The organism is Streptococcus anginosus subsp. whileyi MAS624, assembly GCF_000478925.1.
GTDB classification, from domain to species: domain Bacteria; phylum Bacillota; class Bacilli; order Lactobacillales; family Streptococcaceae; genus Streptococcus; species Streptococcus whileyi.
On record NZ_AP013072.1, the window covers coordinates 1310118 to 1367788 of the forward strand.

Annotated in this window: 51 protein-coding genes and 1 pseudogene (1 of these 52 only partly in view); 10 read left to right on the forward strand and 42 right to left on the reverse strand. The window is 38.6% G+C overall.

All coding sequences use genetic code 11. The features are described 5' to 3' along the window. Positions 1 to 1745, reverse strand: the 5' portion of a protein-coding gene (gene pcrA, locus ANG_RS06685) for a DNA helicase PcrA (protein WP_003033267.1). It extends 538 nt beyond the left edge of the window; the window shows 1745 of its 2283 coding nt (coding positions 1-1745); its start codon is at positions 1743 to 1745; its stop codon lies off the left edge, out of view. Between the two features lie 154 nt (positions 1746 to 1899). Here pcrA and ANG_RS06690 point away from each other — a divergent pair, with 154 nt between their 5' ends. Next, a complete protein-coding gene (locus ANG_RS06690; RefSeq protein WP_025271843.1) occupies positions 1900 to 3102 on the forward strand; it encodes a cation diffusion facilitator family transporter in 1203 nt (400 codons plus the stop codon). Positions 3103 to 3359: 257 nt separating this feature from the next. Here the strand turns inward: ANG_RS06690 and ANG_RS06695 are convergent, their stop codons facing one another. The 7 genes from ANG_RS06695 to ANG_RS06725 all read right to left on the reverse strand — a co-directional run bounded on the left by ANG_RS06695 (position 3360) and on the right by ANG_RS06725 (position 12093). Continuing rightward, the gene (locus ANG_RS06695) at positions 3360 to 4193 is read right to left on the reverse strand and encodes an amino acid ABC transporter substrate-binding protein (protein WP_003033329.1); all 834 of its coding nucleotides are present in this window, start codon (positions 4191 to 4193) and stop codon (positions 3360 to 3362) included. Positions 4194 to 4202: 9 nt separating this feature from the next. Next, entirely contained in the window at positions 4203 to 4832 is a 630-nt protein-coding gene (locus ANG_RS06700) for an amino acid ABC transporter ATP-binding protein (RefSeq protein ID WP_020999569.1), read from the reverse strand. A gap of 9 nt (positions 4833 to 4841) precedes the next feature. Continuing rightward, positions 4842 to 5483 (reverse strand): amino acid ABC transporter permease, encoded by a 642-nt coding sequence (locus ANG_RS06705; RefSeq protein ID WP_003037857.1) that lies wholly within the window; start codon positions 5481 to 5483, stop codon positions 4842 to 4844. 142 nt (positions 5484 to 5625) lie between these two features. Beyond that, positions 5626 to 6183 carry a signal peptidase I gene (gene lepB, locus ANG_RS06710; protein ID WP_003037910.1) on the reverse strand — a complete coding sequence of 186 codons (558 nt, stop codon included), beginning with the start codon at positions 6181 to 6183 and terminating at the stop codon, positions 5626 to 5628. A gap of 153 nt (positions 6184 to 6336) precedes the next feature. Next, on the reverse strand, positions 6337 to 7839 hold the full coding sequence (gene pyk, locus ANG_RS06715; RefSeq protein WP_025271844.1) for a pyruvate kinase: 1503 nt from the start codon (positions 7837 to 7839) through the stop codon (positions 6337 to 6339). A 59-nt stretch (positions 7840 to 7898) separates the two neighbouring features. Next, the gene (pfkA, locus tag ANG_RS06720; protein ID WP_003032502.1) at positions 7899 to 8909 is read right to left on the reverse strand and encodes a 6-phosphofructokinase; all 1011 of its coding nucleotides are present in this window, start codon (positions 8907 to 8909) and stop codon (positions 7899 to 7901) included. Between the two features lie 82 nt (positions 8910 to 8991). Next, entirely contained in the window at positions 8992 to 12093 is a 3102-nt protein-coding gene (locus ANG_RS06725; protein WP_020999567.1) for a DNA polymerase III subunit alpha, read from the reverse strand. Positions 12094 to 12248: 155 nt separating this feature from the next. Here ANG_RS06725 and ANG_RS06730 point away from each other — a divergent pair, with 155 nt between their 5' ends. From ANG_RS06730 to ANG_RS06740, 3 genes are read left to right on the forward strand one after another with little or no spacing between them, the layout of a single operon-like run. Continuing rightward, entirely contained in the window at positions 12249 to 12614 is a 366-nt protein-coding gene (locus ANG_RS06730) for a GntR family transcriptional regulator (RefSeq protein ID WP_025271845.1), read from the forward strand. Between the two features lie 3 nt (positions 12615 to 12617). Next, the gene (locus ANG_RS06735; RefSeq protein WP_003032516.1) at positions 12618 to 13313 is read left to right on the forward strand and encodes an ABC transporter ATP-binding protein; all 696 of its coding nucleotides are present in this window, start codon (positions 12618 to 12620) and stop codon (positions 13311 to 13313) included. Between the two features lie 17 nt (positions 13314 to 13330). Then, positions 13331 to 14128 (forward strand): hypothetical protein, encoded by a 798-nt coding sequence (locus tag ANG_RS06740; RefSeq protein WP_003037852.1) that lies wholly within the window; start codon positions 13331 to 13333, stop codon positions 14126 to 14128. A gap of 135 nt (positions 14129 to 14263) precedes the next feature. On the opposite strand, the gene recJ is transcribed toward ANG_RS06740, so the two are convergent. The 9 genes from recJ to miaA form a co-directional block, all read right to left on the reverse strand. Continuing rightward, on the reverse strand, positions 14264 to 16498 hold the full coding sequence (recJ, locus tag ANG_RS06745; protein WP_025271846.1) for a single-stranded-DNA-specific exonuclease RecJ: 2235 nt from the start codon (positions 16496 to 16498) through the stop codon (positions 14264 to 14266). A gap of 106 nt (positions 16499 to 16604) precedes the next feature. Further along, on the reverse strand, positions 16605 to 17012 hold the full coding sequence (locus ANG_RS06750; protein ID WP_003037915.1) for a GNAT family N-acetyltransferase: 408 nt from the start codon (positions 17010 to 17012) through the stop codon (positions 16605 to 16607). Continuing rightward, the gene (locus ANG_RS06755; RefSeq protein WP_020999566.1) at positions 16990 to 17727 is read right to left on the reverse strand and encodes a class I SAM-dependent methyltransferase; all 738 of its coding nucleotides are present in this window, start codon (positions 17725 to 17727) and stop codon (positions 16990 to 16992) included. The genes ANG_RS06750 and ANG_RS06755 overlap by 23 nt, the downstream gene beginning before the upstream one ends. Before the next feature lie 9 nt (positions 17728 to 17736). Next, positions 17737 to 18492 carry an SDR family NAD(P)-dependent oxidoreductase gene (locus ANG_RS06760; RefSeq protein ID WP_020999565.1) on the reverse strand — a complete coding sequence of 252 codons (756 nt, stop codon included), beginning with the start codon at positions 18490 to 18492 and terminating at the stop codon, positions 17737 to 17739. 9 nt (positions 18493 to 18501) lie between these two features. Next, positions 18502 to 19110, reverse strand: a complete 609-nt coding sequence (locus tag ANG_RS06765; protein ID WP_003037839.1) for a histidine phosphatase family protein — start codon at positions 19108 to 19110, stop codon at positions 18502 to 18504. Between the two features lie 32 nt (positions 19111 to 19142). Further along, positions 19143 to 20072: a ribonuclease Z gene (rnz, locus tag ANG_RS06770; RefSeq protein ID WP_003037890.1), complete on the reverse strand. Its 930-nt coding sequence runs from the start codon at positions 20070 to 20072 to the stop codon at positions 19143 to 19145. 10 nt (positions 20073 to 20082) lie between these two features. Continuing rightward, entirely contained in the window at positions 20083 to 20712 is a 630-nt protein-coding gene (locus ANG_RS06775; protein WP_025271847.1) for a cystathionine beta-lyase, read from the reverse strand. A gap of 7 nt (positions 20713 to 20719) precedes the next feature. Further along, complete coding sequence (gene hflX, locus ANG_RS06780; RefSeq protein ID WP_038677288.1) at positions 20720 to 21943, reverse strand: GTPase HflX; 1224 nt, start codon at positions 21941 to 21943, stop codon at positions 20720 to 20722. Further along, positions 21936 to 22820 carry a tRNA (adenosine(37)-N6)-dimethylallyltransferase MiaA gene (gene miaA / locus ANG_RS06785; RefSeq protein ID WP_020999564.1) on the reverse strand — a complete coding sequence of 295 codons (885 nt, stop codon included), beginning with the start codon at positions 22818 to 22820 and terminating at the stop codon, positions 21936 to 21938. Before miaA ends, hflX begins: the two co-directional genes overlap by 8 nt. Before the next feature lie 77 nt (positions 22821 to 22897). Between miaA and ANG_RS10725 the strand changes: the two genes are divergently transcribed. Beyond that, a complete protein-coding gene (locus ANG_RS10725) occupies positions 22898 to 23068 on the forward strand; it encodes a DUF3042 family protein (protein WP_003024081.1) in 171 nt (56 codons plus the stop codon). Positions 23069 to 23173: 105 nt separating this feature from the next. On the opposite strand, the gene ANG_RS06790 is transcribed toward ANG_RS10725, so the two are convergent. Genes ANG_RS06790 through ANG_RS06800 form a run of 3 tightly spaced genes read right to left on the reverse strand, consistent with a single transcriptional unit; the run spans position 23174 to position 26281 of the window. Further along, positions 23174 to 24451, reverse strand: a complete 1278-nt coding sequence (locus ANG_RS06790) for an ABC transporter permease (RefSeq protein ID WP_025271848.1) — start codon at positions 24449 to 24451, stop codon at positions 23174 to 23176. Then, complete coding sequence (locus tag ANG_RS06795; RefSeq protein WP_003024078.1) at positions 24451 to 25143, reverse strand: ABC transporter ATP-binding protein; 693 nt, start codon at positions 25141 to 25143, stop codon at positions 24451 to 24453. The genes ANG_RS06790 and ANG_RS06795 overlap by 1 nt, the downstream gene beginning before the upstream one ends. Further along, on the reverse strand, positions 25127 to 26281 hold the full coding sequence (locus ANG_RS06800; RefSeq protein ID WP_025271849.1) for an efflux RND transporter periplasmic adaptor subunit: 1155 nt from the start codon (positions 26279 to 26281) through the stop codon (positions 25127 to 25129). The genes ANG_RS06795 and ANG_RS06800 overlap by 17 nt, the downstream gene beginning before the upstream one ends. A 259-nt stretch (positions 26282 to 26540) precedes the next feature. Here ANG_RS06800 and gorA point away from each other — a divergent pair, with 259 nt between their 5' ends. The 4 genes from gorA to ANG_RS06820 all read left to right on the forward strand — a co-directional run bounded on the left by gorA (position 26541) and on the right by ANG_RS06820 (position 29939). Beyond that, on the forward strand, positions 26541 to 27890 hold the full coding sequence (gene gorA / locus ANG_RS06805) for a glutathione-disulfide reductase (RefSeq protein WP_003037880.1): 1350 nt from the start codon (positions 26541 to 26543) through the stop codon (positions 27888 to 27890). Positions 27891 to 28387: 497 nt separating this feature from the next. Next, positions 28388 to 28924 (forward strand): biotin transporter BioY, encoded by a 537-nt coding sequence (locus ANG_RS06810; protein ID WP_020999562.1) that lies wholly within the window; start codon positions 28388 to 28390, stop codon positions 28922 to 28924. A 155-nt stretch (positions 28925 to 29079) separates the two neighbouring features. After that, complete coding sequence (locus ANG_RS06815; protein WP_003037956.1) at positions 29080 to 29553, forward strand: GNAT family N-acetyltransferase; 474 nt, start codon at positions 29080 to 29082, stop codon at positions 29551 to 29553. Positions 29554 to 29654: 101 nt separating this feature from the next. After that, positions 29655 to 29939 carry an MFS transporter gene (locus ANG_RS06820; RefSeq protein WP_051148228.1) on the forward strand — a complete coding sequence of 95 codons (285 nt, stop codon included), beginning with the start codon at positions 29655 to 29657 and terminating at the stop codon, positions 29937 to 29939. 145 nt (positions 29940 to 30084) lie between these two features. On the opposite strand, the gene pynA is transcribed toward ANG_RS06820, so the two are convergent. The 16 genes and pseudogenes from pynA to ANG_RS06900 all read right to left on the reverse strand — a co-directional run bounded on the left by pynA (position 30085) and on the right by ANG_RS06900 (position 49280). Then, entirely contained in the window at positions 30085 to 30774 is a 690-nt protein-coding gene (pynA, locus tag ANG_RS06825) for a pyrimidine 5'-nucleotidase PynA (protein WP_003037959.1), read from the reverse strand. A gap of 31 nt (positions 30775 to 30805) precedes the next feature. Beyond that, a complete protein-coding gene (locus ANG_RS06830) occupies positions 30806 to 31390 on the reverse strand; it encodes a hypothetical protein (protein ID WP_038677433.1) in 585 nt (194 codons plus the stop codon). A gap of 372 nt (positions 31391 to 31762) precedes the next feature. Continuing rightward, a pseudogene (locus tag ANG_RS06835) lies at positions 31763 to 32325 on the reverse strand (TMEM175 family protein). Positions 32326 to 32469: 144 nt separating this feature from the next. Continuing rightward, entirely contained in the window at positions 32470 to 33252 is a 783-nt protein-coding gene (locus ANG_RS06840; protein ID WP_003037843.1) for a nucleotidyltransferase domain-containing protein, read from the reverse strand. 90 nt (positions 33253 to 33342) lie between these two features. After that, a complete protein-coding gene (pheT, locus tag ANG_RS06845) occupies positions 33343 to 35748 on the reverse strand; it encodes a phenylalanine--tRNA ligase subunit beta (protein ID WP_003037849.1) in 2406 nt (801 codons plus the stop codon). A 123-nt stretch (positions 35749 to 35871) separates the two neighbouring features. Further along, positions 35872 to 36399: a GNAT family N-acetyltransferase gene (locus ANG_RS06850; protein ID WP_025271850.1), complete on the reverse strand. Its 528-nt coding sequence runs from the start codon at positions 36397 to 36399 to the stop codon at positions 35872 to 35874. A 5-nt stretch (positions 36400 to 36404) separates the two neighbouring features. Further along, on the reverse strand, positions 36405 to 37451 hold the full coding sequence (gene pheS / locus ANG_RS06855) for a phenylalanine--tRNA ligase subunit alpha (protein WP_003037918.1): 1047 nt from the start codon (positions 37449 to 37451) through the stop codon (positions 36405 to 36407). Between the two features lie 305 nt (positions 37452 to 37756). Next, positions 37757 to 39622, reverse strand: a complete 1866-nt coding sequence (locus tag ANG_RS06860) for an ABC-F family ATP-binding cassette domain-containing protein (protein WP_003037886.1) — start codon at positions 39620 to 39622, stop codon at positions 37757 to 37759. Then, positions 39619 to 40818, reverse strand: a complete 1200-nt coding sequence (locus tag ANG_RS06865; protein ID WP_003037933.1) for a CCA tRNA nucleotidyltransferase — start codon at positions 40816 to 40818, stop codon at positions 39619 to 39621. Before ANG_RS06865 ends, ANG_RS06860 begins: the two co-directional genes overlap by 4 nt. Beyond that, entirely contained in the window at positions 40815 to 41582 is a 768-nt protein-coding gene (gene dapB / locus ANG_RS06870) for a 4-hydroxy-tetrahydrodipicolinate reductase (RefSeq protein ID WP_003037943.1), read from the reverse strand. Before dapB ends, ANG_RS06865 begins: the two co-directional genes overlap by 4 nt. Positions 41583 to 41592: 10 nt before the next feature. Then, positions 41593 to 42441 (reverse strand): DegV family protein, encoded by an 849-nt coding sequence (locus tag ANG_RS06875; RefSeq protein WP_025271851.1) that lies wholly within the window; start codon positions 42439 to 42441, stop codon positions 41593 to 41595. A gap of 3 nt (positions 42442 to 42444) precedes the next feature. Next, on the reverse strand, positions 42445 to 42819 hold the full coding sequence (locus tag ANG_RS06880; protein ID WP_006267440.1) for a DUF1149 family protein: 375 nt from the start codon (positions 42817 to 42819) through the stop codon (positions 42445 to 42447). A gap of 161 nt (positions 42820 to 42980) precedes the next feature. Continuing rightward, a complete protein-coding gene (locus ANG_RS06885) occupies positions 42981 to 44930 on the reverse strand; it encodes a PTS fructose transporter subunit IIABC (RefSeq protein ID WP_025271852.1) in 1950 nt (649 codons plus the stop codon). Then, complete coding sequence (gene pfkB, locus ANG_RS06890) at positions 44927 to 45838, reverse strand: 1-phosphofructokinase (RefSeq protein WP_003024040.1); 912 nt, start codon at positions 45836 to 45838, stop codon at positions 44927 to 44929. The genes ANG_RS06885 and pfkB overlap by 4 nt, the downstream gene beginning before the upstream one ends. After that, complete coding sequence (locus ANG_RS06895; protein ID WP_025271853.1) at positions 45835 to 46578, reverse strand: DeoR/GlpR family DNA-binding transcription regulator; 744 nt, start codon at positions 46576 to 46578, stop codon at positions 45835 to 45837. Before ANG_RS06895 ends, pfkB begins: the two co-directional genes overlap by 4 nt. Positions 46579 to 46736: 158 nt before the next feature. Continuing rightward, positions 46737 to 49280, reverse strand: a complete 2544-nt coding sequence (locus ANG_RS06900; protein ID WP_003037854.1) for a M1 family metallopeptidase — start codon at positions 49278 to 49280, stop codon at positions 46737 to 46739. Positions 49281 to 49406: 126 nt separating this feature from the next. Here ANG_RS06900 and ANG_RS06905 point away from each other — a divergent pair, with 126 nt between their 5' ends. Next, a complete protein-coding gene (locus tag ANG_RS06905) occupies positions 49407 to 50375 on the forward strand; it encodes an NAD(P)/FAD-dependent oxidoreductase (RefSeq protein WP_003037832.1) in 969 nt (322 codons plus the stop codon). Between the two features lie 181 nt (positions 50376 to 50556). Here the strand turns inward: ANG_RS06905 and ANG_RS06910 are convergent, their stop codons facing one another. The 6 genes from ANG_RS06910 to ANG_RS06930 form a co-directional block, all read right to left on the reverse strand. Beyond that, positions 50557 to 52248, reverse strand: coding sequence for a phospho-sugar mutase (locus ANG_RS06910; protein WP_025271854.1), 1692 nt, complete (start codon positions 52246 to 52248; stop codon positions 50557 to 50559). 507 nt (positions 52249 to 52755) lie between these two features. Further along, the gene (locus ANG_RS06915; protein ID WP_003037968.1) at positions 52756 to 53892 is read right to left on the reverse strand and encodes an AlbA family DNA-binding domain-containing protein; all 1137 of its coding nucleotides are present in this window, start codon (positions 53890 to 53892) and stop codon (positions 52756 to 52758) included. Between the two features lie 67 nt (positions 53893 to 53959). Beyond that, complete coding sequence (locus tag ANG_RS11200; protein WP_172636399.1) at positions 53960 to 54172, reverse strand: hypothetical protein; 213 nt, start codon at positions 54170 to 54172, stop codon at positions 53960 to 53962. A 21-nt stretch (positions 54173 to 54193) separates the two neighbouring features. Further along, positions 54194 to 55372 (reverse strand): hypothetical protein, encoded by a 1179-nt coding sequence (locus tag ANG_RS06920; RefSeq protein ID WP_020999557.1) that lies wholly within the window; start codon positions 55370 to 55372, stop codon positions 54194 to 54196. A 730-nt stretch (positions 55373 to 56102) separates the two neighbouring features. Continuing rightward, positions 56103 to 56954, reverse strand: coding sequence for a DUF349 domain-containing protein (locus ANG_RS06925; RefSeq protein WP_331709747.1), 852 nt, complete (start codon positions 56952 to 56954; stop codon positions 56103 to 56105). Continuing rightward, positions 56939 to 57454 (reverse strand): DUF349 domain-containing protein, encoded by a 516-nt coding sequence (locus ANG_RS06930; protein WP_025271856.1) that lies wholly within the window; start codon positions 57452 to 57454, stop codon positions 56939 to 56941. Before ANG_RS06930 ends, ANG_RS06925 begins: the two co-directional genes overlap by 16 nt. Between the last annotated feature and the right edge of the window lie 217 nt (positions 57455 to 57671).

The following is a 57671-nucleotide window of genomic DNA, read 5'->3' on the forward strand; positions in this document are numbered from 1 at the left end:
AAGACATTCTCTTCCATACCAATGATGAAAACCACTGGAAACTCTAATCCCTTGGCAGCATGTAGCGTCATAAGTGTCACTTCCGAGCTTTCCTGATTGCCATCATCTGTATCTGCAATCAAAGCCAAATCATTGAGGAAACGGCTAAGTCTATCTAAACCAGTCTCCTCAGTATCATTTTCTGGATTTTCGTCAAAATTCTTAGTAACAGAAAGGAATTCTTCGATATTTTCAATCCTAGCCTGACTTTCCAACGTAGCTTGAGCTGCTAATTGCTCGGTGTAACCAGTCCTTTCAAGCACCAGCTCTACCAGTTCTGTCACGGTCAATTCGTCCAATCGTTCGCGCAGATTCAAAATGAGATTGGCAAAGTCAAAAACAGCCTGAGCAGCTTTCCCCTTGACAGGTGAGAGCATAATCTGCGAAGAAGCACCTAAAAGAGACATCTCTTGACTAGCTGCAAAATTACGAATTTTCTCTACCGTACCTGGTCCAACACCCCGCTTGGGCTCATTGACAACACGTTCAAAACTGATGTTGTCGCTAGTATTAGCGATGAGATTGAGATAGCTGATGACATCTCGAATTTCCTTGCGGCTATAAAACTTAGTCCCCCCCACCATAGTGTAAGGAATATTAGCTTTGAGGAGAGATTCTTCAATATTCCGAGATTGGGCGTTGGTTCGGTAAAGAACAGCAAAATCCCGATAGACATAGTCAGATGTGCTAGATAATTCATCAATGGTTTTGGCTACAAAGAGAGCTTCATCTTGCTCATCATTAGCCCGATAATAAACAATATCTTCACCGTCAGCATTTTGTGTCCAGAGATTCTTCGGACGGCGGTTGCGGTTGTTTTTGATAACATCATTGGCAGCTTGCAGAATAGTCTTGGTTGAGCGATAATTTTCCTCCAGAAGAACAACTTTAGCTTCAGGATAATCCTTTTCAAAGTCCAAGATATTCTGCATATCAGCACCTCGCCAGCCATAAATAGACTGATCTGCATCACCAACCACACAGATATTTTTAAAGCGTGAAGCCAACAATTTGACCAGTTGGTACTGAGCGTGGTTCGTATCTTGATACTCGTCCACATGGATGTATTGATAGCGCTGCTGGTAATAAGTCAACACATCTGGATTTTTATCAAAAAGGCGCAAGGTCAGCATGATTAAGTCATCAAAGTCCATCGCTTCTGACTGACGGAGTTCTTTTTGGTACATCTCATAGCACTTCGCCACAATCTCTGTGTACATATCTCCTGCTAAAGCTACATAGGCCGCTTCATCAATCAAATCATTTTTCGCATTGGAAATCGTGCCTAAAATAGCTCGTTCATTCCACTTTTTAGGATCTAAATTGAGTGTTTTGAGAATACGCTTCATCAAAGTCCGCTGCTCACTAGGATCGATAATCGTAAAATTTCGGTTATAGCCGATATGGTCAGCTTCCCTACGCAAAATCCGCACGCACATCGAGTGAAAAGTCGCAATCAAGCAATCTTCTGTTGCTGGATTTAAGGAAAATGCCCGCTCCTTCATTTCTCGAGCAGCCTTATTCGTAAAGGTGATCGCCAAGATATTCCAAGGATTGACTAACTTTTCATCAATCAAATAGGCAATACGGTGGGTTAAAACACGTGTTTTTCCAGACCCAGCTCCTGCCATAATCAGCAAAGGACCTTCCGTTGTTTGAACCGCCTCCGCCTGACGGTCATTCATACTAGTTAATAAAGGATTCATCTTTTTTCCTCTTTCAAAGTCAATGACTCTATTATAACAAAAATCACTCATAAGCTAAACTAGAAAAGAAAATCTTTGTTTTATTTTCTTACTATATAAACGTTTGAAAAATCAATAAAAAAGCGTTATAATAAACATTCTGAAAGGAAAACGCATGAATAATCCAGCAAAGAATCTTAAACTCGCAGAGCGTGGCGCTATCTTAGCCATTCTAGCCTATATCGTTTTATCCATTGCTAAAATCATTGCCGGATCTGTCTTACAATCCTCCAGTTTGACAGCCGATGGTTTTAATAATGTTTCGGATATTGTTGCTAATATTGCCGTTTTGATAGGACTTCGTATGGCACGCAGGCCAGCTGACACGGACCACAAATTTGGTCACTGGAAAATTGAAGATTTAGCCAGCCTTATCACTTCTCTTATCATGTTTTTTGTCGGATTTGATGTTTTGATTGATACCGTTCAAAAAATTATTTCTCGCCAAGAAACGACTATCGATCCCTTAGGCGCCATCGTCGGGATTATTTCCGCCTTAGTCATGACAGGAGTGTATTTTTACAATAAAGCTTTAGCAAAAAAAGCGCAGTCTAAAGCGCTTGATGCTGCTGCCAAAGACAATTTATCTGATGCTATTACTTCGCTTGGCACAACCATTGCAATCATCGCAAGCGCTTTAAATTTCCCGATTGTAGATAAATTGGTCGCTATCGTTATTACCTTTTTCATCCTTAAAACAGCTTACGAAATTTTCATGGAATCTTCTTTTAGTTTATCAGACGGTTTTGATGAAAATCTTTTAAAAGAATACAAAGAAGCCATTTTAGAAATTCCCAAAATTTCCCGTGTTAAATCTCAAAGAGGGCGGACTTACGGTAGCAACATCTATCTTGACCTCATTTTAGAAATGAATCCTGACTTATCTGTCTATGAAAGTCACGAAATTGCCGATCAAGTTGAAAATATGCTCAAAGAACGCTTTGGTGTCTTTGATATTGACATCCACATTGAGCCTGCTCCTATCCCTGAAGATGAAATATTGGACAATGTTTACCGAAAGCTATTTATGAGAGAACAATTGGTTGAGCAGGGAAGCCAATTAGAGGACTTACTAGCGCCTGAATTTGTGTACATTTCCCAAGACGGTTGCCAAATGAACAAAGAAGAATTTCAAATCGAAAAAGGAAAACAATCTCCTATCAAAAATTTCCAATTAACTTCTATCAGCCAAAAAACCAAACTAATTTGCTATGAAGAAGACGGGATTGTTCATACCAGCCTTTGGCGTCGTCACGAAACGTGGCAAAATATTTTCCACCAAGAAACACGAAAAAACGAGAGTGAACAACAGTCGTAATCCCATAGAAATTGACTTTCCTATCTCACTCCCACAAGGCTAACAAGTAGTTTTGCTATAAAAAAGGCTGAGATAAAAATATTCTCAGCCTATTTTTTTAGGAATTTATCAGTAAAGCAAACTAATTTGTCCCCCGTTTCTCACAATCAATAAATCATCAAACCCAAAGCCCTCACTAAGATGATACTCCTAGTGAAAACTTTGGGTTTTATCTTTACTTCTTCTGTGGGTGATTGGTGAAACAATCAGATCTTCTCTCATTTTTTGACTTCATCTGTCGCAATATCCTCACCAAACCATTTGTTTGCTATTTTTTGAAATTGACCTGTTTGATATAATTTTTTGAATGCTTGGTTTATGTTTTCAACGAGCTGCTTATCCGTTTTTCTAGCACCAACCGCAAATGATTCGCTATCAAATCCAGCTGGGAAAACATAATAATCCTGCAAAATCCCCTCTTCTTTTAAATAATAATTAGCATAAACTCGGTCAATCAACAACCCATCAATCCGATTATTTTGCAAATCAATCAACGCCTCTGTAAAACTTTGATATTGAGCAGCTTTATGATTTTTAACCAGATTCTTCAAAAGCTCCGGATGAGCCTCAAACTCATCGTAACCCGAAGAACCTGTCTGAGCGCCAAGAATTTTATCCTTCATGTCAGCTGTTTTTGCAATATTAGATGACTTTTTAGCAACTAATACCTGCTCATTTTTCATATAAGGAATGGTGAACTGTACTTTCTTCCGCCGCTCATTGGTTGCCGAATACCCATTCCAGATAAGATCAATCGTTCCATTTGTGAGCTCCGTTTCTTTCATATCCCAATCAATCGGCTGCCAATTCACTTTTATCCCATATTCTTTAAAAACAGCATTTGCCAAGTCAATATCAAAACCAACATATTGACCATTTTTTTGTTCAAATCCCATAGGAACAAATGTATTGTCAAAACCAATAGTAATGCTCTTTTTTTGTTGGTATTTTGACCAATTATCTACTTTAGGGTTGCTAACATTGCTACAAGCTGTAAGGAGCAAAAAAAGAATCAAACCACAGAGCATAAGAACATAACGTTTTATCTTCATATTTTCCTCCTACTTAGGCTGCACTTTGAGAATCGTATCTGCAATATTTTCTGCAAACTGCAAATCATGGGTCACCACAATTTGCGTCATTCCTAGCTCACGATTCTGAAGAATCAACTTTTCAACTTCAAGACGCAATTCTGGATCCAATGCGGAAGTTGGCTCATCATAACCGATAATTTCTGGATCAATCATCATCGCACGAGCTAATGCTACACGTTGTTTTTGACCACCTGATAAAGAATAAGGATAAGCGTTTACATGTTCTGCTAACCCCAATCGGGTCAACAAGTTAATTGCTTTCTTTTCTGCATCCTCTTTTGCGACATTTTTTGTTTTAATGGGTGACAAGGTTAGATTTTCAAGAACTGTTAAATGTGGAAATAGCTGAAAATCTTGAAACACAAATCCCAATAAATTACGTTTTTCAAGTTCATCCAAGGGAAGCTCTTCGCCATTGTAAATAATGTCACCCGAATCAATTGTTTCCAAGCCAGCTAACATCCGCAATAATGTCGTTTTCCCGCCGCCAGACGGTCCTACAATGGCAAGGATTTGCTTTTCTGGCACCTTTAAATTCAAGTCGGAAATAATTTGCTTTTCGCCAAAATGTTTGCTAATATTCTTTAATTCTAACATAAGCGCCTCCTACTTATAGTAACTATATCTCTTTTCAACTTGCTTCGATACAATCGTCACAAGACCAATCAAGACAAGGTAAATAGCCCCTGCTATAAACATCGGTGCTAAACTCGCATCACGATTGGCTGCAGTCCGACTAGCCAAGATTAAGTCGGAAACACCAAGCGCATAAACAAGAGATGTATCTTTTACCAACGTCATCACTTCATTAAAGACACTCGGAAGCACCACCTTGATAACTTGAGGTAAAATAACAAACCGTATCGTTTGAAATGGCGTAAACTTCAAAACCTTAGCCGCCTCATATTGTCCTGCAGGAATGGACAAAATCCCACCACGGAAAATTTCGGCGAAATAAGCAGCATAATTTAGCGTGAATGCTATGATAGCCGCTGGAAGCCGATCCAAACGCACACCAATGTTTGGCAAAACATAATAAATAAAAATTAGTTGTAACAAGAGAGGTGTACCGCGCATAATCCAAATATAAATATTTATAAGCCAATGAAGCAGCTTAAAGTGGATTTGCATTAAAAAGGAAATCACAATTCCAAGTGGTATGGATAAAACTAAGACTAAAACAAATACTTGCAAAGTCACCAATGCGCCATTTAATAAGCTTGGCAAAACTTCAAAAATATAGTTCATGCGTACACCTCCTAAATAAATATTTATCATTATATCAAAAATTTTTATATTTTCAACATCTTTTTGCAAATATATCCATGAATTTTTACTAAATATCGCAAAAACTTTATTTTTTAGAGAATAAAAAAACAAAATAGTTGAACTACTTTGTTTTAATAAATCCAAATTGATTAAGCGGGAGTACTCTAAATGAGATGACTCCTTTAATTTGTTTCTCTGTAATCAAGCCGAACTTCCGACTATCTTCCATATCTTGTCGATTATCATTCAGAATCAGATATGACTGCGCTGGAATTTTATTTGCATTCGATTTAGTTAATGTCTGAATGGTGAAATCATGAGTGAAATAACCTGTACTAGTAGCTTTTGCTAAGTATCCTTCCTTAGCCTTCGTTAAATAATCTTCTGACTTGATTTTATTATTTAAGTAAAGAACATCATCCATATAAACAACGGAGTCATTTCCTAGACCAATGACACGTCCGACATGCTCTCTTCCCTTCACCTCGTACAAGACAAAATCATCTCTTTTGATTGCTTCATTTTTATTGGCAATAACAACATCTTTATCTTGCAAAAAATGATTCGCATCTTTTGCAGTAATCCTGTATGGTGTAAAAATAAAAATTCGCAAACAAGCAATGATTATCACAACAATAGATAAAAAAATAACATTCCTAATTAAATCTCTTTTAACCATAGTCTCTCCTCTTCTTCTACTCATTATATCATGTTTTCAGAAAATAAACAAAGGTAGGAAAGTCAACTCTTATCTCTGCTCCCATTTACAACTAAAAAGCCTATCAATCAGATAATCGTTGGATTGATAGGCTAGTTTTCTGAATAAAATAGATTAACGGACTGTACGGATACGCATTGTGTTTGTTCCACCAGTTCCGACCGGAACACCAGCTACAATCACAATATTGTCGCCAGATTTCACAAGACCACTTTCAAGAGCAACTTTTTCAGCAACTTCAAACATATCATCAGTAGATGCAGGTTTTTCAGTTACTACTGGAATAACACCCCAGTTCAACATCAATGAACGTTGTGTCAATTCATCAAATGTAATTGCCAAGATGTCAGCATCTGGACGATATTTAGAAATCAAACGAGCTGTATTTCCTGATTCAGTCATTGTTACAACCAATTTGATGTCCATTGAGTTTGTAGCATCTTTAACAGCTGAAGCCACAACTTCTGTCTTAGAACTACGTGCGTAATCAACTGATGACAAGCGTCCATACTCGTTCAATAGAGTTTGAGCGTTTTTATCAATTGTAGCCATTGTTGTTACAGATTCAAGTGGGTATTTACCATTTGCAGATTCACCTGAAAGCATTGTTGCATCTGTTCCGTCAATAACAGCGTTAAATACGTCTGATACTTCTGAACGAGTCGCACGTGGTTTTTCAGTCATTGTTTCAAGCATGTTTGTTGCTGTGATCGCAATTTTACCAACTGCATTGACTTTTGTGATAATCATTTTTTGGTAAACTGGAACCATTTCAAATGGTACTTCAATACCCATATCACCACGAGCAATCATGATACCGTCCGCTACTTCAAGGATTTCATCCAAGTTTTCGATACCTTGTTGGTTTTCGATTTTAGCGAACAATTTCACATGTCCATTACCGGTTTCTTCACAGATTGCACGAACTTCGTTGACGTCTTTTGCAGTACGTACGAATGAAATAGCGATAAAGTTGATTCCTTGTTCAAGACCAAAACGAATATCGTCATTGTCACGTTCAGCAAGTGCTGGGAAAGGAATTTTTGTATTTGGAATATTAACACCTTTTTGTTTAGCGATAATACCGTCGTTTTCAACTTCTACTTCAAATTCACGTGTAGCAGGATCTTTTGCAATCACGCGAAGACCAAGTTTACCGTCATCAACAAGAACTTGTTTTCCAACTTCAACATCGTCATAGATATCAAGTGCACCAGCAACATTCAATGCGATAACTTCACGAGTTGATTTGATACCTTGTTTAGTTGCAACACGGATTTTTTCACCTGTTTTGTAAGAATATTCTTTAGCATCGCCTTCAAATAATTCTGTACGGATTTCAGGACCTTTAGTGTCAAGAAGGTAACCAACTTTTTGACCAGCAATTTCTTCAGCACGATGAACAGTAGCCATACGGTCACCTTGCTCTGCGTGGTCACCATGTGAGAAGTTGAAACGGAAAGTGTTAGCTCCAGCTTCGATCAATTTAGCGATATTTTGCGCTGATGCTTCAACGTCAAGCTTTTCACCCCAATATCCGTCTTCACCGAATCTTTTACCACCACGGATTTCTACCGCAGGACCTAAAGTTGCAACGATTTTTACACGTTTATTCATGATATATGAAAACTCCTTTTTATTTAAATGGTCTTTATGACCAGAATAACAAATTAAAATTACATTGAAATGCTACGGTTTAATTTAGCGAGATCAAGGTCAGCTTTATGTGGATTATTAACAATAATCTTACCGTCTTCTGTTAAACTAAACAAAGCACCTTCTTCTGCTGTACCGAGAATTGGATTTTCAACCATTTGTTCGTTGCGAATACCAACTGCAACACCACCAATACCTTTTTTAAGAAGGCTAACAGCATGCGCCCCCATACGTGAAGCAAGAACACGGTCACGAGCAGTTGGTGAGCCACCACGTTGAATATGTCCAAGTTCCGTCACACGAAGATCGCTCACATCACCAGCTTCTTTCAACTTCTTACCAAATTCATCGGCCGACATAACACCCTCTGCCAGAACGATAATGTTATGCTTCTTTCCTTCTTCATAGCCACGTTTAATGCTAGCGACGATATCCTCAATCTTAAAGTCTTCTTCGGGAACGATGATTTCATCAGCTCCTGTAGCAATACCAGCCCAGAGAGCGATGTCTCCAGCATTGCGTCCCATGACTTCAACAACAAAAGTACGACGGTGACTAGATGATGTGTCACGAATCTTATCAATGGCGTCCATTGCAGTTGTAACAGCTGTGTCAAAACCGATTGTAAAATCTGTACCAACGATATCATTGTCAATCGTGCCAGGAAGTCCGACAGCTGGGAAGCCATGTTCTGTCAATCGCATAGCGCCATGATAAGAACCGTCTCCACCGATAACCACAACTCCTTCAATACCATGTTTTTTAAGTTGCTCAATTCCTTTTAATTGTCCTTCTAATTGGGCAAATTCTGGATAACGAGCTGAGTGAAGGAAAGTACCACCACGTGAAATAATATCTCCAACTGATGCGGCATCAAGCGGATAAATTTCACCAGCAACCATGCCGGCATAACCGTCATAGATACCGTAAACTTCCATTCCTTCTGAAATTGCTTTACGAACAACTGCACGGATAGCAGCATTCATACCAGGGGCGTCTCCACCACTAGTTAAGACAGCAATACGTTTCATTCGTTTGTGCTCCTTTTTCTTTTTACATTCACCCTTGATTATACCACAATCAAAATCAAAATTCCTCTTTTTTCCTAACTTTTTATTGATAAATCGTTTTCATGGTTATTTTTTTCAATTCTTCTTGTAATTTCTCTGATTTTTGAACACGATATTGAGTGATTGCTACTGTCTTTCTTTCATTTTCATAACGGATAACGACTGGAATATCTCCTCGAAATTGCCGTAAAATAGCGGATATTGCTGCATCGCTTTCGTGATCTTCTACTTGTATCCAAAAACGTTCTGTAACAGCTTCCTGCAAATCATTTAAAATCAACTGCAAACGCTCCTCTCGTTTTTGAACGCGACCAGTCAGATAATAGAAGCCTTTTTCATGCAAACCTTTGCCGAACTGTTTGAAAGCGTCTGGAAAGACTGTTACCTCCATTTTTCTTTTAGCATCACTTACTTGCAAGAAGGCCATATTTTCCCCAGTTTTGGTACGGATGACACGAATGGACAAAATCTCTCCTAAAATCGTTGCATGATTGTTTTCAACCAAGTCTTGAATAGGTGTGAAAGCTTGTGTAGCAGATTTTGCAAACTTTAGCAAGGGATGTTCGCTCAAACCGACACCGATAATTTCTTTTTCCAACTCGAATTTCTCTGCTTCTGTATAATCCTCTGCTTCTGTCCAGCTGTAATTTGTATCTGCAAAAAGACTGCCCAGCTCATCCGCAAAGACAAATAAGTTCGGAAGATTTTGTAGGATTTTTTGGCGATTCTTTTCAAATACATCAAACAAACCGACTTGTACCAAAGGGGTTATCAACTGAATCTTATGATATTGCGTTGGCAACTTCATAATAAAATCTTCCACATTTGTAAATGGGCGGTTTTCAATAATCCAATAAGCAAAATCTCGTGGCAAACCTTTGATATTTTTCAGTCCTAAATAAATCTGCTTATCTTGAAACCTATCTCTATAAGGAATGTTATTAATATTTAAAGAAGCAACTTGGAAGTCGAATTCTAGCGCATCTGTGATGTAATCACTGCTTGAATAATTCAACATAATATCAAAGAAAATGTCAGGATAATGCGCCTTAAAGTAGGCTAACTGAAAGGCAAGCGCAGAGTAAGCATAGGCGTGGCTGCGGTTAAATCCGTAACCTGCAAACTTTTCCATAACTGCAAACACTTCTTTTGCTTTAGTTTCAGAATGCCCAAGTTCGAGAGCTCCTGTGACAAATTCTGCTTCCATTTTGTGCATTTCGGCAACATTTTTCTTCCCCATAGCACGACGTAAAATGTCAGCCTTCCCCAGTGAAAATCCTCCAAATCGTTGCGCCACTTGCATTACTTGCTCTTGATAGAGCATAATACCGTAAGTTGGCGCCAAGATGTCTTCCAAACTTGGATCCAGCATTTCTACTTTTTCTTGTCCATGCTTTCTTCTGACAAAATTATCTATATAGTCACTAGCTCCTGGACGATTGAGTGAAGTTGTTGCAACCACTTCTTCAAATTGAGCTGGCTGCACCCGTTTCAAAAGGTTAATGGCACCTGCTTGCTCAAATTGAAAAATCCCTTTGGTTCTACCAGCAGCAAAGAGCTGTAAGGTTGCTGTGTCTTCTAAGTTAATCTTTGAAATATCAATAGCGACACCGTATTTCTCCAAAGCTGCTTCTTTCATTCGTTGAACAAAAGTCAGATTGCGCAAGCCAAGGAAATCCATCTTGAGCAGACCATTACTCTCAACACCATGCGCATCGTATTGCGTGATGTACATATCTTCCCCATATTTAAGTGGAATGTGATCTGTCAAATCATTGTCACTCATCACCACACCCGCTGCATGGATAGAGGTTTGACGAGGGTTCCCTTCAATTTTTTTCGCAATTTCAAAAGCTTTTTGATATTCCAGCTTACTGTTAATAATCTGACGAAAAGACATATTTTTTTCATAAGCTGAAGTCAATGTGTCACGAAAACTGATTTTACGAGTAATGTTGGTCAATTCATATTCTGGCACCCCGTAGCGTTTAAAAACGTCACGAATTGCTTGCTTAGCCCCAAAAGTAGAATAGGTCACGATTTGAGCTGCATGCATGGTTCCATAACGATCGCGGACATAGCGAATAAATTCTGGACGATAGACATCAGGAATGTCAATATCAATATCGGGCATAGTATAACGTTCTACATTTAAAAAACGCTCAAAAAGAAGATTTTTCTCAACAGGATCAATCCCTGTAATCTCTAGCGCATAGGCAACCAGACTTCCAACTGCAGACCCACGCCCCATACCCATATAATAGCCCTGACTACGACCAAAACGCAATAAATCCCAGACAATCAAAAAGTAGTCGTCAAAACCCATTTGGTGGATGACAGACAGCTCTTGCTGCAATCGTTCTTTATAAGCAGAAGTCACTAAACCTTTTTTCTCTAATCCTATTTCTGCCCGTTTTCGTAATTCTTCTACCGCTGATCGTTCTGGATTAAAGCGCGGTAATTTTAACTCTGTACTGATTTCATAATGAATGCCTGCAACTAGCTGCTCCAAATTGTCCAGACTTTCCGGAAAATTTTCTTGAAAGGCTTGTGTGAATTGCTCTAATGATAAGAAATACTCGTGAGTGGGTAAATTTCTAACTTCCCGCAAGCTGCTATTTTCACGAATGGCACATAGCATTTGCAAGGTTTCTAAATCGCCTGCATCAAAATAGCGAACTGTCTGCAAAGGTAAGGTTGCATGAGAAAACGCCTGCTTAGGAGTGTCAGGAAATACGCCAATATAAAACTCTCGTCCCAAATCTAAGGCTTCAATGCCCTCAAACACAGGCACAATAATCGCTATCCCTTCCAATAAGTGCTGAAATTCTTCCCACTTGCTTTTTCCTATCATCTTTAAAGTAGAAAGTTTCATTAAATTGCGATAACCTTGACTGTCAAGAGCTAGAAAGCGAAGATTAAGAGGAAGTCCAACATAATCCAAGGTCATTTCCACACCTAAAAGCGGCTGAATCCCTTGCTCGGTCGCCGTTTCCATGAAATGATAAGCCCCATAGAGATTGTCAATATCCATTATCCCTAGAGTTTGATAGCCTAAATTTTTAGCTGTTTCTACATATTTTTTTATAGAAATCAAACTATCCATAAATGTATAAACAGTTTTGGTATCTAATTGAGCAACCACGGCATCCTCCTTTGATCCTTCTTTTTTCTATTATACTAAATTTCCGGCTTGCTTGCTAAAGAAAAAATAATAGAAGTTTTTTCTAAAGGCTTGCTATTTTTTAAAAAATATTGTATTATTTAATTAGAACAAAGATACAGAAGAAAGGAGAAATTATGAGTTGGACTTTTGATAATAATCTTCCCATTTATTTGCAAATCATGGACAGGATAAAACTACAAATCATCTCCAATCAACTGCATGCTGGCGAAAAGCTACCTGCTGTTAGAGAATTGACTGCTGAAGCGGGGGTCAATCCAAATACAATCCAGCGTGCTTTATCTGACTTGGAAAAGAAAGGGTTTGTCTATTCTCAACGAACATCAGGACGTTTCGTCACAGATAACCGCGACTTGATTTTACAAGCAAGACAAAAACTTTCTGAGGAGGAAGTAAGAAAATTTGTAGAAAATATGACTCGCTTCGGTTATCACAAAGACGAATTACCAACTATCATTGCAGATTATATAAAAGGAGTTTAGGAAATGGTATTACTTGCATTTGAAAACGTCTCAAAATCATATGGCAGCACACCTGCTTTAGAGCACATCAATTTTGAAATTGAAGCTGGAAAAATTATCGGCTTACTTGGTCCAAACGGCTCTGGAAAAACAACAATGATTAAACTTATCAACGGTTTGCTTCAGCCAAATGACGGAAAAATCCTCATCAATGGGCTTCAACCGTCTTCAGAAACCAAGAAAATCGTATCTTATTTGCCAGATACGACTTACCTGAATGAAAATATGAAAGTCAAAGATGCTTTGCAATACTTTCAAGCCTTCTATGCAGACTTTGAGATAGAGCGTGCACAGGCACTCTTGCAAGATCTTCATATTGACGAAAATCTGGCATTCAAAAAATTATCCAAAGGAAATAAAGAAAAAGTTCAGTTGATTTTAGTCATGAGCCGCCAAGCCAAACTGTATGTTCTGGATGAACCTATTGGAGGGGTTGACCCAGCAGCGCGGGACTACATTCTAAAGACGATTATCAACAATTACTCACCTAGCGCTTCTGTTCTCATTTCAACACATTTGATTTCAGATATTGAACCAATCCTAGATGAAATTATCTTTATTGATAATGGCAAGATTGTTCGACAAGGGAATGTAGATGATATTCGCCATGAGTCTGGTGAATCTATTGACCAGCTCTTCCGCCAAGAATTTAAGGCTTAGAACAAAGGAGATTGACTATGTTTTGGAATTTATTAAAATACGAATTTAAAAATGTGAACAAGTGGTATTTAGGTTTATACGGAATCGTGCTATTTTTATCCGTTAGTATCGGGCTTTGGCTTGGACAGTTGGCAAATGGAAGGAACTTTTTCGACCGTTTGCAGTCTTCTACTAATGAAGCAGGGAGTATGACAAGTACTTTCTTCGGTTTTACAATGCTGATTTTCTCAGGTCTCCTTGTAGCACTTGCCATTTCAACACTCTTTCTGATTATTCGTCGCTTTAAAAATAGTGTTTATGAAAGAGAAGGATATCTAACGCTCACTTTACCAGTTAACGAACATCAAATTATCCTCTCAAAATTACTCGGTGCTGTTATATGGACGATTCTTAGCACACTTGCATTGTTTCTTAGCTTTGGAATCATTGTTCTTATCATAGGGGTAGCTTCTCATACACAATTTGAAATGGGAACAGTTCTACAATTATTCGGCAAGCACTTTTGGGAAATTGCTAGTGAACTATTGAAATCACTTGGATACTATCTTGTAGCCCTTATTCCAAATATCCTATTGATTTATCTTTCTATCTCTATTGGTCAACTCTTCCAAGACCACCGCGCCGCTATAGCCTTTCTAGCTTATTTTGGAATTCAATTTGCTCTGATTATTGCTGCTAATCTATATGTTTCAGCCTTCCCATCACTTTCAACTTCTTTAGGTAGTTTGAGCGGAGTCATAACCTCTCTTCTTTTGGGACTTATCTACTATGCCGGAACGTATTACATCCTCAAAAATAAAGTGAATTTGCAGTAGATAACACAAGCTGTAGCAATACTTAGATAAACAATAAAGTCATGAGATTCATCTTACTCATGACTTTTTTATTATGTGACTTTCAGTCCGTCTCGCGGCCTTCGGTGCGAGACAAATAAATAGTTCATCTAAAATTTAGTTTGAAAATTCATCTTTTTCTATCAGATAATCATAAATTTCCTGCACCGTTCCTAGAGCCATAAGCTCCTGCTCCTTGACTGTTTTCTTCAGTTCTTGATAAATATGGCTGTTTTCAATAGCCTTTTTTTCTGCTTTTTTGTTTACTTGCATCACTCCATCTTGAATTGTCACAAAGTCCAGCTCTTCAAATATCTGAATCATCTTGATGAGTAGAATTGGGTCAATCTTGAGATAAGCAGCTAGTTCTTTGAGCTTATAACGAATGTCAAACTCTGGAAATTGATAAATTGTTTTATAGAGTTTTGCAAACTGGTCTCTCGTTCCGAAACCTGTCAGATAATAGGGCTGAGCAATCTCATTTTTAAAGTAAATTGCTTCAAAATGTCCTTGCTGAATGATTACTTTGAGCTGATTTAGGCGTTCAGGCAAGTCATACACCACAACTGCCCTGCTCTTTTCCAAATTAGGCATTTCTTCTGAAAAACGCAGGACGGGCACATTTTCAGGCAAAGGAGCATTTTTACCTCGGATATTAAAGAGCTGAATCCCATTGACCCTAGCATCCACCAGCATAAGCTGGAGACTAGTTTGACCATTCCATTTATTGACCGACAGAGTAACCGCCAGCTCTAAGTTTTTAGTTTGGGAAAATTCTGTTGCAAGATTACCTAGACCAAAAGCTACGACCTCAAAAACTGCGTCAGCCTGAGAAATTTTCAGCTTAAGGTGAGTATTCCCTGCTCCCATGGTGCGGGCATTTTCAATTTTAAAATCTTTCAAATAAAAAACAGGCTTTTTATTGTCCATGCCAAAAGGAGCTAACTTTTCAAAGTTTTTGAGGGTCTCTAGTGTCAAATCTGGCAAGGATAATTCCTCATCCAAAAAGAGCTCATTCTTAGTGGACAAATCCACTTGATTATCTTCAATATATGCTACCAAAACCTGACTGAGTGCTTCTAACTTGCTGGCCTCTAGAGTCATCCCAGCTGCCCCTGCATGCCCACCAAAAGCCACAAATAAATCTCGATGAGGGTCTAACGCTTCAAAAATATCAACTGCTTCAATGCTGCGGGCGCTGCCTTTTGCCAAATCATTTTCAATATTCAAGACGATGACCGGCTGGTGTAATTCTTCCAAAAGCCGACCTGCCACAATTCCCAAAACACCTAGATTCCAACCTTCACCGGCTAGAACCTGAATAGGTTTATTGAGATCAATCATGGTTTTTGCTTCATCATAGATCTTCTGAACAATCTCTTTGCGCTCTTCATTTTTCTGGTTGATCATCAGAGCAATATCACGTGCTTCTTCCTCATCAAAGCCTGTCAGAAGTTCAATAGCAGGATTTGGATCATCCAATCGACCTAGAGCATTGAGTCTAGGGGCTATCTGAAAACCAACTGTTTCTTCATCCACTTCATTTTCCTGAATACCTGCAATCTTAAAAAGCTCCTGCAAGCCGATTCGTTGAGTGTTTTTGAGGACGCTTAACCCATATTTAACCAGAATGCGATTTTCATCCGTTAGACTGACCATATCTGCAATAGTCCCAATAGCGACTAAATCTAGCAACTCTACTTGCACTTCTTCTAAAAGCGCGGTTGCTAGCTTAAAAGCCACACCGCAGCCAGCTAAATGTTTAAAAGGATATTCAGCTTCCGGATGTTCTGGGTGGACAATTGCATAAGCATCAGGAAGTACCTCTGGCATAGAATGGTGATCCGTCACAATGACATCCACTCCCATAGACTGAGCTAGTTCGATTGCTTCATGTCCTGCAACTCCATTATCCACTGTAACGATGAGTGAAATTCCCTGATTTTCAATAAAATACTTGTAAACACTCGCGTTAGGACCATAACCGTCTGTAAATCGATTGGGCAAATAGACCTGACACTCTGCTCCAAGTTGTTCTAGTGCTTCTTTAACAATAGAAGCCGAAGTCATGCCATCCGCATCATAATCGCCATAAATCAAGATCTGCTCATAATTTTCAATTGCTTGACGAATGCGCGTCACTGCCTTATCCATATCATGTAATTCATAAGGATCATGCAGCTGGTCCAAACTAGGCTCTAGAAAATCTCGCAGCGCTTCTTCTGTCTGGATTCCTCTCTGGTAAACCAGATTAGCTACCGAAGCCTCCAAGCCAAGTTTTTTAGCTTTTTTAATAAAGCTCTCATCTGAAAAATTTGTGGCAATCTGCCAATCATATTTTGATGTAATCATGCTTTTATCTTTCTGTTGCAATATAAAGTCTATTATAACACGAAAAGACTAGCTTTCACTAGCCCAAACCTCCAATTTTATACACATACATTTACCTAATAGCCTTTTAACCTACATAAATCAAACCTGTGCAATTCAAATCTGACAATTCTCGAAATCCTAAAGAGCGATAAAAGGCTAAATTTTTGTCTGACTGCTCTGTTACTAGCTGAATCTGATAAACATCTGCAAATGTCTCCAGCGTTTGTCGAACCAATTCTCGACCGATACCTTGGCGCTGATAAGACGGAAAAACTAACAAGTCCTGAATGAAAACACTAGAAAATCCGTCTCCGACTGCTCGAAGGAGACCAACTAACCGTTCCCCATCATAGGCTGATACAGTAAACAGTGAATGCTGAAACGCTTGCTTTAACATATCTGCTCGTTCTGAATAGTTAGTCCAGCTAACAGATTGGTAAAGCGGAAGCAAGTCTTCAATAGCAATTTGTCTATTTGCAAAATAATGAATCATTCTTGTCTCCTTTTTGTAGCCAGATATGCTGAAAAGCGGCAATATCTCGATAAGGAGACTGTTGGCAAACTACAAGCTCTACCTCCAGCATCTTTTCCCGCCAGTCATTAGCAGTCTTCACTGCATTGTCTTGCAGACCATAGAAAATTCGGATTCCTTGATAGTCCTGAACATTCAGTTCAATGTCAGCTTTTTGTAATAAGTCTGCTATTTCATAATAGGTTGCTTGCCCCATTGTATGTGATTGATAGGACTTACCTGATAATAAATCCAATGCTAAATTTGTATCATTTGCAAACACAACCGTCTGCATAATCCGCCCCACTTCATTGTGCTTGATGAGAGAAATCTGTCCGCCTTTTTTCAGCAATCTGCTAAATTCAGCTAAATAAAGGGCTGGTTCATCCACATACTCCAGAACATTGTGGCAAATAATCAGGTCAAAACGAGCACTTGGAATTTCCTTCAACAATTCCAGACTGCCTTGTAGTTGATGATAATGAAAATTCTGCTTCCGCTCTGCAACCATCTCGTCATTTGGTTCTATGGCTGTTACCTGATTGTTTTGTGCTAAAAAATTCGCCACCAGACCAAAACCACTACCGAAATCCAGTACTTCCTTATTTTTTATATGGGCTAGCTGAGCAAAGAGAATATCATAATAAAGCTTGCCCCATGGTTGATTTACAAATGCCTTGTAAGCTGTCACATCCATAAATTTCTCCTATTTATAATTAAACATTTTACTAGCTAGTTTGTCACCAATATTTGGAAAAAGTGTGTAAAGTTTGTGGGCTGCTTTCAGGGCAAAAGGCATCGTCAGCTCCCGCTTCTTTTTCCCAAAATTGTCCACAATTTGCTTAGCGACTACATCTGCTTCTAAAATATACTTATCAACTGCCTTAACATAACTGCCATCAGGGTCAGCTTTGTCGAAGAAAGCCGTTTTAATCGGTCCTGAATTAACCGTCGTCACATAGACATTGTAAGGCATCAACTCTAAACGCAAAGCATTGGAAAAGCCAATCCCAGCAAACTTGGTAGCCGAGTAAAGACTGGATTTGGCACTGGCAATCAGCCCAGCTGTGCTAACAAGATTGACAATATGCCCATGCCCCGCTTGCTTCATCTGCTCTCCAAATAGACGAGACAGGTTCATGAGAGCAAACGTATTGACTTCAAACATGGCATGAATATCCTCGTTGCTAATCTTGTCAAATTCCTCAAAAATACCGTAACCAGCATTGTTGACTAGAACATCCACCTGAGCATACTTCTGGTAAATTTCTTCAGTAAAAGCTTCTAAAGCTTTGTAATCTGTAATATCTAACTCAACTAATTCACAATGCGCATGATTTGAATAAAGTTTTGTTAATTTTTCTAGGCTGCGTCCCACTAAAATCAGCTGGTCATTTGGCAATAACTTCACCATTTCCTGTGCCACACCGCCACTAGCTCCTGTAATAACGACTGTTCGCATGTGTTCTCCTTATTTTTCTTCTAAAAAATCCGTTTGGTTTTCAACTTCAAAAGCAAGCGTTTTTGTATTCAATAGACTAATGCTGCAATGTTTGACGTGGAATAGATTGCTTTTATTCGTCCATTCTATCTGGTTCACTAAATGATAGATAATGTTAATCACTCCACCATGTGTGACCACAATTTGTGTCTCATCTGAATTATTATTTTCCTGCAAGAAGCGTTGAAACCAAGTTTTTATCCGTTGATAAAATTCTCTCGGACTTTCTCCATTTGGATAATGCTCGTCCATTGCAAGACTTCTAAAATAAAGATGAGGAAATTTTTGATCAGCCTCGCTATTTAACATTCCTGCCAAATCGCCATTATTCGTTTCTCGTAAGGTGCTTACTTTCTCCAATGGCAGCTGAAGCTTCTCTGCTAAAATCATTGCAGTCGTCTCAGCTCTTTTCAAATCACTCGTAATCACTTTCGTAAAGTGATAGTTTTCTTTGTGCTGAGCTAAGTAATTTGCCAATGTTTCTGCTTCCCTTTTTCCCTCAGAAAGAAGATCAAGCTGACTCCAGCCACCTCTATGTTGAGCAGAATCTTTTCCATGTCTTACAAATAGTATTTTCATGCGTTCCTTTCATTTTGCTCTTCTATTTAGATTTATATCTCTACTTCCTCTAAATCCTTGACCAAGTGGACGTTTTCAAAAATAGAACTGGCATCACTACGCATTTGCCCAATATCCTTTGATAGAAAACGCGCGCTGATATGGTTGAGCAGGAGACGCTTAACACCAGCCTCTCTAGCGACTTCTGCTGCTTGCATATTGGTAGAGTGACCGTGATTGCGAGCGATTTTCTCATCTCCTTTGCCATAAGTGGACTCATGTACCAAGACGTCTGCATTAACAGCAAGCCGCACACTGGCATGCGTTTTACGCGTATCTCCCAGAATAGTAATGATCTTGCCAGGTCGTGGAGCTGAAATGTAATCCGCTGCTATAATCTTCGTCCCGTCTTCCAGTACTACATCTTTTCCATTTTTCACCTTACCAAAGAGAGGTCCAAAAGGAAGACCAGCAGCTTTCAATTTCTCAGCATCTAACGTTCCTTCTAAATCTTTCTGCATAACGCGATAACCTACACAAAAAATGCTGTGGTCTAGCTTTTCTGCATAAACCGTAAATTTGTCAGTTTCCAAAATTTTTCCTAAGTGTTTTTCGTCAAATTCATGAAAATGAATCCGATAAGGCAGGCGCGAACCCGACACTCGCAGACTCGTCATGACAAAATTTTTAATGCCAATCGGTCCATATATTTCAATATCTGTTTGCTCTTCATTAGCTTGAAATGATCGAGTGGATAAAAAGCCCGGTAGACCAAAAATATGATCCCCATGCAAATGAGTGATAAAAATCTTTCTAATCTTTCTGGGACGAATCGTCGTCTCTAAAATGCGATTCTGGGTTCCTTCACCACAATCAAACATCCAGATTTCATTGATTTCATCCAACAGTTTCAAAACCAGACTGGATACGTTGCGAGCCTTAGACGGCTGACCTGCTCCTGTACCTAAAAATTGTAGTTGCATCTTTTTCTTTCTATTTTTTCTTAATATAAATTATCGCAGAGCGATTCTGAGAACGATAATAAAGCTGACCAGCATAGTCTCGAGCCAACTGAATCAGCTCTTCCTGATTGTACCCTTCCAGTTTCAGGCGACCATCTGCTAGCTTATAAAGATCTGTCAGAGCAGAGAGCGGCTGCTTTTGGACTACTTCTTCAGGAATTGCTGGCATCATCCGAATGACATTTTCCTCTTCATAAACCAGATAGTGAGGAAAAATCTGGGCAATTTCAAAAAGCAAATTGGACTCAATTTCCTCTGGACGTTCCGAGAAAATCAAGCCAATTTCATCCTCATTTTCAAAGCAAAAACCATAAGACTTACCTGAAAGATTCAGGCGAATAAAAGGTTTTTCCTCCTCAAAGCTAGGATGGTCGTTAAAAAGAGCCAATTCTTTACTTAGTTCTAGAAAATAAGTTGTTGCAGCTTTCGGACTCTTTTTTTGATAGAGTTCCGAAAAATACGCATTGATAACACTTGGCGGTGGCGTGATAAAAGTCATTTTTTGCGAATCGGACAGCTTGTCCAGAACCTTTTCTAGGTAAATACGGTCTAAACTCGTAAAGCCACCGTATTTAAGCGCTAAATTGATATAATCAGTCATAAAATTCTTATAGTCTCCATTTATTTTTTTCTGCTATATAGCCAGAAATCATTTCACTTTCTTCCAGATACTCTCTCTTATCGATGATTGCCAGACTTTCCAATTCATGTAACTTATAAGCCTTGCTAGGACTAACCTTGATACGAAAAGGGACAAAAAGTTCTCTCATCTTATTCAACAGAGCATTCTGCAAAACTGTTCTGCTATTTTCATTTTTCGCCGAAATCAGGACATAGGGAGTTAAGGTTGGAGTGAAGTTCTCTGCTTTGTCTGCTTTATTATAGAGGGGCAAGCGAGGAATATCTAGCATATCCAAGTCCTTCATAATAGCCAAGACTGTTTTTTCATGCTCTTCGTGGTTAGGGTCGCTAGCGTCAATCACATGAACTAAAAGGTCCACATTTTTACTCTCTTCCAAAGTGGATTTGAAGCTAGATATTAACTCGGTTGGTAAGTCTTGAATAAATCCGACTGTATCCGTCACGGTCACATTGAATCTGCCTGTCAGATTGACGCTTTTAGTTGTCGCATCCAAAGTAGCAAAAAGTTCGTCCGCCTCATATTGACTCTTGTTGGTCAAGGCATTCATAATGGTAGACTTTCCAGCATTAGTGTAACCAATCAGACCGATTTTAAAAACACTAGAATCCAAACGTTTTCCCCGTACAGTTGCGCGGTTTTTCTCTACAATTTTGAGTTGGCGCTCGATATCGTGGATCTGATTGCGAACACTACGACGATTGAGTTCCAACTGACTTTCACCAGGACCGCGGGAACCAATTCCCCCAGCCTGACGGCTAAGCATAATCCCCTGTCCGACCAAGCGAGGCAAAAGATATTTAAGTTGAGCCAAGTGAACTTGAAGTTTTCCTTCGTGGCTTCTAGCCCGCATAGCAAAAATATCCAAAATTAATTGCATGCGATCAATAACCTTAACCCCTAGAATTTCTTCCAAATTGATATTCTGGCGAGGTGTCAGACGATTGTTGACAATGACGGTGGAAATCTCATCTGCTTCTACCATACGCTTGATTTCTTCTAATTTTCCAGTACCAACAAAAGTCTTGCTATCATACTTCTCTCGTTTCTGAATGTAAGAGGAAACCACCTGAGCACCAGCAGTCTTGGCTAAACTGGCTAATTCTTCCATAGACATGGAGAAATTTTCTATTCCCTGCAATTCCACTCCAATAAGGATCACTCGTTCCTGCTGTTTTTCTGTTTCAATCATTCAAAAATTCCTCTATATCTTGCATAATCCGCTCTTTGACATTCGGCTCTGAAACCTGATAAAAAGTAGCATTCATGCGATTTCTGAACCAAGTTAGCTGACGTTTAGCAAAGCGGCGAGTATTTTGTTTAAGTTTATTGATAGCTTCCTCTAAGGTCAACTCTCCAGCAAAATAGGGGAAAAGTTCCTTGTAGCCAATTCCTTTGCTGGCTTGGACATGTGGATAGTTGTCATAGAGCCACTTCGCCTCTTCTAAAAGTCCAGCCTTTAGCATTAGATCCACTCGCTGATTGATACGCTCATAGAGAATCTCTCGATCAGCGTCCAGACAAATCAGCATTGTTTCATAATCAGGCTGTTTGTTTTCAAGCTCATTTCCAAAATGAGCAATTTCCAGCGCTCGCATAGCTCTCCTACGGTTAATCTGAGGAATTTCCAATCCCAGCTCTGCTATTTTGCTAAATAGTTCCTCATCAGTCAAAGTATCTAGCTCGGCTCGATAAGCTAAAATCTCCTCATGAGAAGCTGCCCCCCCCAGATGATAGCCCTCCAGCAAACTTTGAATGTAAAGCCCCGTTCCGCCTGCAATAATCGGCAGTTTCCCTTTTGCTACAATCATCTCAACAGCAGCCTCGGCTTCCTTTACAAAGTCAAAGGCTGAATAAGACTCGGTCACTTCCCGGACATCTATCAAATAATGAGGAATCCCCTCCTGCTCATCTGGACTGACTTTAGCCGTTCCGATGTCCAGTTTTCTATAAACTTGCTGACTATCACCACTAATAATCTCACCATTGAAACGTTTTGCGAGGTCTATGCTGAGAGCTGTTTTTCCGACAGCAGTTGGTCCTACAATTACAATTATCTTGGTTTTCATATTTTCCCTTGAAAAAAATTTAATTTTTCGTTACTATATATTATAACATAAATAAAGTTCAGAAAAGGAGAAATCTCATGGCTAAAGGATTTGTTAAAGGTGTTGTAACTGGCGTAGCTGGTACTGTTGCTGCTGTTGCAGGTGCAGTTTATACATTCAAGAAAAAAGTGATTGAACCTGAAGAAAAGAAAGCAGCTTTCATCGAAGAAAACCGTAAAAAAGCAGCTCGCAAACGTGTATCACATTAATAGCTTATATATTATAAAAACTCCAATGGATAACTCACTAGAAAAATGAGTATCTGTTGGAGTTTTTTTGTAAAATATTTTTCTCATACTGCAACGGTCAGTTTTTTATTCATAACGCAAGGATTCAATCGGATCTAATTTAGAAGCCTTATTAGCCGGCAAAATACCGAAAACAATCCCGATAGTTGCAGAAAAGAGCACACTTCCGACAGCAGATACTGTCGTAATGGTAGGTGGAGCTCCGAAAAATGCATCCAAACTATGACCGATAGATGCCACGATAAGAGCTGCTAAAGCAAGCCCAATCAAACCGCCAATCGCTGTCAACACCATTGACTCAATGACAAATTGCATCAAGATATTCCCACGTGTGGCTCCAAGGGCTTTCCGAAGACCGATTTCACGGGTTCGTTCTGTTACCGATACAAGCATAATATTCATAACACCGATACCACCAACGAGAAGTGCTATCCCGGCAATCGCTCCAAAAACCACTTGCACAATGGCAACCTGACTTTGAATCGCAGCCAATTGACTGGCTTGATCAAACATCTGGTACTCGCCTTCTCTCACACCAGACAATTTTGTCATCAAGCGCGCAGCTGCGCTTCCGTCTTTCAGCACATCATCTAATTTTTTAACATGTACCACGACATTCATAATCTCAGCAACATTGTATTCAGCTGCCAACTGAGTGTTAGCCATTAGTAAATTTCCGTTGTTCATATTGGCTAAGCGATTTCGCGTTTCATTTGGATCTTTATAAACCCCAATCACACGGTAATTATTAGATCCCAGCTGGACAATCTGATTGAGCGCCTTATCTGCACCTCCAAAAAGAATATCAGCTAGTTTCGTATCCAGTAATACAACTCTTGCAAATGTTTGATAATCATTTGATTTCAATGTCCGTCCTGCAACGATTTGGTATTTCTTTACCGTAAAGTAAGTGGAATTGATACCTGTTATAGGAATATTATCCGCCTTTTTCTTACCATAATTTACTGTAGCGGTTGTGTTATTTGTAACATAATAATTGTCAATTCCGCTAATATCATTAACCGCTTGCTTGACCCAAACTTCTTGGATTTGAGGCTCTTCTTCTGTCGAAACTGTCTCATCACCATTTCCACTTTCAGCATCGTCACGCATCTCTTGATACGTCATAACACCATCACCGTTTTTACTTCTCTTGTGTGAGTAAAATAAGGAAACATCTTGCTGTGCACCACCCAGAACATCTGTGAAAGCATTTGACATACCACTTCCTAGAGCCACAATAACCACAACAGACATAACACCAATGATAGTGCCCAACATCGTTAAGAAAGAGCGCATTTTATGCCCTATAATGGAGTTGATTGCAAATTTCCAATTCTGCATCATGCTTCTCCTTTCTTACTGTCTGATGAGATGACACCGTCTCGAATAACGATTTGTCGTTTTGCAAAGGCTGCAATCTCAGGCTCATGAGTGACCATGATAATGGTTTTTCCTTCACGATTTAGCTCCGTCAGCAATTCCATAATTTGCTCACCCGTCTTGGTATCCAAGGCTCCCGTCGGCTCATCTGCTAAGATAATGGAGGGATGATTGACCAAGGCACGCGCAATAGCCACCCGTTGCTTTTGCCCACCAGAAAGTTCTGATGGTAAATGGTGCATCCGCGTTTCTAACTCAACTTTTTTAAGATATTGCTCTGCTAAAGCTTTCCGTTTGGATTGAGAAACCCCTGCATAAATCAAAGGAAGTTCTACATTTTGAAGAGCATTTAATTTTGACAAGAGGAAGAATTGTTGGAAAACGAAGCCAATCTGCTGATTACGCACTTTGGCTAGCTTTTTCTCACTGAGCTTGGCAACTTCTTCACCTTCCAAGTAATATTCACCACTCGTTGGGCGATCCAACATACCAATGATATTCATCAAGGTTGACTTTCCTGAGCCAGAAGGCCCCATAATCGCAACAAATTCACCTTCTTCAACTTCTAAATGAACATCTTTCAAAACTTGAAGCTCCTGATCTCCATTGCGATAACTTTTGCTAACATTTTTTAAATCAATGAGTTTCTTCATACGATTTCACCTCTTGACCGTCTTTCAAGCTATCTGTTGGATTGGTGATAACTTTACTATCTTTTGTCAAACCAGATGAGATTTCTTGATTTTTAGCATCTGCATTTCCTAGTGTCACTTGCACTTTTTTTGTAGTTCCTTTTTCTAGTGTCCAAACATAGTTTTTATTGTTTTCAGAAACAACGCTGCTGACCGGCACTAGAATCCCTCTTGTATTGTTTTTTACTTCAACATTGACGGAAAATCCTTGCTTCAAATCACCAATTTCGCTTGTAATATCTACTGTATAGGGGTATTTTGCTCCTGAATTTGCAGTACCTGCACCAGCTGCTGCTGTATTTTGATTGTCTTTTGGATAATTTGAGATATAGCTGATTTTCCCAGTCCATTTCTTATCTGGATAGACCTTGGACGTAATCGTCACTTCTTGTCCAACTGAAAGATTTGCCAGATTATACTCTGATAGCTCTCCCTTCACTTGCAGGTTTCCGTTATTGACAATATGAACGAGTGTTTGATTAGTACCTGTCGTAGATTTAGAAACATCACGATTGACTTCTACTACAGTTCCATTATTTGTACTGATGACAGTCGTTGCATCTAGTAATGCCTGTGCTTTATTGATATTGTCCACAGCATCTGCGCGATTGTCCTGCAAATCCTTTAATTGAGAATCCACCGAACGTTGTGCAGACGCAGTTGTTTTATTATCTGCCGCTTCATCACCCGTCACATCAACAGTTGTTCCATACGTTTTCAAATCATAAATTTGGCGATCAATCTTGTTTAAAGCACGAACAGCAGCATCATATGTAGCTTGTGCTTCAACACTCTTGTATTGAACTAAAGCTTGTCCGGCTGTAACTTGATCTCCAACATTTACAAGAACATTATCCAAATCGCCCTTTGTCCCGTCATAATAGACATATTGCTCATTGTTAGCCGCAACATTTCCTGACAGCAAAACAGATGAAGCAACTGACCCTTCTTTTGCTTTCTGCACTTGAATCGTTTCTTCTTTATCTTTATCAGCAGTACTATTACCATTAAACAATAACATCGTACCTATCGCTCCTAAAACGACAACCACAGTTACACCAATCAAGCTGTACAACTGCCACTTTTTCAATTTTTTCATCTCTTTCTCCTCCTGATGAAAACGGTCTATTTTTTATATTATAACACATACGATTAAAAATAAGATAACATCTATAAGAAATCCTTTACTCTTTTAACATTCATCTACCTTCTTTCTAGTTATTTTGTATTGTATTAAATATATAACACAATAATACAGTTGAATAATCAAGCCTTTCATCAATTTTTGTAGCAGATTTTTGCAATCATTTTCCAAAAACGTTACAATAATTTCATATTACAGATAAAAGGAGACTCGTATGAGAACATTTGACATCATTGCTATTGGGGGCGGTAGTGGAGGAATTGCGACCATGAACCGTGCTGGAGAACACGGTGCAAAAGCTGCCGTTATTGAAGAAAAGAAATTAGGGGGCACCTGTGTCAACGTCGGCTGTGTTCCTAAAAAAATCATGTGGTATGGCGCCCAGATTGCCGAAGCCATTCGCGATTATGGACCAGACTATGGTTTTACTTCGGATAATCAGCAGTTTGACTTTAAGACGCTTCGGAAGAATCGCGAAGCCTATATTGATCGTGCCCGCAATTCTTACAATAATAGTTTCAATCGAAATGGCGTCGAGCTGATTGAAGGTCGCGCTAAATTCATAGACCGTCATACGGTTGAAGTCAACGGCGAGCTTATCCAAGCCAAGCACATTGTCATCGCAACTGGTGCTCACCCTCATATTCCAGCAGTATCCGGAGCAGAATTCGGTGAAACCTCTGACGATGTTTTTGCATGGGAAAAACTCCCTCAATCCGTTGCCATTCTTGGTGCCGGCTATATCGCAGTTGAACTAGCTGGACTTCTTCATGCTCTGGGTGTAAAAACAGACCTTTTCGTTCGTCGAGATCGTCCTCTCCGCAATTTTGATTCTTATATCATCGATGGTCTTGTGGAAGAAATGAAGAAATCAGGTCCTACTCTACATACGCACAAAATACCAGAAAGGCTTGAAAAACTTGAAAACGGAGCGATTCGCATTACCTTCGAGGACGGAACGAGCCACACCGCTCAACACGTCATCTGGGCAACTGGGCGGACTGCAAACACCAAAGGGTTGAATTTAGAGGCGGCTGGTGTTACCCTAAATTCTCGTGGCTTTATAGCAGTTGACGAATTTCAAAATACAGCAACATCGGGTATTTATGCTCTAGGAGATGTTACAGGCGAAAAAGAATTAACCCCTGTTGCTATCAAAGCAGGTCGTACCTTAGCCGAACGCTTATTTAATGGAAAAACTGAAGCTAAAATGGATTATTCTAACATTCCAACTGTTGTCTTCTCTCACCCAGCGATTGGTACAGTTGGCTTGACCGAAGAGCAGGCGATTCAACAATACGGAGCAGAAAGTATCCATATTTACACTTCTAACTTTGCTTCCATGTATTCAGCTGTCACCCAACACCGACAACAAGCCAAGTTCAAGCTCATTACAATGGGGATAGATGAGAAAATCATTGGTCTCCACGGAATTGGCTATGGAGTTGATGAGATGATTCAAGGCTTTGCAGTTGCTATCAAAATGGGAGCTACCAAAGCAGATTTTGATGCGACTGTCGCCATTCACCCAACCGGTTCAGAAGAGTTTGTCACCATGCGTTAATCGTAGAGACGCTTCTCATAAATATCTTCCTCCCCGAAATTTTCCAACTTTATCTCAATAGTCAGAATTGCAACCAGCGCTTCTGACTATTTTAGTTTACACGATAACTTCTTCTCATTCCATAACTTATTCTTTCATTTTATCCGCTAATCTTACATTTTTGTAAGATTCCTTTTTCCTGTGATTTTTTAGTTAATAAAGAGGTACAGTTTGTTATGATAATATCAAAGCGATTATACGAGGAGGTGCTTTTATGCAAAAGACAAAAACAATTCTGACAACTGTCTTACTTATCTTTTTAAATGTCTTTGGACTAATTGCATTTTTGATATTATTCCTTCGCAGTAAAAATAAAAGGAAAGCAATATCTCAGAAAAAGTAAACATTTTGACAAAAAGGTGAATTCAGTCTATGCTTTTGCCTTTTTATTTAACCCTTGACATTTTCCTTATTTGTTTTATAATAGTTACCATATTATAAAACAAAGGGTTACAATTATGAAAAAATCATTTACTCTCGTCCTTTCTGCTATTAGCGCAGCTTTGATAGCCGTTTTTGCTCAAATTACCATTCCTATCGGTCCAGTTCCTTTTGCTTTGCAAAATATGGCAATTGGCTTAGTGGCTACTATTTTTCATCGAAAAGAAGCTCTATTAGCAGTCGCTCTTTATCTTCTCTTAGGCGCTATCGGTCTTCCTGTCTTTGCAGGAGGAAGCGGTGGATTTCAAGCACTTGTCGGTCCAAATGCAGGTTATCTCTGGTTTTATTTGTTCTACGCCCTAATAACAGCTAGTCTAACTTCCAAAAATAGCAGCTTTTTAACGATATTCGTATCAAATCTACTCGGAGATGCTTTGGTTTTTGTCGGTGGTGTACTTGGTTTAATGTTTCTAGCAGGTTTTCAACTTGATAAAGCTATTACAGTCGGAGTCATCCCCTTCATTTTACCAGATTTCATAAAACTGATTGCAATTAGCTTTATCAGTATACCTATTTTTAAAAGCTTAAAAGATCATCCCTACTTTAAAAATTGATAAAGTTGTCTCACTCCCATTATTAGAACTCACGTGCTGTGGGTTCTTTTTACATTGCTCAAAAAGATTTTTTCATTTTCTTCTTGACAAAAATGACCAACAGTCCTATTATATTTTTAAAAAAAATAACCGACGGTCACCAAAAGGAGCTCACCATGCCTATTAGAAAAGCAGTCCCAAGCGATATTCCAGCACTCAATAATCTCTTAGAGCAAGTCTTGCTTGTTCATCACAACGTCCGACCAGACATTTTCAAAGAGAGTGGTCGCAAATTCAACGATGAACAATTGAAAACACTGATGTCTCAAGAACATACACCAATCTTTGTCTATGAAAATGAAGAAGGTAAAATCTTGGGTCACCTCTTTTGCATCATTAAAGAACCACACAGTCTCGTATTGACACCTATCAAAACACTTTTCATTGAAGACCTTTGCGTTGATGAAAGTGCTCGTGGTCAAAAAATTGGTGAGCAGCTTTGCCGTTTTGCAGAAGAATTTGCCCAAGAAATGGACTGTTACAACTTAACCCTTAATGTATGGAATGATAACGCTGGTGCCTTACGGTTTTATGAACATCAAGGTTTTGAACCACAAGAAACCATCATGGAAAAAGTTTTTAAAAAATAGGAAAAGTTCATGAGTAAGAGAGAAGAGAAGAAAACGGCGACAAAGCAGAACATTACGTTTTTTTCTTCGGTATCAATATTATCGGAGTTTCAATCATCAGTATGCTTAATCGTCGGTTAGTTGATCGTTTTTCTCTACGAAATCTCTTGCGCACTGCCACTAGCTGTGCTCTTGTTTTTGCTCTTTTACTACTACTGTTTAATATTGGAAATTTTCGTAGTCTTTGGGCAGTCGTCTTTCCTATGCTTCTCATTTTTAGTACCAATGGTATCGTTGCAGCATGTTCAAATGCCGCAGCTCTCAATAGCGCAGAGGATTCGATGACAGGTTCAGCAGCCGCTCTCCTTGGCTCTCTCCAATACGGAAGTGGGATCCTTTCTTCCTAGCTCCTCGCTCTTTTTTCAGATGGCCACTCCTAAAGCCATGGTAGTCATTATTTTTCTAGCCATTCTAGCTTCTACTCTAATGGCTTGGATAGCACGAAAATAAACTATAAAATAATAAGACAGAGGTGATATGATCTCTGTCTTATTATTTTATCAGCAAATCCAACAAATCTTGATAGGACTGAAAATTATAAGTCGGTTTCGCTTGCGTATGATTACTCAAACTTTTAGGATTATACCAAGCCGTATCAATGCCTGCATTGTTCCCGCCCGCTATGTCTGCTGTCAAAGAATCTCCAATCATTAGAGTTCGATTTTTGTCAAAATTTGGTATTAGCTCTGCTATTTTTTCAAAAAATAGAGCATCGGGTTTTTGCGTGTGGAGTTGCTCAGAGATGAAAATCTGATTAAAATAGGGGGAGATATCCGAGTGAGCCAGTCGACCAGTCTGAATGAAACCGATACCATTGGTAGCAGCGTAAAGTTCATAATCTGCCTCTGTCAAAACATCCAAGAGCTCACTAGCTCCAGTATAGGTCTGACCATGCTGGGCAATATGCTGCTGGTAATGGAGAGCCAACTCGGCACCGTCCTTATCCATACCAAAGTGGTTAAAGAGACGAGAAAAGCGCGTATTAATCAGTTCAGATTTGGTCAGTTTTTCCTGTTCCAAGTCCCGCCAAAGAGCTTTATTCATAGGAATATAGTAGTCTTTATAAGCCTGAATATCAGCCACACCCTGCTCTTTTAGAAAAGCAGTCAAAGCCAAATCCTCCGCCAAATCAAAATCTAACAAGGTATGGTCAAGATCGAATAGTAGAAATTTGTAATGCAATTTTGTCGTTTTCCTTTCTAGGGGATACAAACTATTTATAATTATTTGGAAAATATTCTTTTCCCAGCTGCCATAAATATTGGTCTATTTGTTTAAGATTGAATTGCTCTAGTCCGTAATAACTTCTAAAGGTCAGAATTAGGTTCTTGAATTGCTGGTAATCCTTTAAATCAGCATTCTTAAACTTTGCAAAATGATCTGTTTTTCTAAAGTACTTCAACACCTTTTCAACATAACTATCGTATATGGGATAGGCTAAAGGATTGTGATGCGAGCAATACTTAGTTGCAAAAGAATAGAATTTTCGCTGCACACCTTCTTTTATGGTTATATTTTGAATTTCATTTACTAGAAAAATATCACCACGCTTCAACCTCTCATCAATATCAAGTGATAAAATATGTTTTGCTACAGGAAATATTGAAAAAATATTAGTACTATAAAAGTCATTTAGTGTTGCAACCTTTAACAGAATATCTGAAATATCTGTATTTTTCGGTGATAGTTCAAAAAACAAGCGATCTAATGCAGTTTCTTGTAATTTATAGCTTTCAAGGTTAGCCCACTCTTGCAAATACTTTTCAACTTCCATGACAGTTGGTCTAGGCACAAGCATGGTACTTCGAGAAGTCTGTAAAACAGAAAGAACAGAATCTGTTAAAGAATCATAGGTATGTCTATCGTCATGACGAATAATAATTTCTTCTGTCTCTAGTTTTTTTAATTCATCTAAGATATTCAATGTGTGATTTTCCTCTCCGTAGATAGATTCAGCAAGTTCACGTTGTTTCATTGACCTACTTTTCAAGAGCTCAATAATTGTTTCTTTTTATTCCATTGTTATCTTGAACTTCCACACTATTCCTAGTTATAATTTGCTAGACTTATTATATCATACAGTATTAACAAACAGTGTTTTTCATAATCAGCTACTTCATCTTCAAATTTTGGGCTTATTAGAAAAAAGCTGGAACAACACTCTCTTCATTTATAATCTAAATTGATTTGGAATGACAAGTACACAAAGTGTAATGAGCACTGAAAATATTTCTGCAGCTGGGAAAATCGTCAACGAAAGAATGATTCCTAAAATCTTAATTGCAATGTCCCACTTCATCCAATGCAAACGACTGATATTCAATTGTTCAATTTCTGCTGTTTGATTGACTTCGACCAATGTGTGATAATACCAAAGGACTGAGAATGAAATCAACAGAACAATGACTCCATAAAATACTCGCATAGTAGCATTGTTAAAATTTGAAGCAACTAATTTTGTCATATAAGGGAAAAATGATGAAAAGAAAAGCATGACTATAGCAGCCCAGACTGTTTTTTGACTAATCTTCTCCACTACCTGCGATGAAGAGTGAAAATTTACCCACATGGCACCGAGCCAGAAAAAGGACAATCCATAGGCAAAAAAATTAGTTCTGAGCTCCCATAGGCCTTGTAAATCAAAGGTTCTCGGCTTTTCCAGTTTCAATACCAAAATGGTCATAATAATAGCAATCACCGCATCAATAAAAGCCCTAAACGCTCTTTATCCATTACTTGACGATTCATTTTTCTCTCCTTTTAAATAGTTCTTTAAAATATGTGACATTATACCACTTTTACAGTTGTAAATCAAAAACATTTAAAAACGACCCAAGCCGTTTTTTTAGTACTTAACAACTCAATTGGCAGAAAATTCTATGATAGAATTTCTTCTAAATTTGCAATAATTTCCCTTAATTGTTTTTCAAGAATTTCAGGGCTAGCAGTAGTGCTCATTAGTAAAGTATTTAAAGATTGCTCAAATTGATTAGGAAGAAGGCTCGCATGCGCTGCTGCATATGACATCATTCTCTTCTCACCGGGGTGAGTCAATTCATTAACTGCGAAAATGATGTCAAAATAGGATTCTAAACAGGCTGCTACACGATGATTGACACTGACAAAGTCTTTTCGTTTTGCTGCTTTTAAAATCTGCGTATCGTAGGACGGCAAATGTCCGGTTAACAAACTAAAATTTCGTGAAATAATGTTGTCTTTTAATTTTGGAGGAAAAGGAACGTCAAACCGTTTTTTCAGTTTTCCGAACTCTCCGTTAGCATCATAAAGAATCTTACAGGTTTTTAAATTGTGCCAAAAGCAGGTGGTGTAGCCATTTCCTGCTTGATGTTTTTCGACAACATTTTCAATATCTTGCGCAAAATCACGAATGTCCCGATAAAGAATATCAATATCAATGCCATTATTTAAGGTACAGTCGTCTTCCAATTCCCAAAATTGATTGCTTATTTCCATATAAGAACAATATTGGGTCAAAATCAACTTCCGACTGTCTTCATCTGGAATGCTCGTGCAGTAAATATATAAATCATAGTCCGAGGTCTCATCATAAGTTTCTCCGCTACGAGATCCGCCTAAGGCAATCGCTGTCACTTCTGGTAAATTGGAAAATGCTTTCCAAAGTTGTGTAAAAACTGTCATTTTCTCCTCCGATATAAAACTTTTCCTTATTATACATTATATTACTACAAGAAAAGACTCCTAAACTTCAATTTAGGAGCTTTTCATGTCTTACCGCACTTCTGCACCAATCGTTTCTTCAAGAGACTTTTGGATTTTTTCCATATAACGAGCTACTTCCTCATCTTCTAGCGTATCCTCTGGATTTTGGAAAGTTAAGGTGTAAGCCATTGATTTCATGCCGAGTCCCAGTTTTTCACCTGAGAAGACGTCAAATAATTTGATATCTGTCAAGCGTTTCACACCAGCAGCCTCAATAGCTTCAACGACTTCTTTGTGACTGATTTCTGCTTTCAGAAGCAGTGCTATATCACGTGTTACAGCTGGGAATTTGGTAATTTCTACAAATGGTTTTGCTGGTTGAATCGCTTTTTCAATAGCTGTTAGGTTGATTTCTGCTACATACGTTTCTGGGATATTATAATCCTTAGCAGTTACTGGATGAACTTGACCGACAAAACCAATGACTTGTCCGTCTAGTGAAATAGTCGCTGTACGACCTGGATGCATACTAGTTAATGCTTGCGTCGTTGTGTACTCTACTTTTAGACCCAGACGGTCAAAAAGTGCTTCCAGAATTCCTTTTGCATAAAAGAAATCAACTGGTATAGCAGATGTTTGAAAATCCTTTTCAGTAACCAAACCTGTCAAAGCAAAGGCAAAGCTGTTAATTTCAGTCGGCAATTCTTCCTGTGGATTCCCCTTTTGCTCGAAGACTTTTCCGATTTCATACAGAGCCAAGTCCTTATTTTTACGTGCTACATTATAGGCAACGGTATCCACAATGCCAGCTACCATATTTTGACGAAGGACACTGCGATCTACTGTCATAGGCCACATTAACTCTGTCAAGTTACTTGGGTTGGTGCTGAATTGCACAGCTTTTTCAGGAGTGGTCAAAGCATAGGTGATAACTTCTGTCAGACCAGCACCTTCTGCTACTGTACGAACCTTGCGGCGGAGTTTTTGGGTTTCTGTCAATTCACCAGCTGTTCCGTCATCTTTAGGCAAGGTTGCTGGTAATTTATCATAACCATAGATACGCGCAATCTCCTCATAAAGGTCTGCTTCAATATGAATGTCCCAACGACGGCGTGGTACGCTGACTGTGAATTCCTCTGCATTGCCAGTAAGACCAAAACCAAGACGGCGGAAAACATCTTCAATATCTGTATAAGTTAATTCCGTTCCAAGTACACGATTGACATCTGCCAATGTTGAAACAACTTCAACATCTGATGTGTCCACTTGACCCGCTGAGACGATACCGGCTTGTACCGTTGCACCTGCAAGATCTGCAATCATACTAGCTGCAGCATCTAGAGCTTCTGTTACTGTCGCTAGGTTAATTCCTTTTTCAAAGCGAGAGGATGATTCTGAACGAAGATTGAGACGTCCGCTCGTCTTACGAATGGAAGTTCCGTCAAAAACTGCTGCTTCAAGCACTACACGGCTTGATTGAGAAGAAATTTCCGTTGCAGCTCCACCCATGACACCAGCAAGAGCGACTGGCTTATCTGCTACCGCAATCACAAGATCGCTCGTTTCTAATTCGCGCTCTTCGTCATCAAGAGTTACTAATTTTTCGCCCGTACACGCTTCACGCACCACAATTTGATTGCCCTCAAAAGTATCTAAATCAAAGGCGTGCATTGGTTGTCCAAAGTAAAGTAGAATATAATTTGTCACATCTACCACATTGTTGATAGGACGAATCCCTGCATTCATAAGCAGATTTTGAAGCCATTGCGGACTTGGAGCAATGGTTACATTTTCCAAAATACGTGCTGCATAAAAAGGCGCCTTGTCCGTTTCAATCGCAACAGAGAGCTGTTCTCCAGCTTGATCTTGTGTTTCCAACAACGGAAAATCTTTAAAATGAACTGACTTGTCGTAGATAGCTGCTACCTCATACGCTACTCCACGCATTGAAAGCGCATCTGCACGGTTCGGTGTGATAGAAAGCTCAATAATTTCATCATCTAAGTCAAGGTAAGGAAAAACGGAATCCCCTGGCACAGCTTCTTTTGGTAGGATTTGAATGCCGTCGGAAAATTCTTTTGGAACAACCGAGTCCGAAATGCCTAATTCTCCAAGGGAACAAATCATTCCAAGGGATTCTAACCCACGAATTTTTCCTTTTTTAATCTTGTAATTATCTGCAATACGAGCTCCTGGAAGAGCTACCATAACCTTGATTCCCGTTCGTACATTTGGAGCGCCGCAAACGATTTGTCGAAGCGCTTCTTCGCCAACATTCACTTGACAGACATGTAAGTGCGTCTCAGGTACATCTTCACAGCTAATCACTTCACCAACTACAATTTTTGACAATCCCTCAGCAGGAGAACTGACCCCTTCTACTTCAATCCCTGTCGTTGACATTTTTTCAGCTAATTCTTCACTCAGAACAGTTACGTCAACTAGTTCTTTTAACCATTTATAACTTACTAGCATAATTCATCTATATGAGTGCATAGAAATCTTTGAGAACTACTGTTTCTGCTCAAAAATTTTGCCTCATATTATTTCCTTTCTTTTTGAGGCTGGGACAAGTTCCCAAGCCAAGTGCTTTTTCGCTTAATTTAATTCTTTCCGAATGAGCCAGTCAATATCAACCGTTTCACCAGTCGCATATTCATGCTCACTAAAACGCTTAAAACTATATTTAAAGTAAAAGTTTTGTGCCTTAAAATTCTTTTCCCAAACACCTAACCAAACCCACGAAAACTTTCGTTTAGTAGCTTCTTGCATGGCAAAATCAAACATTTCCTTGCCAAAACCCTGTCCTTGATGAGATTTCAAAACATAAATCCGATGAACCTCAAAAGCATTCTCCATTGAGTGTTCTACCTCTACGGGCTCAGTCTGTGCTTGCCCCCAGTTAAATTTGAGAAAACCAACTATCTTTTCTTTCTCATCCAGTGCAAAATAGGTCTCCGACTCTGCTTGCGCCAAATCCTTCTGAATCTGCTCAAGGGAGAGTTCATGGGTAAAATAATCTTGCATATCTTCCGCTTTGATATAAGGGCCGAAAGTTTCTTGATAAGTTTGCACTTCCAGTTCTCGTAGAACTTCAGCCTGTTCTTCTTTTACTTTTACTAACATAGCATTTATTTAAATTGTTCTGAAAAACGAACATCACCTTGATAGAAGCCACGAATGTCATTGATACCGTAGCGCAGCATAGCCACCCGTTCTTGACCCAGCCCAAAAGCAAAACCAGAATAAACATCCGGATCAATGCCACTCATTTCAAGGACGCGTGGGTGTACCATTCCAGCTCCCATAATTTCAATCCAGCCAGTCTTTTTGCAAACATTGCATCCTTGCCCACCGCATTTAAAGCAAGAAACATCCACCTCAACAGACGGCTCTGTAAATGGGAAATAAGACGGACGCAGACGAATACTGCGGTCTTCTCCAAACATTTTTTGCACAATGAGCTGCAATGTTCCTTGAAGGTCTGCCATAGAAATATTTTTCCCGACAACCAAACCTTCAATTTGATGAAATTGATGAGAATGCGTCGCATCGTCCGTATCCCGTCGGAACACACGCCCTGGCGAGATCATTTTCAGAGGACCTTTAGAAAAATCATGAGCGTCCATAGCACGAGCTTGAACTGGGCTGGTGTGAGTACGCAGCAAAATTTCTTCTGTAATGTAAAAAGTATCCTGCATGTCACGCGCTGGGTGGTCTTTTGGTAAATTCATCCGCTCAAAGTTGTAATAGTCTGTTTCGACTTCAAAACCATCTACAACTTGATAACCCATCCCAATAAAAATATCTTCAATTTCTTCACTTGTCTGGCTAAGAACATGACGATTCCCAGCAAGAATTTTCCGACCCGGAAGCGTTACATCTATTGACTCCTTAGCCAACTGATTGGCAACTTTTTGTTCTTCTAGTAGCTTTGCAGATTCTTCAAAAGCAGCGGTCAAAATATCCCGTGCTTCATTGACATGCTTCCCAATAATCGGACGCATATCGGCAGAGACGTCTTTCATTCCTTTTAAAATCTCTGTTAAAGAGCCTTTCTTTCCAAGGACAGAAACACGCAGATTCTGCATTTCTTTTTCATTTTCAGTTGAAATTTTTTTCAGCGACGCCAGAGTTTCTTCTCTAAGCTTATTTAATTGTTCCTCAATGGTTGACATAATTCCTCCAAATATAAAAACCGCATGCCAAACTCCATAAGCGGAGCGTTGACACGCGGTACCATCCGTTTTTATCTGGTTTCCCAGACCTTAATTCTCAATCCTATTGCAAGTGAATTCACCTAGTTTTCATCTAAAGAGCTCTCAGTCTCTAGCTCTTCTCCCTGTCAAACTTCCCCTAAGCTACTAGTCTTGCGGATTCTTATTTAATTAGTTGATATTATACCAAATTTTATAGGACTTGTAAATAGACCTTGTTTAAAAATGCAATCACACTCGACACACATTACATGCAGTAGTCAAGTCTATACTAACTCGCTCAAGTATTCATAGCGCTCATATTTCTCCAAAAGTAAATCGTTTTTGCCATCCAACTCTTTTTGGAGTTCAGCGAGCCGACCGAAGTCCGAAGCATATTCCTGCATTTCCCGCTCAATAGCTGCAATGTCCTCCTCAAGCTTCTCTATATCTCCCTCAATAGACTCCCACTCCTGTTTTTCAAAGTAGCTTAAGCGCTTCTTTTCCTCTCGCACTTTAGCTACTTTTTCCTTTTCAAGTTGTTGGGAAATGGCAGAGCTCTCTAGCTCAAACGCCTTTTCATCCAGATAATCAGTATAATTACCGAAATATTCTCTGATAGTTCCCTCTTCAAAAGCTAAAATCTTATCTGCTACTTTATCAAGGAAATACCGATCGTGACTAACAGTCATAACTGGGCCGGCAAAGCTTTGCAAAAAATTTTCCAGCACCGTTAATGTCGCGATATCTAAGTCATTAGTTGGCTCATCCAACAGCAAAACATTCGGCTTTTCCAACAATAACTTGAGAAGATAGAGCCGCTTTTTCTCTCCTCCGGATAATTTTTCAATCAAAGTTCCATGAGTGGAACGAGGAAAGAGAAATTGTTCCAAGAGTTCGGCAATTGATGTCGTCCCCGCAGATGTCTTAACTTCTTCTGCGACTTCCTGCAAGAAATTGATAACGCGTTTGGACTCATCCAACCCTTCAATTTGCTGTGAGAAATAAGCCACACGAACCGTCTCACCAATGATCAGTTGACCAGATTGAGGTGCTAATTTCCCAGCAATCAGATTGAGCAAGGTGGATTTCCCAACTCCATTATCCCCCACAATCCCAATCCGATCTTTATTTTGAACTAACAAATTGAAATGAGAAAGAATCTTCTTGTCACCATAAGCAAAGCCCATATCTTTAAATTCAATCACTTTCTTCCCAATCCGACTGGTCTCGAAATTCATTTCTAAGTCTTTCTGAGTCGCTTGATCAGACAAATCCTTTTTCAAATCTTGAAAACGATTGATTCGAGCTTGCTGCTTGGTTGCTCTAGCCTGTGGCTGGCGACGCATCCAGGACAATTCCTGCTTATAAAGCTGTTGTTTTTTATGGAGAAAGGCAGCATCTCGCTCGTCTTGTTCTGCTTTCAAACGGACGTAATCTTGATAATTTCCTTGATATTCAAGCAAATCTCCGCTGTCCAATTCAAAAATCCGTGTCGAAACATGATCTAGAAAATAGCGGTCATGGGTAATAAAGAGAACCGTTTTTTTGGAATTCTTCAAAAAATTTGTCAGCCATTCGATGCTATCAATATCCAAATGGTTGGTCGGCTCATCAAGGAGCAATAAGTCATCGTCTCCTAACAAGACTTGTGCCAATTGCACGCGGCGTCGCAAACCACCTGACAGGTCGCCGACCTTAGCAGATAAGTCGTTCAAACCTAGCTTCGACAAAACAGTCTTAACTTGACTTTCAATTTCCCATGCTTGAAGAGCATCCATTTCAGCCATAATCTTCTCTAAACGAGATTGATTGCTTTCATCATAGTTAGACAGCAATAACTCATACTCACGAATAAGCTGCATTTCTCGCAGATTGCTTGATAAAACCGTATCTAGTACCGTTTTGTCGTCATCAAAGTGCGGTTCTTGGGTTAAGTAGCCAATCTTATAGCCCGATTTAGCTGAAAAAGGATTAATGTCCCCATCAAATCCAGATTTTCCAGACAGAACATTCAAAAGGGTCGTTTTTCCAGTTCCATTAACCCCAATCAAGCCAATCCGATCCAAACTATGAATAATAAAGGAAATATTTTTAAAAACAGTCTTATCTCCCACCGTTTTAGTCAACTTTTCAACAATAAAGTCACTCATCTTCTCTCCTCTACAAAAGCTAAAATAGCTTCAAGGCAGTTGTCCAAGGTACCATTCACAATAGCTGTCTCAATCTCAGTCAAGAGATGTCCTAAAGCAGGACTCGGCTTAAAGCCAAATTCTTTGATTAACAGACCACCATTGACGACAATTTCATGTTTATCATGAATCGTTAGTGAATCATAAGTAGAATGAATCTTTTCAAAATTAACAGCTAATCCCTGTGCTTGACGAATTTCTTCTGCTTGTATCATCAGGTCCAATTCAAAACGATAGCATTCTTCTTTATCCAGAAAATGCGTTTGGCGAATATTATAAATCGTGACAATTTGCTCTACGCGCTTCTGAAATTCATTTGAAGTTTTCCAATGCTTGAGGAATTTTTTAACATTTTTTACTTGAAGAGCCATTAAAAGAGCAGCCCAAGCTTGTTCTGAACTCGTAAATTGAAAATCTGCTTTAATATCAAACATCGTTTTCAATTGTGATTGGCTGCTGCGCATGTCAGGTAAATAGTCCGTTGCACCACTGGCAAGCAGACTTTTCAATCCTTTACGCCAATAAGACGCTGTCAGTAGTTTGTCAAATTCAATGAAAGTTCGCTCCACAGAAATTTTTTTTAATAGTGGCGCACACATTTTCATAGCCTGAAATGTGTCTGTATCTAATGAAAAGCCTAAGGATGCCTGAAAACGAAATCCTCGCATAATGCGCAAGGCGTCTTCGTTGAAGCGTTCCGAAGGTGTTCCTACAGCACGTAAGATCTGCTGTTTCAGATCATCCAACCCTTCAAATAAATCAATCACATTCCCTGCTTCATCCAAAGCCAAAGCATTGATCGTGAAATCGCGCCGTTTTAAATCTTCTTTTAGAGAACGAACAAACGTGACATGGCTAGGTCTGCGATAGTCTACATAGATATCCTCTGTCCGAAAAGTCGTCACTTCATATTCATGATTGTCTTCTAAGACTAAAACCGTCCCATGCTCAATTCCGACATCAATCGTTCGCTCAAAAATACGTTTGGTTTCTTCTGGATAACTGGAACTTGCAATATCCACATCATGAATCGGTCGATTCAATAAAGCATCGCGAACTGAACCGCCAACAAAATACGCCTCAAAACCGGCATTCTTAATCTTCTTTAATACTGGTAAAGCCTCCTGAAATTCAGAAGGCAGATTTTCTAATCTCATAATAAATATTCCAATCCGTAGACAAGCTCTTTTTTCTTGACCACTTCCTTAATACCTAAATTCACCCCCGTCATGAAAGACTTACGGTCGTACGAATCATGACGAAGTGTCAGTCCCTCACCTTGACCACCAAAGATGACTTCTTGGTGAGCCACCAAGCCTGGTAAACGAACCGAATGAATGCGCATGCCGTCCATTTCTGCGCCACGTGCTCCTTTTAATAACTCTTTTTCGTCCATTGCCCCCTGATGTTTTTGGGGGCGAACCTTGCTAATCAATTCAGCTGTTTTAATCGCTGTGCCGCTCGGCGCATCCTTTTTCTGATCATGATGTAATTCAATGATTTCCACATCTGGAAAATATTTAGCTGCTTGCGTTGCAAATTGCATCAAAAGAACCGCTCCCACAGCAAAATTAGGAGCAATCAAGCCTCCTAGCTCTTTTTGCCGAGAAAACTCAACTAACCCTTTGATTTCATCCGATGTAAATCCAGTCGTTCCGACCACAGGCGCAAAGCCCTGCTCTAATGCAAAACGAGTATTTTCATACGCCACTTTAGGAGTTGTAAAATCAACCCACACATCCGCTTCTACACCACTCAAATCTTCTTTCTGATTAAAAACGGGAACACCAGCTACTTCTTTTTCTGGAGTAAGTGGGTCAAGCAATCCAACGAGCTCTAATGCAGGATCTTCTGTCACCATGTTATAAGCAGCTTGTCCCATTTTTCCTTTGAAACCAGCAATAATGACCTTTATACTCATGGAATTCTCCTTAAATAATCGGAATATAGGCTAAGGCAATACTTCCAGCACCCAAATGAGTTCCAATCACACTACCAAATGTCGCAATCGAAATCTCTCCGGAAACACCATCTTCTAACAATAATTGATGTAAATGTTCTGCTTTTTCCAGTGCATTTCCATGAATAATCATCACTTGGTAATTTCCTTGTGCAGTTTGCTCTTTGACAATCTCAATCAGGCGTTTCGTAGCTTTTTTCTCGGTACGAATCTTTTCATAAACCTCAATAACTCCCTCGTCGTTAAAGTAAAGAATTGGTTTGATACTGAGCAAGTTTCCAAGAATTGCAGCACCGTTAGACAAACGACCACCCTTCACCAAGTGATTTAAGTCATCTACCATGATGAAAGCACCAATTCCCTTAATTTGAACTTCAAGATTGTTTAAAATTTGTTCAAACAATAATCCCTGTTTAGTCCAGTTCAAAATATGCTCCACCATCATTCCAAGTGGCGCACTTGTGATTTTTGAATCCGGAAAAGCAATTTCTAAACTTGGAAATTCATCTTTCAAATACTGGATATTTTGATAAAAACCAGAAATTCCACTCGATAAAAACAAACCAATGACATGAGTATAACCTTGTCCTTCTACTAAAGAAAGGATATTTACTAAGCTAGCAATACTCGGTTGGCTCGTCTTTGGCAATTCACTAGAAGCTGCCATTTTTTGATAAAATTCACTAGCAGAAAAATTTTTTCCTTCAATATACTCAACCCCGTCTATACTAACGGGAATATCTAGGACAAATAAATGCTCATTTTCGACTACTTTATTATCTAAATATGCAGACGAATCAGTAATTACGGCTAATTTCATGCATTAAAACTCCAAATTGATACCTGGCAAATCTAAGGCGATTTCTGTTACTTCATAGGTCAAACGATTTAATACAGCCAAACTTGGCTGAGCTAATTGCTCCACCTCATCCTGCTCAAATTCACTCGGTTCGTTCACAATTCGCCCAAGAATATGATTGACTTGCGAGATTGTTCCACTAATGACAAAAGAATCAAAGACAATCATAAAGCTCACAATTACAACAATAGAGGTCACTTGCCCTTCCTGATCTTGATTTAACAATTGAAAATTGACGTCCACTTTTGTTTCTGGAGTTCCATTTTCTTTTTCCCATTCTAAATTACGAGCATCATAATGATATTGACTAACAAATTCTTTTTCACGTTGTAATTCCATTTCGTTTCTCCTCAAAATATGCGTTAGTAAAATTATATCATATTTTCCAGCACCTGACTATTTTAATCAGTATGAAAATCATCTTCTGCCAATGTTTCTTTTAGGATTAAAAAGGAGTCAGAGAATTTTTTCTCCAACTCCTAGAATGATGAAACTCATCATTATTTATTCAATGGTTTACGAAGTGCTCCGAATAGCACACCACTTACAATTGCGCCAATCAAGATAAAGATGATATAGAGAAGAGCATTTGAAGTAAGTGCAATAACAAAGATACCTCCGTGCGGTGCGATTAGTTTAATACCAGCCATGCCGACAAGGGCACCTGCTAAGGCAGAGCCAACCATAAAGCTTGGAATAGCGCGAGCAGGGTCAGCAGCACCAAATGGAATGGCACCTTCAGTGATGAATGATAGCCCCATAACAATGTTTGTCAAACCTGAATTACGTTCTTCTTCGGTGAATTTGTCTTTGAATAAAAGCGTTGCAACAAAGACTGCTAGAGGAGGAACCATACCACCAGCCATAACTGCTGCCATCACAACTGAACCACCTGTTGAAACAGTTGCTGCAAGAGTTCCTGTACCAAAGATATAGGCCGCCTTATTGAAAGGACCACCCATATCAATAGCCATCATACCACCTACAACGAGTCCAAGAAGGACAGCTGAACTACCAGATAAACCTTCTAGGAAACTATTCAATCCAGTATTGATAGCTGCCATTGGAATATTCACCAATAACATCAAGAAGCCAGTTAGCAAGATTCCCAACAGCGGGTAAAGTAGAATAGACTTGATGCCCTCTAGTGATTTTGGAAGACCACTCAAGGCTTTTTTAAGAAAGTTTACAACGTAACCTGCAAGGAAACCACCCACTAGGGCTCCAAGGAAACCAGAAGGGACGCCAGCAAGAGCAAGGGTTGCTTTCCCGCCTGCTGCAAATGGAATTTTTCCAAAAGCAAGACCTGCCGAAGCCATGCTACCTGCTACAAACCCTGGTGCCAAACCTGGCTTTTCAGCAATAGAATAAGCGATATAACCAGCAAGAACAGGAAGCATAAAGCCAAAAGCCAAACCACCAATATTCTTAAACATAGCTGCAAGATCATGGTAAGTTCCAAGATTTGCCAATTGATCTTTTGGAACTCCCATCGCTTGGTCAATCAAGAAGGCAATAGCAATCATAATACCACCACCAATAACAAATGGAAGCATTTGGCTAACACCACTCATTAAGTGTTTGTAGAAACCGCCTGCTGCATTCGCTGAAGAGGACGCAGCTGCTTTATTGGCTGCATGATATACTTCTGCTTTTCCTGACAATGCCAAGTTAATCAATTCTTCTGTTTTACGAATACCATCAGCAACCGGACGATTAATCAGTGGTTTCCCATCAAATCGATCCATTTCTACAGCTTTATCAGCTGCAATAATAACTGCTTTTGCTTTTTGAATATCTTCTGCTGTCAGTTTGTTTCCGATACCACTAGCACCGTTGGTTTCAACCTTGATACCAACTCCCATTTCAGCTGCTACCTTTTGAAGAGCTTCTTGCGCCATATAAGTATGTGCAATTCCCGTTGTACATGCTGTTACCGCAACAAGGAAATCACCATCTTTGGTTGCCGGTACTACCGTTGTAGGTTCTGCTGCTTTTTCAGATGCTTGGTCAAATAATGCAATCACTTCATCTGGTGAAGTTACTTGACGAAGTTTGTCTGCAAATCCATCTTTCATCAGGTACTGTGACAATTCTGCAAGTGCAGCCAAGTGAGTATCGTTCGCTCCTTCTGGTGCAGCAATCATGAAGAACAAATCTGTCGGTTGCCCGTCTAAACTTTCATAATCCACACCTTTGTTTGATTTTGCAAAAAGAACGGTTGCTTCTTTGACTGCCGCATTTTTACTGTGTGGCATGGCAATCCCGTCGCCCAAGCCTGTTGACGTTAAAGCTTCACGAGCCAAGATTCCTTCTTTGAATGTTTCAAAATCTGTCACATAACCGTGGTCAACTAAACTGCGAATCATTTCATCAATAGCAGCTGTTTTTTCAGTTGCTTGTAAATCAAGCAACATCACATCTTTTCTCAGCAAATCCTGAATTTTCATATTTTTTCTACCTCTACTTTTTCATACATTTCGTTAATAAAAGCGGCTGTTGCCAAGTCATCAGAGAAAGTTGTTGCCGTCCCGCAAGCTACTCCCCATTTGAAGGCTTCAACAGCATTTCCTGAACGAACAAATTCCCCAGTAAAGCCTGCAACCATTGAGTCACCAGCTCCGACAGAATTTTTTACGATTCCCTTGATTGGTTTTGCAAAATAAGCTCCGTCCTTTGTTACCAAAAGTGCACCGTCTCCTGCCATAGAAATAATGACATGTTGCGCACCTTTAGCTAGAATTTCACGAGCGTATTTTTCAATCTCATCCAATTTTTCCAGCTTCACTCCAAAAATATCACCTAACTCGTGATTGTTGGGTTTTACCAATAATGGCTGAAACTCTAGTGAATCAATAAGTGTTTGTCCCTCGAAATCACAAACGACTTGTGCTCCAGTTTGCCTCGTCAGACTAATTAACTCTTTATAGACGACATTGCCTAGATTTTTATTGCTTGACCCTGCAAAGACAACTGTATCTTTCTCTGAAAGCCCTGAAAGAATATCTTTTAAGGCTGCCAATTGCTCTGGTGAGACAGTCGGACCCGTTCCATTGATTTCTGTCTCAGCGTCTGCTTTAATCTTAACGTTGATACGCGTATCCTCTGACACTTGGACAAATTTAGTCGCAATCGCTTCATTTTCCAAGGTATCAGTAATAAATTTTCCAGTAAAGCCACCGATAAAGCCAGTCGCTGTATTGTCAATTCCCAAACGTTTGAGCACACGACTGACGTTGATGCCTTTTCCACCAGCAAATTTATCATCGCTCTCCATACGATTCACGCTTCCAACATTGACCTTGTCCAAACGGACAATATAGTCAATAGAAGGGTTAAGCGTAACAGTATAAATCATACTTCAATAACCTCCGTTTTTTCTTTTATCTTCTCCAATTGCTCATTGGTACAAGCACTAGTAATAATGCTTGCGCGTTTGATAGGTGCGACTTTCACGAAAGAGGTCTGACCGATTTTTGAGGCGTCAGCTAAGACATAAGTCTGCTTGGCGTTTTCAAGAATCGCTCGCTTGACTGCTCCTTCTTCCATATCAGGCGTTGTATAGAAATTTTCATCAATTCCATTCATACCAATAAAGGCTTTGTTGAAATTCAACTGACCAATTTGATTCAAAGCAACACCACCAATACTAGCATCTGTTGAGCTTTTGACAACTCCTCCGATAATAACCGTTGGAATGTTTTTCTCAACTAACTTTGTAGCATGGTGAATGGAGTTGGTTACAACCGTCATATGTTTGCTTGAAAGCTCATTGATTAACAATTCATTTGTCGTTCCAGCATCAATAAAAATAACATCCTGTTCTTGCATCAATTCCGCCGCTTTTTGAGCAATTCGTAATTTATCTTGAACGTTTTTGATAGATTTTTCTTGATTGCTTTCTTCCTCTTGAAGGAAATGAATGCTTTCTGCTCCACCGTGAATCCGGCGCAGTTTTCTTTCATCTTCCAATTCGTCTAAATCTCTACGAACTGTTGATTCAGACGTATTTAACAAACGAACTAAGCTATCCAGAGAAACAACTTGATGATGATTGATTTCCTCTAAAATTACCTGTTTTCGCTCTGATTTTAAGATAATTCCACCCCTTCCTGCAATCGTTTACAGACTTATTATACACCATTCCATTTCAAAGTCAAGCATTTTCTTTCAAAAACTATCACTTTTTTAATAAAACAGCAAAATGCAATAAGAAAAGGCTGAAATTTTCATTCAACCTTTTCTCTTCTATAGTGTTATACTGCTGCTTTGATTGCTGCTTCAACAGCTGCTTTTTCTTTGTCAATCAAATCAATACGAGCGGAAATTTCTTTGATTCCCATGCTGATGTTACGGCTGATAGCCAAGTCAGACAATTGTGGTTCAAAAAAGGCTTTGTATTCTGCCAAGCGTTCACGCGTCTTGAAAGTACTTGCTGGATAAATGACAAATTTATCAAAACTCATATCTCCACCAAGAGCTGCTTCAATCCAATCCCAATTGTCACGTGCCCAAGTCCAGACAGTTCCTTGTGTAAAATCATGTTGTAAGAAAGTAAAATACCAACTCATTGCTAAATCCTGTGGTTTCACAACATCTTTATTTTTCCATTCTTCTAAAAGATGCGCTAGAGTTGCTTCGTTCTTCGTATAAGATAGAGCAGAAGCCAATTGACGTTGGAAGTTGCCATCAACCGTTGCAATGTAGGTTGCTAGATATTGATCAGTCAATTCTTTTGTCTCATGGTGTTTGATTTGGTTAATCAAAATTTGCAAACGAGTAGCTGCTGGAAGTTTTTCCAAGTTTTCTTTGTATGCTTCAAAGATTTGGCTCGCTTTTTGGCTCGCTTGTTCATCATCAGCCGCAATCATATTTGCCACAACAATTTGACGTACCAATTCATCTTCATCTGTTTCACCGTCTTTCGCTTCAAAGCCAAGTCGGTCAAAGTTATCTTCATTCAGCTTAACGAGTAATTTTTTAAAGGCTGCCTCTGTTTCTGTCCCTTCGTCCACAAAAGTCTTCAAACCATTTAGAACAGCCTTCACAGCAGATACTACAAGATAAGATGTTTCATTGGTTAACTTTTCAACCACTGGAATCAAATCTGCAAATGAAACAAAACCAGCTTCCGCCAACAAACGACGTTCTTGCACCACTTGCAACTTACTTGTATTATCCAAGTCCGTAATAGTTGCTAAAATATTATCCAACAATTCCCCTTGATAATCAGTAATGTAATGCGCCGTATTTTCTGTATTGAAACGAAGTGCTCCTTCATTTTGCGCTGCCAGAGCTGCATAATTTGGAATTTCAAGCGTTTCGGTTTCTAAAGTATCTGGAATACCAGTCCAATTACTATTCAATGGTACAACCCATAGACGACCTTTTTCTTCTTTTTCACCAATAAAGAATTGTTTTTGAGAAATTTTGAGAGTGTCATTTTCCACAATCGCTGTCAAAACAGGATAGCCTGGTTGTTCTAGCCACGAATCCATAAAGGCTGCTACGTCACGTCCTGAAGCCGCACCAAGAGCATTCCATAAGTCACGACCAATCGTATTACTGTATTGGTGTTTAGCAAAATAAGCATTCAAACCTTTTGCAAAGGCTTTATCTCCTAACCAACGACGAAGCATGTGCATGAGACGACTTCCTTTAGCGTAAACAATCGCAGGATCAAATAAGGTATTGATTTCGTCTGGATGTTTTACTTCCACATGGACAGATTGAACACCGTCAGTCGCATCCCGTTTTAGAGCCAGAGGAACGCCACTTGTTTGGAAGTCCTCAAAAATGTTCCAAGTCGGCTCAATAGCGTTCACACAGACATATTCCATCATATTGGCAAAACTTTCATTGAGCCAAAGGTCATCCCACCATTTCATTGTAACCAAATTACCAAACCATTGGTGAGCCAATTCGTGAGCAATCACAAGAGCTACTTGCTGACGGCTTGTAACAGTTGAATTTTCATCTACTAAAAGATAAACTTCACGATAAGTGACCAAGCCCCAATTTTCCATAGCTCCTGCAGAAAAGTCTGGCAAAGCTACATGCAGAGATTGAGGAATCGGATATTTTACTCCGTAGTATTCTTCATAAAAATCAATAGAGCGAACTGCAATATCTAAAGCAAATTCCAAATTTGAAACAGGGTGAGCTTTGGTAGAGTACACGCCGACCAAGGTACCATTCTTCGTTTTTGCTGTAACACCCTGTAAATCACCAGCCGCGAACGCCAAAAGATAAGACGACATGCGAGGAGTCGTTGCAAACTTCCAGATGCCAGTTGCTTTTCGATTTTCTACATCAACTTCTGGCATGTTTGAAAGTGCGATTTCTCCTGCTTCTTGGTCAAATTTCAAAGAAAGGTCAAATGTAGCTTTTGCTTCTGGCTCATCTACACTTGGAAAGGCTTCACGTGCAAAATGACTTTCAAATTGAGTAGAAAGAACTTCTTTTTTGACTCCATCAACAGTATAGTAAGAAGGATAAATCCCCGTCATATTATCTGTAATTTTACCTGTATAAGTCAGCGTTACTTCAACAACCCCTGCTTGACCAAGCTCAACGTAAACTGCTTCATTTTCATTATCTACAGAGAAAGGACGAGCTTCGCCAGCTACCTCAACGGACTGGATTGTCAAATCCTTCTGATGAAGAGAAATTTTTTCACCTTTTGCTTCTCCGCTAATGCTGACCTTACCTGTGAACGTTTTTTGCTCCCGATTCAAATCTAAAAAAATATCATAATGTTCTGGAACAAATGTTTCAATAAAATGTGCAACTGCTTGCATGTATGTCTCCTTAATAATATAATCTGTAACTATTGTAACATAATTCACGTGTCCTAACACAATTTCTCTATCGTTTTCCTCATTTTGTGATAAAATAGAAATACGTTACTATTTTAAGGAGAAATCATGTCTGAAATTTTTGATATTACGATTGTTGGCGGGGGGCCTGTGGGTCTTTTTGCTGCTTTTTATGCTCACATGCGTCAAGCAAAAGTGAATTTGATTGATTCGCTACCTCAGCTCGGTGGACAGCCAGCTATTCTCTATCCTGAAAAGAAAATTCTGGATGTTCCTGGTTTTACTAATCTAACAGGTGAGGAATTGATTGAGCGTTTGATTGATCAAGTAAAAACATTTGAAACAAGCATACATCTCAATGAGACTGTATTAGATATTGAAAAAAATGATGAATTATTTACCTTAACAACTAGCAATGGGAAGCACATTTCAAGAGCCATTTTGATTGCTATGGGAGGTGGTGCTTTTAAACCACGCCCGCTGGAGCTAGAAAATGTAGACCAATTTGAAAACATTCACTATCACGTGTCAAATATCAATCAATACGCTGGACAAAACATTGTGGTTCTAGGAGGTGGTGATTCTGCAGTGGATTGGGCACTTGCTTTTGATAAAATCGCTCCGACACATATCATCCATCGTCGAGACACCTTCCGTGCTTTAGAACACAGTGTCAATGAACTAAAAGCTTCTACTGTCACGATTAAAACACCATTTATCCCAAGTCAACTTATAGGTGAAGGAAACAAACTCACTCATCTTGAGATTACTAAAGTGAAAAGCAATGAAACAGAGCTCTTGCCGCTTGATCAGCTTTTTGTCAATTATGGCTTCAAATCATCTGTTGGAAACTTAAAAAAATGGGGAATAGAACTCAATCGCCACAAGATTATCGTCAATAGCAAACAAGAAACTTCTGTCGCAGGTATCTATGCTGCTGGCGATTGCTGTAGCTATGACGGAAAGATTGATTTGATAGCCACAGGACTAGGCGAAGCTCCTACAGCTATCAACAACGCCATGAATTATATCTATCCCGACCAAAAAATACAGCCAAAACATTCGACCAGTCTTTAAAAAGCAAAAAGAAGCTGGGACAAAAGTCCGACCTCAAATATAAAAAGCGAACAAAACTAGTTTTCTGGTAATCAGAATTCTGCTTTGTTCGCTTTTCGCATTTAATTATAGATTTGAAGGGCTTAATAATTAAGATTTTTAAAAATTGAAATCTTTTTGTCCCAAACTCTTTTATATGTGCTTATTTCACACTATCCATTTTTTCTCGGCAAGCCTTTTCGATGAGGTCAAGTTTTTCAACACTTTCCTTTTCATCTTTACCAATTGAATAGATGTATAGTTTGATTTTAGGTTCGGTCCCTGACGGTCTGAGTGCATACCATGAACCATCTTTAAAGTAATATTTCAAACAGTTTTGTTTTGGAAAATCAAGGTAGCCATCTTTAAAGTCAATCACTTTTTCAAGTTCCATTGCTCCAATTGTTGTCAAAGGATGTTCTCTAAATTCTTCCATCATGCGACCAATTCGCTCCTGACCTTCTACACCTTCTAGCTCAAGCGAAACTTGTCTTTCATTATAGAAGCCAAACTCTGCATAAATATCATTTAAAACATCTAACAAAGTCTTACCCTGTTTCTTAAAGTAAGCAGCCATCTCCACGATCATCATAGAAGCACTGACAGCATCTTTATCTCTAACAAATGTTCCATAACAGAAACCGATACTTTCTTCGTAACCGAACACATACGTTTTTTCTTTAGTACGATCATATTCGTTGGCTTTGCCACAAATATTTTTAAATCCAGTCAGGGTTTCTACTGTTTCAATACCATATTTCTTCGCAATCGCTCTAGATAAATCACCTGTAACAATAGATTTCACCATGACAGGATTTTCAGGTAAATTATTGAGAGCAGAACGTTGTGAGAAAATATAATAAGAAAGCAAAGCACCGATCTTATTTCCGTTTAAAAAGACATAATCACCGTTTGCATTTCTTACTTCCAGCGCAACACGATCGCAGTCTGGGTCATTAGCAATCAAAATATCACAATCATTTTCTTTTCCAAGTTTTTCAGAATAGGCAAATGCTTTTGGAAATTCTGGATTGGGATAACCAACTGTTGTAAAATCTGGATCAGGAAATTCTTGTTCCTTTACGACATAGATATTTTCAAATCCTCTTCTTTTCAGAATTTCTCTGACAGGAATATTTCCTGTACCATTCAAAGGCGTATAGCCAACTTTGATAGATTTATCAACATCTTCATTGATTGTTAAATTGAGAACTTCTTGGTAGTAATCTTCTTCAACAGATGCATCAATATAATTTGCAAGACCGCTTTCCAAGGCTTCTTCAAAAGGAATGGACTTAATGTCTTCAAAATTCACAATTTCATCCATATGACCTGCAATTTGTCCTGCAATATCATCTAAAATCTGTGAACCTTCTTCCCAATACGCTTTATAGCCATTGTATTCTTGTGGATTATGGCTAGCCGTTACCATAACTCCTGCTTTACAGTGCAATTTTCTAATTGCATACGAGCACATTGGCGTAGGATGAATCCCATTGTAAATATAGGTTTTGATGCCGTGAGCAGCCATGATAGAGCAGGTCAACTCAGCAAATTCTTTTGATTTATATCTGACATCATAGCTGATTGCAACGCCTCTTTTAATCGCTTCTTCACCATGGTCTTTCAAGGTTTCAGCCAATGCTTGGGCTGCTTTTCCCACCATGTATTTATTCATACGGTTGGTACCAGCACCCAATTTCCCACGAAGACCAGCGGTCCCAAACTCAAGACCCTTGTAGAATCGATCTTCGATTTCAGCTTCATCATCCTGAATAGACAGCAAATCAGCTTTTGTTTCTTCATCGAAGAAATCATTGTTTAGCCATTGTTCATAAACTTCTTTGTAGTTCATATAACGACTCCTTTTAATATATTATTTCTCAATAATTCCATTCTATACTACCTTTTCGTTTTTATCAATCCTTTTCCCAATTTTTCTTTAAAACGCTTGCAGTTTTTTGTTTAAAACAGTTATTTATATGTAAACCTCACAGATTTTATCTCTCTGTGGGTGATTGTTGATTAGGTAAATTTTAATCAATAAATTGAATATCATTCTCATCTAATGCAAGAATATCCTGATAAGCAACATCTAGCTTAGATAATAGATCAACAGACTTAACGTAATGCGCATGTAAAAACAAGACTGCAGGATGAACTTTCTCGAATTCATAGTCTGGTTCCTGCTAAAACTTGATATCATGGTAGCAATTTATTCTAGATAGCCTTTTTTATACCCTTTCTCCTAACTATTTTATATCTTCCTTGACTAGCAGAGCAACACACTCAACGTGTGCTGACGTTATCTTCCTATACTATAAAACGAAATAACTGCACTCAGTACTTCCCAGATATACTTTTAAACGTTATTATGAAACCTAAAATCTCTTAATTTCTCATTCAAAAGCTCAGCCACTTGAATATCGTGAGTATTAATAATTTTAGTACGATTCGCAGTATCTCCACTCAATATAGGTTTACGAAAAATATCCAAATTTTCGTATATTAGGTTTTTAATTATGAGTTTATCAAACTCTTCTTTCTCTTGCACTGATTCAAAAACAAGTATCAACTCAAGAAACCTTCTTTGAGCCGAACATGCCTCCTTGTTGTTTTCGTCAAGAAGAAATTTGTGAATTAGCCATTCTGGACTTCCATCTATAAAATAATTGTAAGAAACATCAATATCTAAGTCCTTGTTGATAGGAAGAATTTCCCATCTAGGCGTTGAAGTCGTATATATGCCTGTGTCCATTACAATTAACTCATCTTCATAAAGAATTGTCTGATGGTATTTGAATTGATACGACATGAAATAGTGCTTACTGTTCATCATATTATGAGCGTAGTACACATCTCTACTTCTATCTTCAGAATCTTTATCCTCTACAAAAACAAATTCTGGAAATTGCTTATAATATCTACCAACAGAATTACTCTCCCATCCATCCTTGTCTTCTATATAATGGAGTAACCTATCAAACGGTGATAAATCAATCCCAAAACGCTTCCTCCATAGATATTCAACTTCTTGTTGACTCGCAACGCTATCAATTGGGGTATTAGTATCCTGCCTTCGTGTATATATTGTCCCGGCTGGAATACATGTTTTACCATCTTTATACTTCTTTTCTAAATAGAAAGGTGTATTGTCGGAATGCTTTATGATTAAAACATCAATTTCTTTTGAATTAAGAGTTAGGGTTTCAATTGTTATAAACGGTACATTTCCACCAGCAAAACTAGCGTTCCTAAGCATATCTACAATCATGGCTTGAGTTTTTCTGCCTTCATCATTGCTGACTCCCTTTATTTCCCCATGATCTGATACTCCAAAAATTAAATAGGAACCATTCCTAGAAGGTATGTTAGAAAGGCATAGAATATCATGGATAAATTTAGCCTTATTTTGATGGTATTTTTCTTTGAAATCCCAATACTCGCCTTCTCTTTTTAGACTAATCAGGTCCATAATAGCAGTCTTGGAAAAACTCATGACTAATTGCTCCTTAGTTTTCTATAAAAGATATGTACATACACAATTTACAAGCTTACAAAATCAACTACTCAGAAGGATTATTTGTCTCAAATCTCATTGACCCTCTGGTTTTTCTACCAGTATAGTAATTACCTTCCAGTCGATTGGGATTATCAATAATTACCGTGCCATAATCTATAGGACATTGTAATTCAGCGCTTGGATTATTTAAATAGGTATAAATTAACTTTGTCAATATTTCTACCCTTCCAAGCCATAAATTTATCAAAATCTTCATTTGAGAATTTTGGTATCAAATCTAGTTTTTATTTATTAATTTGAAAGTTTGCAGTAATGTGTAAGAGTAGTTTCTAAATGATTCACTTGGTATAAGAAAAATGTTTAGTCTCGCAAATGCTAAAGACATATACACTTTAAGTAGCTTCTGATACTCATTGTTTTTTTGTAATTTTTTGTAAAGAGATTCAGTCATTATAATATTTTGAGATGCATCTAACAAAAAAAATTCAATGATTTTTAAAAAGTCACTCTTATCGCTCTTACTATATTCTGCTTCTATATTCTCAATTACAATTTTCATTGAATCCTTTGACTCGTTTGGAATTAAAATACAGAAATATGCTGTCTTTAAACTCTTTTCAGGAATTATTGCATAGATAGACTGAAGGGGATTCTCACTCCTAGTAGGATTGGCTGAGAAAAACATAGTTCCACTTGCAAAAAAGTTAGGAAGGAACCCTAAATCATAATACTTCAATTCAAAATATTGGCAAAAATCAGTATAATTTGGTGATTTCTTTTCAAGAAATATATTATCAAATCTATTTTTTAAAACATCAGAATTATGAAAACTTGCATTTTCGCTTATAATCTTGGACGAGAGTTCCTGTTCAAATAAATACCGACTTTCGTCTTCTTTTGATATTTTTTTAGAGTAATCTCTTTCAATATTTATTTTTCTATTGACGCTTGGATTGTGAACTTCAGATTCCAATTGATAGTCATATATATAAGAACGATAGAGAAACAAACAAAGATAAGTCTCAAGGTCTGTGTTAAAACCTTTTACTTCGATTGCTTTAAATAGGTCAACATCATGTTTTTTACAGAATAAAGGTTGAACACCAGAATGTTTAATATAAGTATCCATTACCAAATCTGAGACACCTTTATCATAGATATTACCTACAATATGTTTTATATTAGTTGCAAAGACCTTATTTCGATCGGCGATTCTTCTCAAAAAAGATTTTGGATAAGTATGAGATTCTATAGCTTTCTCACAACAACCTGGATAATGACATAACGTTCCAGATTTATTTTCTTCATAGTAATCAGTTTCGTTAAGCTTTAGAAATATATTGCTTTTCTGCTTATCTTTGTTCTGAATAAAATCATTCATAAACTTATCGACTGTTCTAAACTCAAAATTCAAAATGATACCTCCATTTAAAATCCATTCATAAAGTTTACCCACTTTTCTAGCTTTCCCTTGTTTTCACGAAGAATCTCTACAGCTCTGAGGAAAGCTTACTGAAGCGTTTCCTTATCAATATGTCGATTAGCACAGCCTTGAACACTTTTCACCTTATACCGGTTGACACACTGCCAGACTAGCCGTCTCCCTCTGCTTGTGGTCCAGTTCTTTCAGCCAAACAGACCTCCACATTATTTACAAAAAACTTCACAGGTGAATGGAGTATGTTCGCATTGGATAATGTAAAAATTGATGTGATTGTCCTGCCGAAACTGATTTCTCCATTCTATCTCAAGCTGAGCTAACTCACACGATTCCTTTTCAATGATGGCTTCATTGTGGCCTTCGATGTAATATTGATTGATCCATTTCGGATTCTATTTTAAGCTTGAGGTTTCATTTTTTCTAGGAAACTCATACACTCAATACGTTCCGACAATATACAGTTATATTATGCCATGGCGTTTTAAAAATCCTAAACTTTCCTATCGTATCATTAATAGTTTTTTGAACATAATCAGAAATCTTATTAAAACATTTCATAGCTAATGGATAACGTTCCAAAACTTACTCGAAAATACCTAAAACACCGTCATCAAAGTAGCTATTTGTAACTACTCGTTGAATGAAAAATTCTGGATGTATTAAAATCGAGAACAGCTCAGGGACGTGGTAACCATCAGTTATATTGACAACACAATCTATAATTTGCTTTCCATGTCTTGAATTGCTATTTCAAGTTCTCGAATCTTGGTTTTTTTTCATCTATCCACTGGTACATATTATTGATGTACTCTTGATTTCTCATGCTACTCATTTTATATTGAAGATCACTGATTTGCCGTTCAAGATTTGAAATCTGTTCTCTTTTGCGGTTGATAGCATCAAACAATTTTCTTCGCCATTCCTGTTGGTTTCGCTCATTATACGAGCGTTTGCCGGACCAAAAGCTATCTTTAGCACTTTGGAATAAATTCCAAAGCTGGTGCTCATTTATCTTTCCAGCGGAGCCTATGTTTCTCCATTCACGATCAAGTTCTTTCATGCGCTCCGTAGTCTGCACAGAATAGTCACTTCTGCTGGCAATATTAGCAGCCTCTTGTACAATCTGGCCTTTTCGGCTAGCATTTTCTTGGAAGAGTCTGTCCCGTTCCTCATAATAAATACGTCTACGATTAAAGAAATCCTGTCGAATTCCATTAAATTCATTCCAAAGACTATCATTATATTCCTTGTCAACACTTCCAACCTCTTTCCACCTATCCATTAATTCATGGAGTTTATCCCCAGTTCGTTTCCAATCTGTTGAAAACTGAGAAACGCTCCTTGCTTCTGAAATCAGTGCTTGTTTCATTTGTCTGTTTTTGACACGTTGTTTATTTAAATCACTGAAGTATTTTGAACGACGATCATAAAATGTTTGTTGAGCAGAATTAAACTCGATCCATAGAATTTCATCATCTTTTCCAGCAGAACCTATGCCTTTCCATCTATCAAAAAGTTTCTTAAACCGTTGACCAGTGGATTTCCAATCGGTTGATGCTGATAAAATTTGAGCTTCCGAAATTATACTCTGCTTGATAACTTTGTTTTTTGAACGATTATTCTCTCGTCGTTCATAGAACCTTTTTTAGCGGCCTGAAAATCTTCCCATAGTTGTTTTTCTTTTGGCGTTCCCCAATTGTAAACCTTTTTCCATTCATTAGATAACTGCTTAAATTTAGGTGCAGCAGTTTTCCATTCACTTGACAATGATAAACTCTTAGCCTGCGAACAGATTTTTTCTTTTGCTATTATATCAGATTCCAAATCAGAGAGGGCATTGCTTCTTCGACCACGACCATATTCTTGCTGACCACCTTCATGAATAGGATGTCTCCATGATAACATCTGGTATATTCCATCTATTTCTATTGCAAGCCAATGACCGTGTCCATCAGAATTACTTTCTGGAGACGTGGGTCTTCCCCTGTTGTCACGAGCACCGTATAAAACTTCTATTAGTTTTGCACCAGATGAATGAGTTCTTTCTCTAACTTTGGCATATTTATCTCCAAAATTCGGAATACTAGTCCACCCCATAATATCACTCCTTAAATTTATCAAAATACAGTGATTCCAGCCCCTGTTTACCCCTTTGAGCCGTTGCTCTAAAAAAAACATTCTAGTATCGGCATAATAATCCTCTTTCTACCTAAACATTATCTAATTACTTAATCTCTGTAAGGAATACTTAAAATCTATTTTAGTTGTGACAAACCTTATTAAATCAAGGTTTATAAGCTATTGATTTGGATAA

Coding starts and splice junctions, on each gene's coding strand:
- ANG_RS06690 (WP_025271843.1), top strand. CDS start 1,900: ATGAATAATCCAGCAAAGAATCTTAAACTCGCAGAGCGTGGCGCTATC.
- ANG_RS06695 (WP_003033329.1), bottom strand. CDS start 4,193: ATGAAGATAAAACGTTATGTTCTTATGCTCTGTGGTTTGATTCTTTTT.
- ANG_RS06700 (WP_020999569.1), bottom strand. CDS start 4,832: ATGTTAGAATTAAAGAATATTAGCAAACATTTTGGCGAAAAGCAAATT.
- ANG_RS06705 (WP_003037857.1), bottom strand. CDS start 5,483: ATGAACTATATTTTTGAAGTTTTGCCAAGCTTATTAAATGGCGCATTG.
- lepB (WP_003037910.1), bottom strand. CDS start 6,183: ATGGTTAAAAGAGATTTAATTAGGAATGTTATTTTTTTATCTATTGTT.
- pyk (WP_025271844.1), bottom strand. CDS start 7,839: ATGAATAAACGTGTAAAAATCGTTGCAACTTTAGGTCCTGCGGTAGAA.
- pfkA (WP_003032502.1), bottom strand. CDS start 8,909: ATGAAACGTATTGCTGTCTTAACTAGTGGTGGAGACGCCCCTGGTATG.
- ANG_RS06730 (WP_025271845.1), top strand. CDS start 12,249: ATGAGTTGGACTTTTGATAATAATCTTCCCATTTATTTGCAAATCATG.
- ANG_RS06735 (WP_003032516.1), top strand. CDS start 12,618: ATGGTATTACTTGCATTTGAAAACGTCTCAAAATCATATGGCAGCACA.
- ANG_RS06740 (WP_003037852.1), top strand. CDS start 13,331: ATGTTTTGGAATTTATTAAAATACGAATTTAAAAATGTGAACAAGTGG.
- recJ (WP_025271846.1), bottom strand. CDS start 16,498: ATGATTACATCAAAATATGATTGGCAGATTGCCACAAATTTTTCAGAT.
- ANG_RS06750 (WP_003037915.1), bottom strand. CDS start 17,012: ATGATTCATTATTTTGCAAATAGACAAATTGCTATTGAAGACTTGCTT.
- ANG_RS06755 (WP_020999566.1), bottom strand. CDS start 17,727: ATGGATGTGACAGCTTACAAGGCATTTGTAAATCAACCATGGGGCAAG.
- ANG_RS06760 (WP_020999565.1), bottom strand. CDS start 18,492: ATGCGAACAGTCGTTATTACAGGAGCTAGTGGCGGTGTGGCACAGGAA.
- ANG_RS06765 (WP_003037839.1), bottom strand. CDS start 19,110: ATGAAAATACTATTTGTAAGACATGGAAAAGATTCTGCTCAACATAGA.
- rnz (WP_003037890.1), bottom strand. CDS start 20,072: ATGCAACTACAATTTTTAGGTACAGGAGCAGGTCAGCCGTCTAAGGCT.
- ANG_RS06775 (WP_025271847.1), bottom strand. CDS start 20,712: ATGACTGATTATATCAATTTAGCGCTTAAATACGGTGGCTTTACGAGT.
- hflX (WP_038677288.1), bottom strand. CDS start 21,943: ATGATTGAAACAGAAAAACAGCAGGAACGAGTGATCCTTATTGGAGTG.
- miaA (WP_020999564.1), bottom strand. CDS start 22,820: ATGAAAACCAAGATAATTGTAATTGTAGGACCAACTGCTGTCGGAAAA.
- ANG_RS10725 (WP_003024081.1), top strand. CDS start 22,898: ATGGCTAAAGGATTTGTTAAAGGTGTTGTAACTGGCGTAGCTGGTACT.
- ANG_RS06790 (WP_025271848.1), bottom strand. CDS start 24,451: ATGCAGAATTGGAAATTTGCAATCAACTCCATTATAGGGCATAAAATG.
- ANG_RS06795 (WP_003024078.1), bottom strand. CDS start 25,143: ATGAAGAAACTCATTGATTTAAAAAATGTTAGCAAAAGTTATCGCAAT.
- ANG_RS06800 (WP_025271849.1), bottom strand. CDS start 26,281: ATGAAAAAATTGAAAAAGTGGCAGTTGTACAGCTTGATTGGTGTAACT.
- gorA (WP_003037880.1), top strand. CDS start 26,541: ATGAGAACATTTGACATCATTGCTATTGGGGGCGGTAGTGGAGGAATT.
- ANG_RS06810 (WP_020999562.1), top strand. CDS start 28,388: ATGAAAAAATCATTTACTCTCGTCCTTTCTGCTATTAGCGCAGCTTTG.
- ANG_RS06815 (WP_003037956.1), top strand. CDS start 29,080: ATGCCTATTAGAAAAGCAGTCCCAAGCGATATTCCAGCACTCAATAAT.
- ANG_RS06820 (WP_051148228.1), top strand. CDS start 29,655: ATGCTTAATCGTCGGTTAGTTGATCGTTTTTCTCTACGAAATCTCTTG.
- ANG_RS06830 (WP_038677433.1), bottom strand. CDS start 31,390: ATGCTTGTGCCTAGACCAACTGTCATGGAAGTTGAAAAGTATTTGCAA.
- ANG_RS06840 (WP_003037843.1), bottom strand. CDS start 33,252: ATGACAGTTTTTACACAACTTTGGAAAGCATTTTCCAATTTACCAGAA.
- pheT (WP_003037849.1), bottom strand. CDS start 35,748: ATGCTAGTAAGTTATAAATGGTTAAAAGAACTAGTTGACGTAACTGTT.
- ANG_RS06850 (WP_025271850.1), bottom strand. CDS start 36,399: ATGTTAGTAAAAGTAAAAGAAGAACAGGCTGAAGTTCTACGAGAACTG.
- pheS (WP_003037918.1), bottom strand. CDS start 37,451: ATGTCAACCATTGAGGAACAATTAAATAAGCTTAGAGAAGAAACTCTG.
- ANG_RS06860 (WP_003037886.1), bottom strand. CDS start 39,622: ATGAGTGACTTTATTGTTGAAAAGTTGACTAAAACGGTGGGAGATAAG.
- ANG_RS06865 (WP_003037933.1), bottom strand. CDS start 40,818: ATGAGATTAGAAAATCTGCCTTCTGAATTTCAGGAGGCTTTACCAGTA.
- dapB (WP_003037943.1), bottom strand. CDS start 41,582: ATGAGTATAAAGGTCATTATTGCTGGTTTCAAAGGAAAAATGGGACAA.
- ANG_RS06875 (WP_025271851.1), bottom strand. CDS start 42,441: ATGAAATTAGCCGTAATTACTGATTCGTCTGCATATTTAGATAATAAA.
- ANG_RS06880 (WP_006267440.1), bottom strand. CDS start 42,819: ATGGAATTACAACGTGAAAAAGAATTTGTTAGTCAATATCATTATGAT.
- ANG_RS06885 (WP_025271852.1), bottom strand. CDS start 44,930: ATGAAAATTCAGGATTTGCTGAGAAAAGATGTGATGTTGCTTGATTTA.
- pfkB (WP_003024040.1), bottom strand. CDS start 45,838: ATGATTTATACTGTTACGCTTAACCCTTCTATTGACTATATTGTCCGT.
- ANG_RS06900 (WP_003037854.1), bottom strand. CDS start 49,280: ATGCAAGCAGTTGCACATTTTATTGAAACATTTGTTCCAGAACATTAT.
- ANG_RS06905 (WP_003037832.1), top strand. CDS start 49,407: ATGTCTGAAATTTTTGATATTACGATTGTTGGCGGGGGGCCTGTGGGT.
- ANG_RS06910 (WP_025271854.1), bottom strand. CDS start 52,248: ATGAACTACAAAGAAGTTTATGAACAATGGCTAAACAATGATTTCTTC.
- ANG_RS06915 (WP_003037968.1), bottom strand. CDS start 53,892: ATGAGTTTTTCCAAGACTGCTATTATGGACCTGATTAGTCTAAAAAGA.
- ANG_RS11200 (WP_172636399.1), bottom strand. CDS start 54,172: ATGAAGATTTTGATAAATTTATGGCTTGGAAGGGTAGAAATATTGACA.
- ANG_RS06930 (WP_025271856.1), bottom strand. CDS start 57,454: ATGGGGTGGACTAGTATTCCGAATTTTGGAGATAAATATGCCAAAGTT.